48 protein-coding genes and 1 pseudogene (1 of these 49 running past the window's edge) are annotated in these 57671 nt (G+C 42.3%); 24 read left to right on the top strand and 25 right to left on the bottom strand.

Going from position 1 to position 57671, the window contains the following annotated elements:
* The 3 genes from guaB to BLQ57_RS07030 form a co-directional block, all read right to left on the bottom strand.
* Window positions 1-619, bottom strand: partial view of an IMP dehydrogenase gene (gene guaB, locus BLQ57_RS07040; RefSeq protein ID WP_087938655.1) — the 5' portion only. It extends 860 nt beyond the left edge of the window; the window shows 619 of its 1479 coding nt (coding positions 1-619); it begins with the start codon at window positions 617-619; the stop codon falls past the left edge of the window.
* A gap of 346 nt (window positions 620-965) precedes the next feature.
* On the bottom strand, window positions 966-1901 hold the full coding sequence (locus BLQ57_RS07035; RefSeq protein ID WP_087938656.1) for a lytic transglycosylase domain-containing protein: 936 nt from the start codon (window positions 1899-1901) through the stop codon (window positions 966-968).
* Window positions 1901-2623 carry an LOG family protein gene (locus BLQ57_RS07030; protein WP_087938657.1) on the bottom strand — a complete coding sequence of 241 codons (723 nt, stop codon included), beginning with the start codon at window positions 2621-2623 and terminating at the stop codon, window positions 1901-1903. Before BLQ57_RS07030 ends, BLQ57_RS07035 begins: the two co-directional genes overlap by 1 nt.
* 175 nt (window positions 2624-2798) lie before the next feature.
* Here BLQ57_RS07030 and BLQ57_RS07025 point away from each other — a divergent pair, with 175 nt between their 5' ends.
* The 4 genes from BLQ57_RS07025 (at window position 2799) to BLQ57_RS07010 (ending at window position 4949) form a co-directional block, all read left to right on the top strand.
* Complete coding sequence (locus BLQ57_RS07025; protein WP_087938658.1) at window positions 2799-3398, top strand: YkgJ family cysteine cluster protein; 600 nt, start codon at window positions 2799-2801, stop codon at window positions 3396-3398.
* Between the two features lie 64 nt (window positions 3399-3462).
* The gene (locus tag BLQ57_RS07020; RefSeq protein ID WP_087938659.1) at window positions 3463-3825 is read left to right on the top strand and encodes a phage holin family protein; all 363 of its coding nucleotides are present in this window, start codon (window positions 3463-3465) and stop codon (window positions 3823-3825) included.
* On the top strand, window positions 3806-4195 hold the full coding sequence (locus BLQ57_RS07015; RefSeq protein ID WP_139162685.1) for a hypothetical protein: 390 nt from the start codon (window positions 3806-3808) through the stop codon (window positions 4193-4195). The genes BLQ57_RS07020 and BLQ57_RS07015 overlap by 20 nt, the downstream gene beginning before the upstream one ends.
* Window positions 4167-4949, top strand: coding sequence for a geranylgeranylglyceryl/heptaprenylglyceryl phosphate synthase (locus tag BLQ57_RS07010; protein ID WP_240507763.1), 783 nt, complete (start codon window positions 4167-4169; stop codon window positions 4947-4949). Before BLQ57_RS07015 ends, BLQ57_RS07010 begins: the two co-directional genes overlap by 29 nt.
* On the opposite strand, the gene BLQ57_RS07005 is transcribed toward BLQ57_RS07010, so the two are convergent.
* The 6 genes from BLQ57_RS07005 to panC form a co-directional block, all read right to left on the bottom strand.
* Window positions 4942-5871: an AraC family transcriptional regulator gene (locus tag BLQ57_RS07005; RefSeq protein WP_087938661.1), complete on the bottom strand. Its 930-nt coding sequence runs from the start codon at window positions 5869-5871 to the stop codon at window positions 4942-4944. The two genes, BLQ57_RS07010 and BLQ57_RS07005, sit on opposite strands and share 8 nt — an antisense overlap.
* Before the next feature lie 135 nt (window positions 5872-6006).
* On the bottom strand, window positions 6007-7146 hold the full coding sequence (locus BLQ57_RS07000) for an acyl-CoA dehydrogenase (protein WP_087938662.1): 1140 nt from the start codon (window positions 7144-7146) through the stop codon (window positions 6007-6009).
* 97 nt (window positions 7147-7243) lie between these two features.
* Window positions 7244-7930 carry a zinc metallopeptidase gene (locus tag BLQ57_RS06995; RefSeq protein WP_087938663.1) on the bottom strand — a complete coding sequence of 229 codons (687 nt, stop codon included), beginning with the start codon at window positions 7928-7930 and terminating at the stop codon, window positions 7244-7246.
* 31 nt (window positions 7931-7961) lie between these two features.
* Window positions 7962-8963: a lysylphosphatidylglycerol synthase transmembrane domain-containing protein gene (locus tag BLQ57_RS06990; RefSeq protein ID WP_087938664.1), complete on the bottom strand. Its 1002-nt coding sequence runs from the start codon at window positions 8961-8963 to the stop codon at window positions 7962-7964.
* A 3-nt stretch (window positions 8964-8966) separates the two neighbouring features.
* A complete protein-coding gene (panD, locus tag BLQ57_RS06985) occupies window positions 8967-9314 on the bottom strand; it encodes an aspartate 1-decarboxylase (RefSeq protein WP_087938665.1) in 348 nt (115 codons plus the stop codon).
* 25 nt (window positions 9315-9339) lie between these two features.
* Window positions 9340-10188, bottom strand: a complete 849-nt coding sequence (gene panC, locus BLQ57_RS06980; RefSeq protein WP_087938666.1) for a pantoate--beta-alanine ligase — start codon at window positions 10186-10188, stop codon at window positions 9340-9342.
* A gap of 126 nt (window positions 10189-10314) precedes the next feature.
* Between panC and BLQ57_RS06975 the strand changes: the two genes are divergently transcribed.
* From BLQ57_RS06975 to glmS, 3 genes are all read left to right on the top strand, one after another.
* Window positions 10315-11127, top strand: coding sequence for a glycogen/starch synthase (locus tag BLQ57_RS06975; protein ID WP_087938667.1), 813 nt, complete (start codon window positions 10315-10317; stop codon window positions 11125-11127).
* Window positions 11128-11188: 61 nt separating this feature from the next.
* Window positions 11189-12457, top strand: coding sequence for a DUF4270 family protein (locus BLQ57_RS06970; RefSeq protein WP_169712724.1), 1269 nt, complete (start codon window positions 11189-11191; stop codon window positions 12455-12457).
* Between the two features lie 120 nt (window positions 12458-12577).
* Window positions 12578-14419 (top strand): glutamine--fructose-6-phosphate transaminase (isomerizing), encoded by a 1842-nt coding sequence (gene glmS / locus BLQ57_RS06965; RefSeq protein WP_087938669.1) that lies wholly within the window; start codon window positions 12578-12580, stop codon window positions 14417-14419.
* Between the two features lie 29 nt (window positions 14420-14448).
* Here the strand turns inward: glmS and BLQ57_RS06960 are convergent, their stop codons facing one another.
* Window positions 14449-14685 (bottom strand): Kazal-type serine protease inhibitor family protein, encoded by a 237-nt coding sequence (locus BLQ57_RS06960; protein ID WP_087938670.1) that lies wholly within the window; start codon window positions 14683-14685, stop codon window positions 14449-14451.
* A gap of 151 nt (window positions 14686-14836) precedes the next feature.
* Between BLQ57_RS06960 and prfA the strand changes: the two genes are divergently transcribed.
* Both prfA and BLQ57_RS06950 read left to right on the top strand, forming a co-directional pair.
* Window positions 14837-15913, top strand: a complete 1077-nt coding sequence (prfA, locus tag BLQ57_RS06955) for a peptide chain release factor 1 (protein ID WP_087938671.1) — start codon at window positions 14837-14839, stop codon at window positions 15911-15913.
* Between the two features lie 83 nt (window positions 15914-15996).
* Window positions 15997-16521 carry a GNAT family N-acetyltransferase gene (locus BLQ57_RS06950; RefSeq protein WP_087938672.1) on the top strand — a complete coding sequence of 175 codons (525 nt, stop codon included), beginning with the start codon at window positions 15997-15999 and terminating at the stop codon, window positions 16519-16521.
* A 12-nt stretch (window positions 16522-16533) separates the two neighbouring features.
* Here the strand turns inward: BLQ57_RS06950 and BLQ57_RS06945 are convergent, their stop codons facing one another.
* Together BLQ57_RS06945 and BLQ57_RS06935 are read right to left on the bottom strand one after the other, a co-directional pair.
* Window positions 16534-17766: a cystathionine gamma-synthase family protein gene (locus tag BLQ57_RS06945; RefSeq protein WP_087938673.1), complete on the bottom strand. Its 1233-nt coding sequence runs from the start codon at window positions 17764-17766 to the stop codon at window positions 16534-16536.
* 428 nt (window positions 17767-18194) lie between these two features.
* Complete coding sequence (locus tag BLQ57_RS06935; RefSeq protein WP_087938675.1) at window positions 18195-21011, bottom strand: YCF48-related protein; 2817 nt, start codon at window positions 21009-21011, stop codon at window positions 18195-18197.
* Window positions 21012-21152: 141 nt separating this feature from the next.
* On the opposite strand from BLQ57_RS06935, the gene BLQ57_RS06930 reads away from it, so the two are divergent.
* The 9 genes from BLQ57_RS06930 (at window position 21153) to BLQ57_RS06890 (ending at window position 35637) form a co-directional block, all read left to right on the top strand.
* Window positions 21153-21806, top strand: a complete 654-nt coding sequence (locus BLQ57_RS06930) for a Tll0287-like domain-containing protein (protein WP_087938676.1) — start codon at window positions 21153-21155, stop codon at window positions 21804-21806.
* A 251-nt stretch (window positions 21807-22057) separates the two neighbouring features.
* The gene (locus BLQ57_RS06925) at window positions 22058-25210 is read left to right on the top strand and encodes a SusC/RagA family TonB-linked outer membrane protein (protein ID WP_087938677.1); all 3153 of its coding nucleotides are present in this window, start codon (window positions 22058-22060) and stop codon (window positions 25208-25210) included.
* 11 nt (window positions 25211-25221) lie between these two features.
* Window positions 25222-27075: a RagB/SusD family nutrient uptake outer membrane protein gene (locus tag BLQ57_RS06920; RefSeq protein WP_087938678.1), complete on the top strand. Its 1854-nt coding sequence runs from the start codon at window positions 25222-25224 to the stop codon at window positions 27073-27075.
* Between the two features lie 70 nt (window positions 27076-27145).
* Window positions 27146-30469 carry a VCBS repeat-containing protein gene (locus BLQ57_RS06915; protein WP_240507764.1) on the top strand — a complete coding sequence of 1108 codons (3324 nt, stop codon included), beginning with the start codon at window positions 27146-27148 and terminating at the stop codon, window positions 30467-30469.
* A 15-nt stretch (window positions 30470-30484) separates the two neighbouring features.
* On the top strand, window positions 30485-31441 hold the full coding sequence (locus BLQ57_RS06910) for a formylglycine-generating enzyme family protein (protein WP_087938679.1): 957 nt from the start codon (window positions 30485-30487) through the stop codon (window positions 31439-31441).
* Between the two features lie 18 nt (window positions 31442-31459).
* On the top strand, window positions 31460-32773 hold the full coding sequence (locus BLQ57_RS06905) for a Gfo/Idh/MocA family protein (protein ID WP_087938680.1): 1314 nt from the start codon (window positions 31460-31462) through the stop codon (window positions 32771-32773).
* 3 nt (window positions 32774-32776) lie between these two features.
* Complete coding sequence (locus BLQ57_RS06900; RefSeq protein WP_087938681.1) at window positions 32777-33688, top strand: hydroxypyruvate isomerase family protein; 912 nt, start codon at window positions 32777-32779, stop codon at window positions 33686-33688.
* 12 nt (window positions 33689-33700) lie between these two features.
* Complete coding sequence (locus tag BLQ57_RS06895) at window positions 33701-34738, top strand: WD40/YVTN/BNR-like repeat-containing protein (protein WP_087938682.1); 1038 nt, start codon at window positions 33701-33703, stop codon at window positions 34736-34738.
* 164 nt (window positions 34739-34902) lie between these two features.
* Entirely contained in the window at window positions 34903-35637 is a 735-nt protein-coding gene (locus tag BLQ57_RS06890) for a 1-(5-phosphoribosyl)-5-[(5-phosphoribosylamino)methylideneamino]imidazole-4-carboxamide isomerase (RefSeq protein ID WP_087938683.1), read from the top strand.
* A gap of 48 nt (window positions 35638-35685) precedes the next feature.
* On the opposite strand, the gene BLQ57_RS06885 is transcribed toward BLQ57_RS06890, so the two are convergent.
* The gene (locus tag BLQ57_RS06885) at window positions 35686-36039 is read right to left on the bottom strand and encodes a hypothetical protein (protein WP_139162684.1); all 354 of its coding nucleotides are present in this window, start codon (window positions 36037-36039) and stop codon (window positions 35686-35688) included.
* Window positions 36040-36113: 74 nt separating this feature from the next.
* Between BLQ57_RS06885 and BLQ57_RS06880 the strand changes: the two genes are divergently transcribed.
* Window positions 36114-36452 carry a tRNA-binding protein gene (locus BLQ57_RS06880; RefSeq protein WP_087938685.1) on the top strand — a complete coding sequence of 113 codons (339 nt, stop codon included), beginning with the start codon at window positions 36114-36116 and terminating at the stop codon, window positions 36450-36452.
* Window positions 36453-36466: 14 nt separating this feature from the next.
* Window positions 36467-37972, top strand: coding sequence for a S10 family peptidase (locus tag BLQ57_RS06875; RefSeq protein ID WP_205635617.1), 1506 nt, complete (start codon window positions 36467-36469; stop codon window positions 37970-37972).
* 5 nt (window positions 37973-37977) lie between these two features.
* On the opposite strand, the gene BLQ57_RS06870 is transcribed toward BLQ57_RS06875, so the two are convergent.
* The 6 genes from BLQ57_RS06870 to tpiA form a co-directional block, all read right to left on the bottom strand.
* Window positions 37978-39510 carry a GH3 auxin-responsive promoter family protein gene (locus tag BLQ57_RS06870; RefSeq protein ID WP_087938687.1) on the bottom strand — a complete coding sequence of 511 codons (1533 nt, stop codon included), beginning with the start codon at window positions 39508-39510 and terminating at the stop codon, window positions 37978-37980.
* Window positions 39510-40247 (bottom strand): LPS export ABC transporter ATP-binding protein, encoded by a 738-nt coding sequence (gene lptB / locus BLQ57_RS06865; RefSeq protein ID WP_087938688.1) that lies wholly within the window; start codon window positions 40245-40247, stop codon window positions 39510-39512. The genes BLQ57_RS06870 and lptB overlap by 1 nt, the downstream gene beginning before the upstream one ends.
* An 89-nt stretch (window positions 40248-40336) precedes the next feature.
* Window positions 40337-42061, bottom strand: coding sequence for a single-stranded-DNA-specific exonuclease RecJ (recJ, locus tag BLQ57_RS06860; RefSeq protein ID WP_087938689.1), 1725 nt, complete (start codon window positions 42059-42061; stop codon window positions 40337-40339).
* Between the two features lie 103 nt (window positions 42062-42164).
* Window positions 42165-42353 (bottom strand): hypothetical protein, encoded by a 189-nt coding sequence (locus BLQ57_RS06855; RefSeq protein WP_087938690.1) that lies wholly within the window; start codon window positions 42351-42353, stop codon window positions 42165-42167.
* Between the two features lie 2 nt (window positions 42354-42355).
* Complete coding sequence (gene prmA, locus BLQ57_RS06850) at window positions 42356-43183, bottom strand: 50S ribosomal protein L11 methyltransferase (RefSeq protein ID WP_087938691.1); 828 nt, start codon at window positions 43181-43183, stop codon at window positions 42356-42358.
* Between the two features lie 9 nt (window positions 43184-43192).
* Entirely contained in the window at window positions 43193-43954 is a 762-nt protein-coding gene (tpiA, locus tag BLQ57_RS06845) for a triose-phosphate isomerase (RefSeq protein ID WP_087938692.1), read from the bottom strand.
* Between the two features lie 66 nt (window positions 43955-44020).
* Between tpiA and BLQ57_RS06840 the strand changes: the two genes are divergently transcribed.
* Window positions 44021-44521: a regulatory protein RecX gene (locus BLQ57_RS06840; protein ID WP_087938693.1), complete on the top strand. Its 501-nt coding sequence runs from the start codon at window positions 44021-44023 to the stop codon at window positions 44519-44521.
* Window positions 44522-44630: 109 nt separating this feature from the next.
* Here the strand turns inward: BLQ57_RS06840 and crtD are convergent, their stop codons facing one another.
* Window positions 44631-46097, bottom strand: coding sequence for a 1-hydroxycarotenoid 3,4-desaturase CrtD (gene crtD, locus BLQ57_RS06835; RefSeq protein WP_087938694.1), 1467 nt, complete (start codon window positions 46095-46097; stop codon window positions 44631-44633).
* A 226-nt stretch (window positions 46098-46323) separates the two neighbouring features.
* Between crtD and BLQ57_RS06830 the strand changes: the two genes are divergently transcribed.
* Both BLQ57_RS06830 and BLQ57_RS06825 read left to right on the top strand, forming a co-directional pair.
* A complete protein-coding gene (locus BLQ57_RS06830; protein ID WP_092824029.1) occupies window positions 46324-47298 on the top strand; it encodes a hypothetical protein in 975 nt (324 codons plus the stop codon).
* 269 nt (window positions 47299-47567) lie between these two features.
* On the top strand, window positions 47568-48587 hold the full coding sequence (locus BLQ57_RS06825; RefSeq protein WP_087938704.1) for a glycoside hydrolase family 43 protein: 1020 nt from the start codon (window positions 47568-47570) through the stop codon (window positions 48585-48587).
* 166 nt (window positions 48588-48753) lie between these two features.
* Here the strand turns inward: BLQ57_RS06825 and BLQ57_RS06820 are convergent, their stop codons facing one another.
* The 4 genes from BLQ57_RS06820 to BLQ57_RS06805 form a co-directional block, all read right to left on the bottom strand.
* On the bottom strand, window positions 48754-50220 hold the full coding sequence (locus BLQ57_RS06820) for a glycine--tRNA ligase (protein WP_087938696.1): 1467 nt from the start codon (window positions 50218-50220) through the stop codon (window positions 48754-48756).
* A gap of 142 nt (window positions 50221-50362) precedes the next feature.
* Complete coding sequence (locus tag BLQ57_RS06815) at window positions 50363-52072, bottom strand: GMC oxidoreductase (protein WP_087938697.1); 1710 nt, start codon at window positions 52070-52072, stop codon at window positions 50363-50365.
* A complete protein-coding gene (locus tag BLQ57_RS06810; RefSeq protein ID WP_087938698.1) occupies window positions 52065-52625 on the bottom strand; it encodes a gluconate 2-dehydrogenase subunit 3 family protein in 561 nt (186 codons plus the stop codon). The genes BLQ57_RS06815 and BLQ57_RS06810 overlap by 8 nt, the downstream gene beginning before the upstream one ends.
* Before the next feature lie 132 nt (window positions 52626-52757).
* Window positions 52758-54788, bottom strand: coding sequence for an alpha-L-fucosidase (locus tag BLQ57_RS06805; protein WP_087938705.1), 2031 nt, complete (start codon window positions 54786-54788; stop codon window positions 52758-52760).
* Window positions 54789-54922: 134 nt separating this feature from the next.
* Between BLQ57_RS06805 and BLQ57_RS06800 the strand changes: the two genes are divergently transcribed.
* Complete coding sequence (locus BLQ57_RS06800) at window positions 54923-57160, top strand: TonB-dependent receptor family protein (protein ID WP_087938706.1); 2238 nt, start codon at window positions 54923-54925, stop codon at window positions 57158-57160.
* 208 nt (window positions 57161-57368) lie between these two features.
* Here the strand turns inward: BLQ57_RS06800 and BLQ57_RS21120 are convergent.
* Window positions 57369-57671, bottom strand: a pseudogene (locus BLQ57_RS21120) (hypothetical protein); the annotation flags it as partial.

Genomic DNA, 57671 nt, shown 5'->3' with positions numbered 1-57671 from the left:
TCTTTAAAATATCCTTGTAGGTAATCAGCCCGGTTAGTTTGTTTTCATCGTCGACTATCGGAAGTTTTTCTATTTTATATTCCTGAAGAATCTCCTCGGCTTGCTCGAGTGAAACCCCTGCCTTAGCAGTAATCAGGTTGTCTATCGTCATGATTTCTTTGATAGGGCGACTTGGCTCTTTGATAAATCGAAGGTCTCGATTGGTGATGATTCCTTTCAATACCCGATTTTCGTCTACCACAGGAATACCGCCTATGTGGTACTCCCTCATGATATTTTCCGCATCCTTGACCTTGGCATCAATATGAAGCGTAATGGGATCCAAAATCATCCCTGCCTGCGAGCGCTTTACTTTACGAACTTGCGCAGCTTGCTTTTCTATAGACATATTCTTGTGAATAAATCCAAGCCCTCCCTCTAAAGCGATAGCAATAGCAAGCTCTGCTTCTGTGACAGTGTCCATCGCAGCAGAAACTAAAGGGATGTTTAGTCTGATTTTTTTGGTGAGTTGGGTCGAAGTATTGGTCTCTCGAGGGAGCACTTCAGAATAACCCGGAACAAGAAGCACGTCATCGTAGGTCAGTGCTTCAAAGAGGAACTTATCGGAGTTTCGATTCATAGCAAATATTGGTTATAGGTAACCCTATTTGCCCGTCAAAGTTACAAACAAAAACTAATGAAAAACTAGGAATCAGAAGAAATTCTATGGAAAAATGTCCAGTTTCTATACAAATTTAAAATATCCTTATGCCATTAACTCTGCGATCCATAAGTCCCTCTTTTAGAATCGATAAACGGACAGCAAAAAATCAGTCACTTATCGACCACCGGGCTTCCATTTTCATTTGCTTATTTTGAAAAAGCTCCTCCCTGTTTTCATCTAATAAAAGGGTTTGAAAACACTACCTATTAATTAAATCCAAGCCCTTTGATTTTTCAATAAGTGCCTTAGAAGAAAGGAATAATTACTTTTCGGGAAGTAAAATCAGATAACTTTTTCCACGAGGTATGCTTAGCTTTTTTTGGCGTAGCCAGGGGTTATAGAGCTTAAGTTCCTTGTAGGTATAGCCTCTGTCTTTTGTCCATTGGGCTAGGTCTTTTATATTTTCTTCTACTTGTATGGAACTCAATGGAGGATTTTGGTAAAGCTCAGTTTGATCAAGAGAAAAACCGTAGGCTTTTGGGTTTTCAAAAATCACCTTGAAGGCTAAAATTCTAAACAGGTAGCGGCTCGTTTCTTCATTGAGCAATAAATCATAGTAATTTTCCTGCAACTGCTCCCTTTGTCTTCTCGAAAAACCGCTTTGGCCCATGTTGTAGCTTGCCGCGACCGCTGTCCATGTTCCAAATTTCTCATAGGCCTTTTGCAAATATCGACTCGCAGAGACCGTAGACTTTTGCCAATGATAACGTTCATCCACATCATTACTCACCTCAAGCCCATATTCCTTGGCAGTTGCCGGCATAAATTGCCAAAAGCCCTTCGCTCCTGCAGGCGAGGAGGCATTGGTCAAGGCAGATTCTGCTATCGCTAAATATTTAAAATCATCGGGGATAGCATTGGCCTCTAAAATCTTGGACATCTCTTCCAGGTATTTTCCTGATCGCTTCATCAAGAGTATCATATTGGATTGCCAATAGGCATTGACGTAGATTTCTCTCTCCAAGCGCTCAAAAATTTCCCTATCCCCCAGAGGTACCGGTTCTCCGGCAAATTCTAGCTCTCGAGGAATTGGGAAAATCCGAACTGAATCCACACCATTTGTCCATTGGCCTGCTGGAACAGACGAAACATTGGCAAGCTCCGGATTACTTACCATTTGGGACTTCCATAGCAAAAGAGATAAGACCAATGCCAACAAAGATAGCCCGTACAAGACAAAGAGGTGAATACGATTCATTAGAAGTTTGGACTGAGGAGGTATTTACTGTAAAAATCGTCAATAACCTGAACCGCTTCGGTGGCGTCCTCCACTACGGAGAATAGGTCCAGATCCTCTTCGTTGATGTATTTGTGCGAAAGGAGGGTCTTTTTTATCCAATCCACCAATCCTGCCCAGTAATCTTTTCCTACCAAAACGATCGGGAAGCGCCCAATTTTATTGGTTTGGATAAGAGTCAAGGCCTCAAACAGCTCATCCATCGTACCAAATCCCCCAGGCAATACCACAAAGCCTTGGGAGTATCGCACAAACATTACCTTACGGACAAAAAAGTAATCAAAAGTGATCAATTTATCCCGATCTATGTAGATGTTATTGAATTGTTCAAAGGGCAAGACGATATTCAAGCCCACGGATTTTCCCCCTTCTGAGTGAGCACCTTTATTTCCTGCCTCCATGATACCGGGGCCACCACCTGTAATGACTCCGTAGCCATGCCGGACCAGTTTGGCAGCTATTTCTTCGGCAGTCTTATAGTGTTTATGATCTCTAGGTGTCCGAGCCGACCCAAAAACAGAAACGCAGGGACCGATTTTGGCTAGCTTCTCAAAACCCTCCACAAATTCTGACATTACCTTAAAAATCGCCCAAGAATCCGCACTCTTGATTTCGTTCCAGTCTCGCTCCTTAAATGCTTTTCTTATTTTTTCTTCCTGTTGTTTGTCTTCAGATATACTCATGGGTTCATGTTTTTATTTTAACAAAAACGAATCAAAAATTAATTCGTCCATTTTATTGAACAGCGCTTCTATTAAACCTATTTTAACGTATTGATTTTCAGCAGAAAAAAATCTACGTCTATTCGAATCTTAGATCAGTTCATCACGTACTTTTGTACACCAGTTGACATAATTAATGAATCTGATCGAAAAATCTCAGGCTGTACTCAAATTATTTGAAGAGCTCGAGCAGGAGAATAAGGAATATAAGGCGCAGGGAGGGATGACATGTGTATCAGGTTGTGGAAAATGCTGTGCAAGTCCCAAAGTATCGGCTTCTCCTTTGGAATTTTTACCACTAGCTTTCGACTTTTATTCTAAAGGGATAGCGGAAGCAAAGCTACAACTATTAGAAGAGCAATCCCAAGAGGAATCCTGTCTTTTGTTTAGGAAAACATCCGAAGATGGCTCTAAGGGATATTGTACTAATTACGCCTACAGAGGGATGATTTGTAGGCTTTTTGGGAGTGCTGCCCGAAGAAATAAAAGCGGAAGAAAAGAATTGATAACATGCAAAATTCTAAAGGAAGAAAAGAATGCAGAGTTTCTGGAACTTGATAAAAACATCAATGCGGATTTGGCCATTCCTATGGCTACAAATTACTATAGCCAACTAAATGACTTGGACCAGTATCTATCGGCTTCCTACCCCATAAATGAAGCAATCCAAAGAGCAATCGAGGTGGTTTTACGCTTTAAATATTACGAAGAAGAAGAACAGAGCACCCAAGTTTGATTTTTTTGCTCCTTGCTTTTAAAGTATATTCGAACTCTATTCATCTATCAACTGTTTTTTGAATATGTTAAATGTCAGTGAAATCGTTCAGACAGTCAAAAGCCTTATTGAGACTAGGGTTAACCTAGTCAAGACTGAGATTCAAAATGAAATCATGGGTATCATCAGTCGGGTGATCCTCTTAGTTGCTATGGCAGTTTTGGTTCTTTTAGTCTTTTTATTCTTAAGCCTTTCCTTAGCCTTCTATCTCAGTAGTTTCTTACAGTCTCCATTTATGGGCTTTTTGATTGTAAGTTTAATCTATCTGTTGATTCTGCTACTGCTTTACTATGGCCGATACAATGCAGGTGTGCAGCGAAACGTACAAAACGGAATAAAGAGTTTTATTTTTGATAAAATCAAAGGCAATGACTCAGATGAAAAATGAACTAGAAAGTCAAGCTGAGGAGCTTGAGCAAACACTTCAAAAGCAGTTAGAGCTTTTTAAGAAAGATTCCGAAGAGTGGTTGAAAGTGGGAGGAGCAGTACTTGCTGGAGGACTTTTGGCTTTTGCGATTGTCAAAGCCAGCAAACGAAAAAAAGAGAATCGTACGCAGCAGGCTTTAGAAGTTTTAGAAAGAGAGGGACTACTAGATAATGACCTTCGAAAAAAAATCACCAAACCAAAAAAGTCTTCTTTCTGGCCAAGTATGAGTCAGCGCTTATTGATTTTAGGATTAACTTTGGCGAAAGAAAAATTTTTCAAAGACCTTCTGAACCCAGACGATCATGAAAAAAATGCCAAGCAAGGTCTCTAAAGCACTCAATAAACTTGTAAAAACACAAAAAAAGGGGATTGCTTGGCTAATAGATCCTGACAAAATCAACTCCGATAATTGGAATAAAATCGCCGAATTAGGAAATCATAAAAATCTGCCGGATTTTATCTTTTTGGGTGGTAGCACCTACACCGGCATAGATCTCAATCCTCTTGTCCATAAGATCAAAACGCTTTGTCCCACTGTTCCCATTGTATTATTTCCCGGATCGAGATTTCAACTTGCAGATGAGGCAGATGCTTTGTTATTTATGTCCTTGATTTCAGGTCGAAATCCCGAATTCCTCATAGAGCAGCAGGTAGAAGTAGCAGAAAGAATCTCTCAATCTAGTCTAGAAATATTACCTACAGGCTATTTACTAGTCAATGATGGGGAAATCCTCAGCGTCCATCAGCAAAGTCAAACACTTCCGCTATTAAATACAGAAAAACAAAAAATCCTTCAAACTGCCCTAGCAGGAAAGCTTTTGGGAATGAGGTATATTTTTATCGATGCAGGAAGTGGGGCGAGTTCGCCTGTGTCATCAGAAATAATCGAATTGGTCAAAAAAAGAATGGATCAAACTCCACTTTTGATAGGAGGAGGGCTAGATAGTTTAGAAAAAATAGACAAAACCTTTTCTGCAGGTGCAGATTTGGCCATCATAGGCAATGCGGCAGAAAAAAACCCCGACTTTTTAGTCGAGGCTATTGCTTTCAAAAACTGGCTCAATCAGCGCCTGTTTATCAATTAGGATTGATTAGAGACTCTCTCCTTCTCATTTTCCCGGCAGGCACACCATACATCATCTTAAATCTTCTACAGAAATAAGCCGTGTCCTTATATCCTACTTCTTTACCTATATCCCGAATGGACTTTTTACTAGTACGTAGTAGCTCAATCGCGGCTTCCATCCGCTGATACTCGATATAGTCTTGGGGATTGATCCCTGTGAGCATTTTGAAATATTGCCCCACATAGTCCTCAGATACGTTGGCTATTTTTGCTAATACTTTATTGGATAGATCACCGCTAAGATTCGTCTTGATAAATTTAAAGAGCTCAATCAAACGAGGATCTTTGAAGTAGGTGACATTGGTAGAGATTTCTTCTACAAAGAGTCTATTCTTCAAAATATGCCTCAATAACTCGATCACAAGCAACTCAGTGAGTGCACGAAGAGAGCGCTCTTTACCGACGGAACTGACCTCTTGCTCTTTCATCAAGTCTTCAATAAGCATCGCCAATCGATCATTGAATCGGATAATAAAGGGAGGAATATCCAAAGAATTAAAGAAATTAACCACATCAAAAACCTTGGATTCAAAACTCACCACGGAGATGCAATCGTCCTCTGAATTCTTAATATCTCTAAAGCTGATGGACTGCAGGTATTTTCTTTTATTATCTCGAAAAGCCTCCATGTCCAATTCACCTAGCTTAGGACTACTGCCAAAGGTGACTGAAGTTTTTCTCTCTCCTGGTAAAAACAAGATTTCACCCTCGTTAAGGACTTCCTGCTCATCACCAAATTTAAGGCTGCCGTGATGTAAAAGGATCAACATATTGTCAAATTCCTTGTGGTCCACGACGGTCACAGGCTTTTCGATTTGATAGTTAAATCCCCGTAAGAACCGAATATTTACCGATTCAATTACCTTGTTGTAATATTCCATTAAATTTTTGGATAAATCTGAATTACCAAAAATATGACTTTTCCAATTTTATCACAGCAAAAAAGTAAAATAAATTGAATAAAAGTTAAAAAGGGCATAATTTCTTGTAATTATGCCCAATGGAATTGATTATTTCTATCTAAGAATGCTTCTAGATATCACTATTTTTTGAATTTCGGAGGTTCCCTCATAAATCTGAGTGATTTTAGCATCCCTCATCAATCGCTCCACATGGTATTCTTTGACGTAGCCATAGCCACCGTGGATTTGCACTGCTTCTATGGTGACGTTCATCGCCACTTCAGAGGCATATAGTTTGGCCATCGCCGAAGCATGAGCATAGTCTTCTCCTTGGTCCTTCAAAACTGCCGCTTTGTAGACTAAGAGCCGGGCAGCTTCGATTTGGGTAGCCATATCAGCTAATTTAAACTGAATCGCCTGATGCTGACTGATTGGCTTTCCAAAAGCCTTCCGTTCTTTAGAATAGGCAAGAGAAAATTCATAAGCCCCGGCAGCAATTCCTAGGGCTTGAGCAGCAATACCAATTCGACCACCATTTAAGGTTTCCATAGCAAAGTTAAATCCAAATCCTTCTTCTCCAATTCGGTTTTCGACTGGTACTTTTACATCAGTAAACATCAGAGAATGTGTATCTGAACCCCGGATTCCCATTTTATCTTCTTTCTTTCCGATGACAAAACCGTCCCAGCCTTTTTCCACAATGAAAGCAGAAATTCCTTTATGCCCTTTGCTATGGTCAGTCTGTGCTATCACCAAATATACTGAAGCCGAAGAGCCGTTTGTAATCCAGTTTTTTGTGCCATTCAGAATGTAATGATCTCCATCCAGTACCGCCTCTGTCCGCTGAGAGGTCGCATCTGAACCAGCCTCAGGCTCTGAAAGGCAAAAAGCCCCCAAAATCTCACCGGAGGCTAAAGGCTTTAAATATTTCTCTTTTTGTGCTTCTGTGCCATATTTCTCCAGACCCCAGCAGACCAAAGAGTTATTAACTGACATGGCGACAGAGGCAGAAGCATCTATTTTCGAGAGCTCCTCCATGGCAATGACATATGAAAGTGTGTCCATTCCCCCACCATGGTAGGAAGGATCTACCATCATACCTAAAAATCCGAGTTCTCCCATCTTTTTCACCTGCTCAGCTGGGAATCTAGCTTCAGAATCACGATCAATCACACCAGGGAGTAGCTCCATTTGCGCAAATTCTCTGGCCGCTTCCTGTACTGCCAAGTGTTCTTCAGTCAATTGAAAATTCATCATCTCTGTTCGGGTTTATCTTTCTGGAGGGAAATTTATAGTAAAAAAAGAAAAGGGGCAAAATGTTGCCCCTTTCAGAATTTTATTTTGATTTGAATCAATCTCGATTCCCAAAGAAAATAAAAATGTAATATGCCAGGGTAGCAAGTGATGCAAGCGCAGCAACTACATAAGTCATAGCAGCCCATTTTAAGGCGTCCTTGGCCATGGCATATTCTGGTTTGGTCACAATATTTCTAGTTTGTACCCAAGCCAAAGCCCGATTTGATGCATCAAATTCTACTGGTAAAGTCACCAAGGTAAATAGAGTCATTACAGAATAAGAGCCCACTACGATATATCCAATTAGAGGGACAGGAAGTCCTAAAGCAAATCCTCCAAAAAGTGATGCGATGAGCACCACATTTAAAATCTTACCAGAAATATTTTGAATAGGCACTAAGGTAGACCGCATATTAAGCCAAGCATAATTTCTTGCATGCTGGACTGCGTGTCCGCATTCGTGAGCCGCCACAGCTGCTGCAGCTGCGTTTCTTCCATAATAAACATCTGGGCTGAGGTTTACAGTCCTATTCATAGGATTGTAATGATCCGTAAGCTGACCCTCTACCGAGAGGACCTGTACATCCTGTATATTATGGTCGGCCAGCATTAATTTGGCGATTTCAGCACCTGAAAGATTCGCCTCAAGAGAAGTCTGCGAATACTTTTTAAACTTACTCTTCAATCGACTACTTACTACGAAGCCGAGAATAGCGAAGACTATTACTATTAAAATGATCATATTATTTCTGTTTGCAGGATTGAATACGAAGTTAAGGTTTGACAGGTTTTATCCAAGCTGGTTTTTTCATCATAACTATCCAACTGACAAGACCTGCCACAAGAATCATCAGGACCTGCGTACCATGTATGATGGCCGCAAAGATTTTGCCGTCGGACTCTGCTATTCCAAACTGTATCAAAATAAAGGCCACGAGTGCATGAAAGGTTCCGATTCCCCCTTGCACAGGTGCCACCATGCCAATACTTCCCATTACCATCACCAAGAGTACCTCTCCAGGAGACAAATTGGCAGTACTTTCTATCCCCAATGAAACAGTATACATGGTCAAAAAATAAATTATCCAAATCATTACCGAACTCAGCCAAAAGCCCATTGGATTCTGCAACTGAGAGATTCGCTTGATTCCTCCTAGCAGTTCACGAAAAAACTGCTGTAGCTTTTGAATAAAGCTATGCTGTCTAAACTGTCTTAAAAGAAGCCACATGAACAGGACAAAAACTAAAAAGCCCAGAAAAATTAATGGCAAGTTTTCCAATAGTTTATCCAGAAGCAGGTCTACATTTAACAACTGTCCAGCTAGATCAATAAATAATCTTTGCTCCACTAAAAAAGCCAAAAGTATCGTCCCCAGTAGGAACAACAAATCAATGGAGCGCTCTAAAAGCACTGTTCCTAGCAGATGCCCCATGGAAACACCGTTGGTACGTGAGAGAACCCCACATCGAGCCACCTCTCCCGCCCTAGGCAATAAGAGGTTAGCTAGATAGCCCACCATCACTGCATGATAAGCTTCACCGGCGCTTACCTTTTTTCCCTCATCCGATTTGATCAATAAAGCCCATCTCCAGCCTCTAAGCCAAAAACCAACCAAGGAAACTACTAAAGAAAGTCCAATCCAAAACCAATTACTTGACTGGATCTGTCTGATCAGCTCCTCTAGGGCTATATCTTTATATAGAAACCAAAAAATACCCCCTGCCAAAGCCAGAGAAATACTGATTTGTATGACTTGCTTTAGCCTAGGATTCATGATTTATAAGAGTTGGTTATGATCATCCGGGAAAATTACCACAGGCTTGAAGCGCTTGGCCTCTTCCTGTTCCATTCCCGCATAGGAGATGATAATAACAATATCTCCTACGGCCACCTTTCGAGCAGCTGGACCATTGAGACAAATCTGACCACTTCCCCGCTCCCCTTTAATTACATAGGTCTCGAGCCGCTCTCCATTATTAATGTTAACAATTTGAACTTTCTCATTTTCGATCAGATGCGCGGCATCCATCAAGTCTTCGTCTATGGTAATCGAACCCACGTAGTGAAGCTCCGCCTGAGTGACTTTCACCCGGTGGATTTTAGACTTCATGATTTGAATTTGCATTGGCTTAGTTTTTCAGGCTGCAAAATTAAGAATTAATTGGGATGTTGTCGATTAATCGGATATCCTCTAAATAAGCAGCCACGCAAATAGAAGTTTTCTTTTCGGGTAGGTAATCCTCCAAAATTTCGAAAGTATCGCTTTCGACTAGAGAAAAGTATTCCAATTCCACTTCCTCATTTTTCTGGAAAATCAGTTCAGCACCCTCTTTCACCTTTTCCCATGCATATCTTTGGAGTAGTAGCGCTTTGGCTTCTTGCAGACTTTGGTACAAAATCAATGCACTTTTACGCTGAGTGGGATTGAGGCGTCGATTTCTAGAAGACATCGCTAGGCCGTCGACTTCCCTTCGCGTCGGAACGATTTGAAGACTCAGAGGAAAGGACATATCCTCTACCAATCTTCTTATGACCGCAACCTGCTGCAAATCTTTCTGTCCAAAAAAGGCATAGTCAGGCTGGATCATGTGAAAAAGTTTAGCTACTACTATGCCCACGCCGTTAAAATGTCCCGGCCTAAATGCTCCTTCTAATACCTGCTCCAGGGAACCAAAATTGAGTTGAAGCTTGGTTGGACTCGGGTACATGGTCTCCACAGTAGGCACAAAAACAGCATCCACACCAGCAGCTTTAAGCAGATCTAGGTCTTCTGCTAGACTTTGGGGATATTTTTGAAAATCCGCAGAATTGTTAAACTGAGTGGGATTGACAAAGATGGAAACTATGGTAAAATCGCATTTTTCTATAGATTGATGTACCAAGTCCAAATGGCCCTGATGTAGGGCTCCCATCGTAGGGACTAAACCGATTGATTTTTGCGATTGGAGAAGCTGAAGGCGCATCTGCCTCCACTGAGCGGGAGTAGGGATTACTTGCACAGATATGGGGATACTTTTGGGTAAATAGAGGCAAAACTAGATTAATATCCAGAATAACAAGGCATTTCAGGGTTTTTTTATTATCTTTGTGCCGTTGTTTATCACTTTACATTAAAAATCAATAGCATGTCTAAATTACGTATCCTCTACGTTGCCAGTGAAATCAACCCTTTTCTACAAACTTCCGAAGTCGCCAATTTCTTAAGATCACTCCCTCAAGCTATGCAAGAGCGTGGTATGGAAATCCGTATTTTGGTGCCTCGGTTTGGCCTGATCAACGAGCGAAAAAACAGACTGCATGAAGTGGTTCGACTGTCTGGAATTAATATTGCCGTGGGTGAAGAAGAAAAGCCATTGGTTATCAAAGTGGCGTCAATACCTAACGCTAAGCTTCAAGTCTATTTTATCGACAATGAAGATTACTTCCAGCGCAAGAGTGTATTTCACGACAAGCAGCAGAAGTTTTATGAGGATAATGACGAGAGAGCGATTTTCTTTTGTAAAGGAGTGATAGAAACCGTCAAAAAATTGGGTTGGGCTCCAGACATTGTCCATTGTAACGATTGGATGACTTCTTTGATTCCAATGTACCTGAAGACTACCTACAAGAACGAACCTCTTTTTAAAGACACAAAATCAGTGTTTGCTATCTATAACAATGGATTTACCCATACATTTGGGGATGATTTGTTAAACAAGGTTAAGATGGTGGACATAGATGACGCAATTTTAGCACCTTTGAAAAGCAAAGACTTCGAAGGCTTTATCAGAATGGGTATGGAATATGCCGATTTGGTAGTGAAGGGCAGCGAAGTTTCTAAAGAATTAAACCAACTAATTGAGGATTTCTCTAAAGACAAGAAATTTGACATCAGCATTGAAGAAGAGGAGCAGGCACACGAAGATCTTTACGGCATTTACACAAATCTCGCCGGTTAAGCAGGCCCTTGCGGCCATACTATCCATATTTCTTATTTCATCTTGTTCAGATCCCGCTAATGTGGGGATTGAATTGGCACCGGGCAACAACCAAGTGGGGGTTAACTTCGCCGAATTCAATCTACCTGCTGAGGTGATCTTATTGGATTCCTTTAATACGACCAATCAGCGACTGCTTATCGTGGGAGAAGAGGAAGATGATTTTTTTGGAAAAACATCAGCAACAGGATACTCAAGGATGTACATTAATAGTAATGATGATCGTCCTCGATCCGAAGCAATTTTGGATTCTATGTTCTTTACCCTAGATGTGGTTAGCGTCAATGGAGTGAATTTGGATGATCCCAAATACTATTCCGTGCACAGACTGGCAGAGCCTATCTTGGATACGATCTATTACAACTTCAATACCTTAATTTACGAAGAGGAGCCAATTGCCTTTGAGGAAATTATCTTTGGAGAGACAAAAGATACCACACTCAATCTGCAAGTAGACGAGGTTTTTTCTGAAGAAATCTTCGGAAAAATGAAGCGTGGTCCCGAGTTGGAAAACATTTTTAATTTCCGTGACTATTTCCCTGGAGTGGCCATAAAAGCACGTGAAGGTGATAATACCACTGTGGGAATCAACTTAGGTATTAATACCGCCTTGGTAGCTTATTTCCACTACGATGGGGACACTGTGGCAGAAAACTATCGTATAAGCACTCTATCTTCACGAAGCTTCAATGGAGTTCAAAATGATAGAACGGGCACTCCTACCCAGATCGTATCTGAGCGTGGTCAAAACTACGATGTGGGGGATATAGTAGGTGCCAAAGCTAATCTCGGCATGGTCATTAAACTGGACACAAGTCCAATTAGTGAATTTTTAGATTCACTCTCGGGCATAGTCTTTAATCAGGTGACTTTCGAATTAGAGGAAATAGAAGAATATCCTGAAACCCAAAACCCCTTATTCTCTGGCTATCTTTTATTTACTGACGAAGAAAACAACTTTATTTACAAAGGAGAGGAAATTTCCCCTTTAACTGTACAGAGGACAGGTCAGCCTCAAGTAGAGGAAGATGAAAACGGCAATCTATCGCCCTTAAATAGAGCTCCTGCCCAACTTGTCTTTAATGAGACTACAGACAGCTATGTCACGGATCTCACCTCCCATATCAATGCCCTTTTCAGAGAGCAACTGAACCTGAGGGATTGGATATTTTATGGGGGTATTTATTCTAAGAGATCGACGCTTGAGGATGACTTTAAAAGATCTCTTAGACAAATGAAGATCAATAAAAACAATATAAAAGTGAAAGCCATCTATTCTACGATGCGCTAAAATTCACTTTATTAAAAGATATCCGAATCCACTTTCAAATTTTAAGAAAGTGGATTCTTTTTTTTGGCATGAAAGCTGTTTATTTGTGGAAGTTCTATTTATCTAAAAGAATTTTTCAATATGTGTGGAATCGTAGCTTACGTAGGGCAGCAAGAAGCGCTGCCAATTATTATCAAAGGTCTCCGAAGATTAGAATACAGAGGATATGACTCTGCCGGGGTAGCACTTCTGGATGGAAAAGGCCTGAGCATTTACAAAAAGAAAGGAAAGGTTTCAGAATTAGAAACGCATTTAGCTTCCTGCGGAGATATACAATCCAAAATAGGAATTGGGCATACCCGATGGGCTACTCATGGTGAACCAAATGACACCAATGCCCATCCTCATTATTCTTCTTCAGAAAAGTTGGCCATGATTCATAACGGAATCATCGAAAACTATGAGGTACTGAAAAAAGACCTTATCCAGAAAGGTTATACCTTCCAGTCCGATACGGATACTGAAGTTTTTATCAAATTCATTGAGGATATTCAACTGCATAATAAATGCTCTCTTGAAGAAGCCTTACGATTGGCTCTTCATAAAGTAGTGGGTGCCTATGCGATTGTTTTGATTAATAAAGAAGAACCTGACACCCTAATTGCAGCAAGAAAGGGTTCTCCCTTGGTAATTGGCGTAGGTGAAGACGAATACTTTTTGGCTTCAGACGCTACTCCGATTATTGAATACACCAATAAGGTGGTCTACTTGGATGATTACGAAATTGCTGTGATAAGAGACAATAGACTCCAGGTGAAAACCATTGAAAATGTAGAAACTAACCCCTACATCAATAAGCTTGATATGGAGCTTGAGGCTATTGAAAAGGGAGGTTTTGAACATTTTATGCTCAAAGAAATTTATGAGCAACCCAAGTCAATCGCAGACTGTCTACGTGGTAGATTAGATGCCAAGTCAGGAAGGCTGGTTTTGGGAGGGCTTCGTGATTACATGAACAAGTTTCAGAATGCAGAGCGGATCATTATCACTGCTTGTGGTACTTCTTGGCATGCGGGACTGGTGGCCGAATATCTCTTTGAAGAATTTGCCAGAGTTCCGGTAGAAGTAGAGTATGCCTCCGAATTTAGATATAGAAATCCCGTGATCAGTGACAAAGATTTTGTCATTGCTATTTCACAGTCAGGAGAAACTGCTGATACACTAGCAGCAATCGAACTTGCCAAATCAAAAGGAGCTACCATCTTCGGTGTTTGTAATGTAGTAGGTTCTTCAATCCCCAGAGCGACGCATGCAGGGTCTTACACGCATGCAGGCCCGGAAATTGGAGTAGCTTCTACCAAGGCATTTACCGCTCAAATTTCCGTTTTAGCTATGATGGCTTTAAAACTAGGCTATCAGAGAGGTACTTTACCCGAAAGCAAGTATATACAGCTCCTACATGAGTTAGAGTCTATCCCCGCAAAAGTTGAAAAGGCGCTTGAAAGCAATGAACTGATCAAGTACATCGCTGAAGAATATAAAGATGTCAGAAATGCGCTTTACCTAGGCCGCGGTTACAATTTCCCAGTAGCCTTGGAAGGTGCGTTGAAGCTAAAAGAAATATCCTATATTCACGCCGAAGGCTATCCCGCAGCTGAAATGAAACATGGGCCTATCGCATTAATAGATGAAGAAATGCCAGTTATTTTCATTGCGACTCAAGATAGTTCTTATGAAAAGGTAGTCAGCAACATTCAGGAAGTAAAAGCTAGAAAAGGAAAAATAATTGCAGTAGTAACTGAAGGCGATACCCAGGTTCGTAATATGGCGGATCACGTGATCGAGATTCCGGAAACACACGAAGCTTTCGCGCCATTAGTTGCTGTAGTTCCTTTGCAACTACTTTCTTATCACATCGCTGTACTCAGAGGGTGTAATGTAGACCAACCCAGAAATTTGGCGAAATCGGTAACAGTGGAATAATTAAATTAAAAAGGCCTCTAAGCGAGGCCTTAATTTTTTTCACTACATGCTCCTTGGGTAAAGGAAAGCACCCCTGCATTTTGTGCATAGCAGTCATTGGAATAGGTATTTCCATCACAGCCACATACGGGTGCAAAGATATCATAACATGCCCCATAATCATTGATTTTAGATTGATCGATACAATCATGTGGCTTTTGCTCCTCCTGACATTGGAAAAATAATAGAGAAACAAACACTAGTGAAATCATTTTTTTCCCTTTCATACTCTTCTAATTCTGTAATGTAAACGAAAAAACCACCTTTATCGCTACAAATCAATAACTTCTAAACTTTTCACATTAAAAAAAGCATGAATAAGCCAGAGCCCTATTCACTGCAAATTAATCCTTACTTTTGCAAAGCGAAAGAAGAACTATGCTGGACAAATTACAAGCACTAAAAGACAGATTTGAAGAAGTAGGTCAACTCATCATTCAACCCGACTCGATGACTGACATGAGTAAGTATGCCAAGCTCACCAAAGAGTACAAAGACTTGGAAAAAGTAGTGGACGCCTACGACGAGTATAAACTGATCTTAGAGAATCTAGATAGCGCTAAAGAAATCCTGGAAAAAGAAAAAGATCAAGACTTCCGAGAAATGGCAAAGCTCGAACTGGAAGACCTTCGCAAGCGGAAAAGTGAGTTAGAGGAAGGGCTGAAGCAACTTTTAATTCCTAAGGATCCCAATGACTCCAAAGATTGTATCCTAGAAATCAGAGGTGGGGCTGGAGGAGATGAAGCCGCAATCTTTGCTGGAGACCTTTTCCGAATGTATGAGCGATTCTGCGAATTGAAAGGCTGGAAACTCACCGTATTAGACTTGACCTTTGGGTCGGCAGGAGGGTACAAAGAAATCATAGCTACCGTCTCGGGCGCGGATGTCTATGGCATGCTCAAGTATGAATCAGGTGTACACAGGGTACAGCGTGTTCCGGCCACAGAATCTCAAGGACGAGTACATACCTCCGCGGCTTCGGTGGCAGTACTCCCAGAAATGGATGAAGTGGAAGTTCATCTAGACATGAACGATATCCGAAAAGACACCTATTGCTCCTCAGGTCCAGGAGGTCAATCGGTAAATACTACCTACTCTGCGGTACGATTGACTCACAATCCTACAGGACTTGTCGTGACCTGCCAGGATGAAAAATCACAGATCAAAAACTTCGAAAAAGCACTGAAAGTACTTCGATCAAGGCTCTATGAAATTGAGCTGGCCAAACACAATGAATCAGTAGGTGCACAAAGGAAATCCATGGTAGGAAGTGGCGATAGGTCTGATAAAATCAGGACATACAACTATCCCCAATCCCGTGTAACAGATCATCGAATCAATAAGACCGTCTACAACCTTCCCGATGTGATGGACGGAAATATCGAGGAATTCATTTCAAGCCTTCGCTTGGCAGAAAATCTCGAAAAAATGAAAACTTCAGGCTTAGAGGATTAAAATCCCTTTCACATAAATTTTTCGGCATCATTGGTGTTTATAGATGAAGCCTGTTATCTTGAATCATTAATCTTTAACCCTTTATGATCATTGCCGGAGAAAGATCTATTAATCTCGTCACTTGGAATGAAGCTCACTTCCATCAGCTCTATCCTTTAGCAAATAATCCCAAAATAGCTATGAACCTAAGGGATAGCTATCCTCAGCCTTATACCATCCATGATGCTAGGCATTGGATTGAGCACAATCAGAAATTTAACCCACCACAAAATTTTGCTATCGAACTAGATGGTAAACTTGCAGGTGCAATAGGCTCTGAACGAGGGAAAGATGAACTTAGGACTAATATGGAAATTGGATTTTGGGTAGGAGAGCCCTATTGGGGGAAGGGAATCGCAACTGAAGCAGTGCAGCTTTTTACCAATTACCTATTTGAGAAATTTGATGTCCAGCGGATTTTTGCTCAAATCTATGACTTCAATGTAGAATCCATGAATGTTTTAGAAAAGGCTGGGTACGTCCCAGAAGCCATCTTAAAAAAGGCATTTGTTAAGCGAGGAGTAGTAGGTGATTTATTTCAATATGTGAAAATTAGAGGCGAGGAGTAACCCTCGCCCGTATTATACCTGATCTAAAGCCTGCTTAATATCCCAAATTAGATCTTCATAGTGCTCTACACCTATTGACAGGCGAATCAGTTTTTCGGAAATCCTCAATAGGTCCCTATCCTCTTCACTCACGTCACTATGGGTCATCGTTGCAGGATGCTCAGCCAGAGATTCTGTGCCTCCTAAAGATACGGCCAACTTAAAAAGCTTTAAACTGTCTAAGAAAGCAAAGGCTTCTTGCTCTCCGCCTTTGATATCGAAGGAAACCATGGCCCCGGGACTGCTCAGCTGTCTACGATATATCGTGTATTGGGAATCACTTTCTTTCAAATGTCCCAAGTAATACACTTTTTCCACTTTTGGGTGGGCTAGTAGAAAATCTGCTACTTCTTTAGCATTTGACGCCTGCTGAGTCATTCGGACTTTTAGAGTCTCCAGACTTCTCATCAATAACCATCCTGTCCATGGTCCGGCCATATTTCCCAAGAATGTCCTAAGCGTTCTGACTCTTTTCATCAATTCAGTACTTCCCAACACTGCTCCTGCAATCAAATCAGAATGCCCTCCAATGTATTTGGTAGCGGAATATATCACTAAATCTGAACCCTGTTTGAGCGGATGCTGCCATAAAGGCCCCATATAAGTATTGTCCACCGCTACATAAACTTTTGCATCCTCTTTACTTAGCCGGTCAGCCACTCTTCTACACAGGAAAAGATCAAAAAGAGCATTCGTAGGGTTGGCAGGAGTCTCTACATAAATTAATTTGATAGATAAACCCGCTACCTTTCTTAGTATTTCTTCTTCTGAATCATCACTGGTAAAACCGACTCCTTTAATCCCATACTGTGGCAATACCTTATTGATAAAGTGGTCTGTACCACCGTAAACTGGCATACTATAAAGTAAAGCATCACCAGGCCTCAAAAACTCTAAGAGTACAGTAGATATGGCAGACATCCCACTTTCAAATACTGCGCATTCATCGGCACCGTCCCAAAGGGACAGCCGCTCTTCGAGAATTTGCAGATCCGGATTGTTCAATCGGGAGTAAATCAAGCCGGGTTGCTCTCCTGGCGTTTTCTCTCGCTTTCCATAGGCCAATTCAAAAAAATCTTTTCCCTCTTTGGCGCTCTTGAACACAAAGGTTGAGGTTTGGAAAATGGGACATTTGATCGCGCCTTCAGATAGCTCTGGCTTGTAGCCGTAGGACATCATAAGGCTCTCAGGGTACATGGACTTCATAGTTTATTGGGTTTATACTTCATTCAAAAGAGCAGAAAATCTGCGATTTTTCAATAAATAAGAGCCTATAAAAAATTTTGTAGTAGAGCCTAATTCAGAGTACTATTTTCAAATAGTTAATTAAAGCACTCTGATTATCCTCAATCCTACTACTTGCCGGATTTTATATGGTTTCACCTCGACTTCGCTCGGTGACCGTTGGTTTTTTATGTTGGAGAGGGGAGAAAAATGAGGTGAAGCCCCATTTTTCTCCCCTCCCATCAATGACTCCAAACCCGGAGGCCGAGCGAAGTCGAGGCCATTTTGATCTACTGGTATCATAGCGGATACATATAAATTTTTATATACCCCAAATATTATTTTGTTTTGAATTCAATTTATTGCTCTTGAAATTCTAATAATTTTAAAAACTGATTTAAGCGAAAAGACTACTCAACAATCACTTTTCTGGTCACTACGCTATTTCGTCCCTTTAGTCTTAAGAATAAAACCCCACGAGGTAGGTCTTGAAAAATCAATAAATTTTGAGATGAACCGATAGAGCCTTTTGTTATTGACTGCCCTGTTTGATTGATGATTTCAACAGAGTTCCACGCCGAGAGACTTTCGGACTCAAGATACAATACCCCACTACTTGGATTAGGATATATCATCAATTCAAACCTCTCATTTGGTTCAATTCCTGTGATCAAACTTACTTGAACAGAAAGGGAACTTACTGGACTAAAACCGCAAGCATTTTGAGAGCGAACTTCAATTTGATAATCCCCTTCTTGTTCCCAAGCTACTCTGATAGAAGCTGTTCCTTGACCTTCAATAATTTTGGCTCCATCTCCAACTACTGCCCATACATAGCTGGATTCATTCACTTCTGACACAGTATAGACCTCCTCTCCAGGAGCTACCAATATTCCTCCATTGATTTCTCCTGGGAATAGTGCTTGAGACTTAACCAAAATCGGTTTACTCACTTCTTCACCCTCACCACAAGTATTCGAGGGCTTCATTTTTAGTTCTTGGCTTCCTTCTTCGCTCCAGCGAACCAAAATCGAAGAAGTGCCCTGGCCATTGATGATTTCGCCACCTGTGGCAGTCCACTCGTAATTCACCCCGTTGAGTCCCGGAAGTGAATAAGAAAAGTCTTCTTCAAGACAGACGGAGCCTTCTCCGACAATTTGGTTGGTGATAATTGGTATTTGATCCACCAACACTTCCATAAATGAGGTTTCACCGCTTCCACAGAAATTTCTACGGCTAACAAATACTCCATTTCTACCTGGGTTAGTCCATTCTATCTCCACCTGATTAGTTCCCTGGCCTGATACGATTTTACCTCCATCTACCCTCCATACCAGTTGTGCCCCTTCGATGACAGGATCCAAAATAGAATAGGTTTCAACATTTAAACAAGAGAATCCCGCCCCGGTTATGGCACTTAAACTTCCCTCAGGAGGGATACAGGAATAGCTTAAGAAAGTACCGTCATCTCCTACAGTATAGGCTACCAATGGATTTGCAGCACTGATGGAGTTCAAATCTCTGCTTGTCCCTGAAGGAATAATCAACCAAGTTTCCCCGCCATCGCCGGTCTGCATGGTCAATCCATTTTTCCCAGCTATAAAGCCCACATTGCTGTCAAAAAAATCAACATCAAGCAGGTCCTCGTTCGTTTCTACTTCAATCTCTTTCCAAGTGAGTGCTTTGTCCGAAGTCTTGAAGATTTTGCCTCCATCACCTACAACAATGGCATTTTCCTCATCCAATTTGGCCAGCGCATTGAAGTTTTCTTCCGCCAAAGACGGCAATGTAGTCCAGGTCGCCCCTCCGTTTGAATAAGATATTTGTCCATTTTCCCCCACGGCTATGCCAAACTGGAAATCAAAAAACATAATCTCTTTGAGGTCATTTTCCGTATCAGATTGGATTTGTGTATTCCAGTTTCCTCCTGAATTGAATGAGCTGATTACCCTACCCTCATTTCCTGAAGCATAAAGCACGGAGGTTGCAAATAAATAAAAACCATTGGTCGCTTCAGGTATATTAGGGCTCAAATCTAACCAAGAAGAACCTGCATTGGTAGTTCGGAAAATTTTGCCTGCCGTAGTGGACACGTAGCCAAAACTTCCATTCCAAAAACTCATTCCTGATATCTCCTCCGCTTGGGGCAAAGGCCTGCTGATAATGCTAAGTCCTGCATTGGAAGTGACAAAAAATGAACCGCCTTTCCCCCCTAGTAATCCGTAGCGATCTGTCTTAAAATCGGTTTCTGTAAAATCAGTTCTCACACCCGCCATCCGCTGAGAATAGGAAGCTCCTGCATTGGTCGAGGATATCATATACCCGTCTTGACCTACGGCATAAACCATATTACTAGCAGGGACATAAAAGAGTTCTTTGAGATTTCTGGTATTGGTCGCTCCTAGATTTGCCTTCCCAAAACTTACGCCTGAGTTGATCGATCGCAAGGCCGTGGCCCCATCGCCAATCACGGTCACTATTCTACTATCCAACGGGCTTATGGCCACCTTTTGTAAGTCTGTCGCCACTCCAGAAGTCAATGTGGACCAACTTTCCCCACCATCTATTGTTTTGATGATTAATCCTTCATCTCCTACCAAATAACCAATTAAGGGAGATGAAAAGGCCACCCCATTCAAATCAATGGCTGTTGGTAAGGTAATCTCCTGATAGGTCAATCCCTGATCTGCTGATCTTAATAGTGTCCCTCCATCTCCTGCCAGAAATAACGTATCCGAATTATATCTAAAAACATCATTGATGGTGTGGTTTTTACCCGAATTTCGGGCCTGCCAAGTCTCTCCATTATCTTGGCTTCGGAAAATTGCCCCATTAGCTCCCGCCGCCATCCAAGTGGATTCAGAAACAGGGCTCACCTTAAAAAGGTCCAAACCAGAGGAAATAAGGATTGATCTCCATGTTTGGCCCGAGTTTTCTGTCTTTAAGGCAAGACCGTTTTCACCCACAGCTATCCCCGTATTTTCATCTACAAAGGCGATTGAAGTCACTTTTCCTTCAAATTGAAAAGGTAACTCCTGCCAGGTTTGAGCCCGGTTTTGAGTTTTTATCAAAAGATTCTCTCCTCCGGCAAAAGCCACTGAATCATTTATCCAGTATACCGTCTCCAAATCGAGACCCCAACCCTGAAGGCGAGTCCATGTCTGACTTATGGTATATCCTGAGGACGCCAGATAAAATGCGAAAAATAAAAAGAAGATTCTTTTCATCGAAAACCCTATGATTAAAACAAAAATAAGTTATTTAATCTCTTCTCAAAGCTCAGACCGAAATTGAAGACATATATATGAGCAAATCTTTTAAATTCCGTGTAAATTGAAGCTTCCTTTTATGCGATTATCGTCAAAATCATGAAAAATATTGCAAGCGTAATTATTCTGATTTCTTTTCTGTCCTCCTGCGGCTCAGGAGAGAGAGTGTCCAAAGAAGTCTTCGAAGAAGTCAATCAAGCAATGGAAGTCAAAAAGCTAAATGAAGCTGAAATCTATGAGTCAGCTATGATTTGGGGAGACTCTATTAGCACTACTGCACAGAAAGAACTCATAGGGCAACTTCAAAATGCCATTGCCGAGCGAGGGGTTACAGGAGCCATAGCGTTTTGTAATGTACAAGCGCTCCCGATTTTAGAAAAAGTCAGTGATGAATATAATGTGGAAATCCGAAGAGCATCCAATCGCTACCGAAATCCAAATGATCAACCCACTGAAATGGAACTGCAAATCTTAGAGACCTACGAATACAATGTAGAAAACAACTTGGAATCAACCCCTAATCTTCAAAAAATCGAAAATGGTGATGCTTATTTGTATTCAAAAGCCATAATAATTCCGGGAGGACTCTGCCTCAGCTGCCACGGAGACCCCGCAAAGGATATCGACGCTCAGACACTGCAAAAACTAGAGGAGCTCTATCCTGAGGATAAAGCAACAGGACATAAAGTGGGAGATCTAAGAGGGATGTGGTCCATTAAAATCCCTAAGATCGAAGTGGTAAAGCGGATGTAATAAATATTCTCTCCACAGTCTTAGAGCCGGTATCCAAAAAGTGCCGGCTTTTTTTATTACCAATTGAGCCAAACAAAAGTTTATATGATGAAACAAATAAGAAACAGTTTTGCTTATATCAGATGGAAATCAAGACAATTTTTTTTAAAACAGCATAAAACAGTCAGAATTTAGAAGAATTCAGTTAGAAATTTTTTTTTATTTCCTCGAGATTTAGGTGTATAATTTTCAATAACCCAAAATCCTAATCTATGAGGAAGTTAAACATTCTTAAGCTTTTTTACTTAAGCTTATTTATTTGCCTTGGTATTTCTACCTCGGCAATAGCCCAGACCCGGGAGGTGTCTGGCACTGTGATCTCCGGGGAAGATAATTTCCCCCTGCCTGGGGTTTCTGTCCTAGTCAAAGGTACTACTACGGGAACTGTAACCGATATAGACGGTAAGTTTACTATTTCTGTGAGTAGTGCAGACGCCGTATTGGTACTCTCTTTCATTGGGTTTGCAACTACAGAAGTTCCGGTAGGTAATCAAAATAATTTTGAAATTACGCTCAACCCTGATACCCAATCCCTAGAAGAAGTCGTCATCGTAGGATACGGGGAGCAAAAGAAAGAGACCGTCACTGGCTCAGTAGCTAGCGTAAAAGGTAAAGAGCTAGCAAAGTCTCCCACCTTAAATTTAACCAACTCTCTAGCCGGACGGATGGCTGGAGTAGTGGCAGTTAATCGAAGTGGAGAGCCCGGTTACGATGGTTCTGGAATCCGAATAAGGGGTTCCAATACCTTAGGGAATAACGATGCATTGATAGTAATCGACGGTATTCCTGCCCGTTCGGGAGGGCTAGACCGAATCAATCCCAACGATATTGAGAGTATTTCAGTACTCAAAGATGCTTCAGCAGCGATATACGGTGCACGAGCTGCAAATGGGGTAATCCTAGTGACGACCAAAAGAGGATTGGAAGGAAAGCCAGAATTGACATTTCAAGTCAATCAAGGCTTTGCACAGCCCACTGTCATTCCCGAATTAGCTAATGCTGCCCAATATGCAGAAATGCTCAATGACCTAGATATCTATGGACTACCAGTGGGTGAATGGGCGGCAGCAAATCAGGCATATCAATCCACAGGAGAATATACTCGGCCAAATGGTCAAGTAAGAAACGCTCCTTATACACCTGAAGATTTGGAACTGTACCGAAATGGTTCTGACCCTTGGGGACATCCCAACACGGATTGGTATAGAGAAACCCTCAAGACTTGGTCTCCTCAGTCTAGGTACAACCTTCAACTCGTAGGAGGGAGCGAAAATGTCAAATACTTGACCTCTTTAGGCTACCAAAATCAAGATGCATATTATAAAAATTCAGCTACCGGCTTCAAGCAGTATGATTTCCGCATTAACCTAGATGCCAAAATCAACGATTATATCAACGTCACTTTAGGTGTGTTGGGTAGAGAGGAATTTAGATTTTTCCCAACTCGAGGAGCAGGGTCTATTTTTAGAATGCAAATGCGAGGAAAGCCCAATCAGCCAGCATATTGGCCTAACGGTCTTCCAGGACCTGATATCGAAAATGGCGAAAATCCAGTAGTCATTACAACCAATCAAACTGGCTATGATCATGATACAAGAGACTACTTCCAGTCCAATGGTTCCATCGTCTTCAAAGTTCCCGGAGTAGAAGGCCTAAAAATCACAGGTACAGCATCTGTAGACAAAACGATGAGAAATCTCAAAAGATGGGAGATTCCGTGGACCTTATATGAAATGGGTAACGGGTTTGAAGATGATGGCGTAACTCCAAAACTTGTAGCCAGCCAAAGAGGACCCGCTGAACCTAGACTGAGACAAGAAAATATCAATCAGCTCAATATTCTAGTGGGAACAGTCGCCACTTATGATAAGGTCATTGCAGACAAGCATACTATTAATGTATTGGCAGGGTTTAATAAGGAAACTGTTGAAGGAAATAACTTTAATGCTTTTAGAAGATACTTTATCTCGACTGCTATAGATCAGATGTTTGCTGGTGGAGATTTGGAAAAAAATAATGGCGGCGGTGCTTTTGAGCAAGCTCGAATGAACTACTTCGGACGAATGGCCTATAATTACAATGAAAAGTATTTGGCAGAGTTTCTCTGGAGATATGATGGTTCGTACATTTTCCCCAGAGAGACGCGTTTCGGCTTCTTCCCTGGCATTATGCTCGGATGGGTGGTATCAGAAGAAAATTTCTGGAAAAATGGAATTGGAGAAAAATTTGATTTCTTCAAATTAAGAGGCTCTTGGGGACAGATGGGTAATGATCAAGTACCAGGATACCAATTTCTTTCTACATATGGATTTAGCTCATATATCACAGGTGGTGTAGAAACCAAAACGCTATTTGAAACGCGTGTGCCTAACAGAGGAATCACTTGGGAAGTTGCAAATAATTCCAACTTAGGATTTGAAGGACAACTCCTCCAAGGAAAAATATTCTTCGAATTTGACCTGTTCTATAATAAGCGAACAAACATCCTTTGGCAGAAAAATGCTTCTATTCCTCAAAGTACAGGGATATCTCTACCTCAGGAAAATATCGGTGAAGTAGAAAACAAAGGTTTTGACCTGAACTTAGGTACACGGGGCAATGTTGGTCAACTCCAATACTCATTCAGTGTTAACGGAGGGTATGCCAAAAACCAGATTCTTTTCTGGGATGAAGCACCCGGAGCTCCGGATTGGCAAAGATCAACAGGCAAGCCTATGAACACCTTTTTGGTATACCAATATGATGGGGTGTTTAGAGATCAAGAAGAAATCAACAGCAATCCGCTGGACTACTCTGCACTTACCAATAATCTCCGCCCCGGTGATATGAAGTATGTCGACTATGATGGAGACGGAAAAATTACACCTGACGATAGAGTTCGAATGGATAACAATAACATTCCATTATTTCAGGGAGGAGTAAATATCAATGCCTCTTGGAAAAACCTCGATATCGCTATTCTTTTCCAAGGCGCCTTGGGAGCGAGACAATATGTAAGTGCCGGAGAATCCGGGAATATCGGAAACTTCCTTCTTGACATTTACGAAAATCGCTGGACGATAGATAATCCGAGTAGCGTACATCCAAGAATTGCCAACAGAAGTGATCAATATTACTCCAACGGTAATACCTACTGGTTTAGAAAAACGGACTATATCCGACTTAAAAATGTAGAAATAGGCTACAATATGCCTCAACATATCTCTAAGCGGGTAGGAGTAAACAATCTGCGCTTCTATGTCAATGGCCTCAATCTACTTACCTGGGACAAACTTGGCGTCTATGACCCAGAGTCAGATAACTCTACTGGTCAATATTATCCGCAAGCGCGTATTATCAGCACTGGTCTTTCTGTCACCTTCTAAACTAGCGCATCATGAAACTATTCAATAAGAATTTCACATACATTTTCATCGCTGGCCTGATCGCCATCTCATGTAACGATGACTTTCTCGACACTAGACCACTTGGGGAGGTTTCAGAGTCCTCAGTCTGGAGCGATCCAGCTCTTGCAGAAGCCTTCGTAATCGGAATCTACCAGGGATTTGGTAATGGTGGCTTTGATGAGCAAATGCTGGCCTCTCTCACCGATGAGGCGATATTTACACACCCAGGAAGAGGTATAAATACCATCACTGAAGCTCGATCCAATCCAGCTGACATCGGCTGGGTAAACAACACGATCTGGTGGGGAAATATGTATAGCAGAATCAGAGCTGCAAATATTGCAATCTCAAAGCTAGAAAACCCTGAGTTTTCTGATCAAAATGCAGCAGATAAGCTACTAGGAGAAGCTAAATTTATGCGAGCCTATTACTACCATCAATTGATGAGGTATTACGGGGGCGTACCAATCGTAGATCGCCCCTATGAATTAGGAGAGGAAACCTATTCTGCACCGAGAAACACGTTCCAAGAACTAGTGGATTTCATCGTTTCCGATTTGGACCATTCAGCGGCTCTTTTGACCGGAAAAGCCATGGCAAATGGAAGAGCTTCCCAACTTGCTGCCCTGGCGCTTAAGTCGAGAGTTCTTCTCTATGCCGCGAGTGACCTCCATGATGCTCCTACTGCTCAATCTAAATCAGCAGATTTGGCAGCTTATGATAATATTGATTTGCTAGCCTATACATCAGGTAGCCGGGCAGAACGCTGGCAGAAGGCTCAAGACGCAGCAAAGGCTGTGCTGGATTTAGGCAATGGAAATATGATGGGACTTTCAGAACCAGTCTCGCATGAAGAGGGAATACAGAATTATATCAACAACTCCCTCTCCAGAAACGGAGGAGAAAACGAAATGATTCTTGGACGCTATTTCATCAATGCAAAACAGGAAAACGGAGGCCGGCAAGGTCTATTTAATGGTCCTAATGGATACAATAATTGGGCTGGAAATACACCTATGCAGCTACTAGTCGATGACTATGAAATGATGGATGGTTCTGAATTTTCTTGGGAAGATGAGGAGAAGGCAAGCAATCCTTACGAAAACCGTGACCCTAGATTCTATGCTTCTATTCTTTATGATGGAGCTCAGTGGAAGCCAAGATCTTCTGCCAATCAACCGAGAGATCCTCTAGGTCAAATTCAAACTGGAACCTACGAAATAGTCAACAGCTCTGGTGAAAAGATTACTCATTTTGGGTTAGATACCAGGAATTCACCTATTGAAGACTGGAATGGTAGCTATACGGGCTATTATATCAGAAAATTTATAGATCCAGACCCTGCCATAGTAGATCAAAATACCTGGCAAGAAATCCCTTGGCCATTCTTACGCTACACAGAGGCTGTGCTAAACTATGTGGAAGCTTCCATCGAGCTAGGTCAAGAAGATGAAGCAAGAAACTGGTTAAACCAAATACGGTATAGAGTAGGAATGCCAGGTGTTACCGATACAGGCGAAGCTTTGAGAGATCGCTATCGAAATGAACGAAGGGTAGAAATGGCCTATGAGGAGCAACGATTTCACGATGTCAGGAGATGGATGATTGCAGAAGAGACCCTCGGCCGTCAAGCCGACGGTATCAGCATTGTAGGCACACTCAAACCAGGAAGTAATGTCTCTGTCTATAGATATGACCCAGAGGTATATAACTACAGTTATGAAGTAATCGAAATGGATCCCGGAAAAGAAAACCGAACATGGATGGATAAGATGTACTACTTCCCCATCCATAGGGATGAAATTAATCGAAATGAAAACCTGATTCAAAACCCAGGCTATTAATTGAATTAATTCTAATTAAATTAGACTCAGTCATTGCATTAGCAAATGGCTGAGTCTATTTCTTTACATAATGAACAGATTTTCCTTTCTTTCTTTAGTATTACCCTTTGCCGCTTTATTCTCTTGTCAGAATAGCGAGCCCAAAAAGCCTTTGAGCAGCGAAAATACAGCAGACCCTCTTTTCAAAAAAGTAAGCCCTGAATCTACCGGAATTGATTTTATCAATAAAATTGACGAAACACTCAATCTAAACGTACTCATGTACGAATACCTGTATAATGGTGGAGGAGTGGCAGTCGGAGACCTCAATCAAGATGGATTGGATGACCTCTATTTTTCCGCAAATGTGAGCGGCGCCAAGCTTTATCTCAATCAAGGAAATCTCAAATTCAAAGAAATCACAGAGCAAGCTAATATTTTGGGGACATCAGGTCCTTGGAATACTGGAGTGGTATTCGTAGATATCAATGGCGACGGTCTTTTGGATATTTACCAATGCAAATCCGGTGCTTTACCCCATGAAAAAAGAAAAAACCTGCTATTCATTAACAAAGGAACAGATGAAAATGGAGTCCCTCGCTTTGAGGAAATGGCAGCAGACTATGGAATCGATTCAAGTGCGCCCAGTACATCTGCTAGTTTTTTTGATTTCGATAGAGATGGGGATTTGGACCTTTTCCTTTTAAATCATAATACCCGCTCTATCCAAAATCAAGATGTAGCTTTGACCAAAAAGCTCTTGAAAGAAAAACATGAAGCAGGAGCTCAACTTTTTGAAAATAAAAATGGAAAGTTCATCGAAATCACTTCAAAGGCAGGAATTTCCAGCTCCAGCTTTTCCTATGGCCTGGGTGTCTCTACTTCGGATATCAATATGGATGGCTGGCCGGATATTTATATAGGAAATGATTATGCCATGCCTGATTATCTCTATATCAATCAGAAAAATGGCACTTTTCTAGACGAAATCAATATCCGTCTCGGACAGACTTCTCATTTTTCGATGGGAAATGACATCGCTGATATCAATAATGATGGATTACCGGACATTTTCACGCTGGACATGCTCCCTGAAGATAATTACCGACAAAAGCTTCTTTTGTCTCCAGATAATTATGAGATTTTTCAGCTGAACCTCGAAAAAGGATGGCATCATCAATACATGAGAAATATGCTACATGTCAATGATGGATCAGGTAATTTTATGGAAGTGGCTCAACTCGCAGGAGTTTCCAGTACCGACTGGAGCTGGTCTTCCTTATTTGCCGATTTTGATAACGATGGCTGGAAAGATCTTTTTGTTTCCAATGGATATTTGAGAGATTATAACAATCAGGACTTTTTGATGTATATGGAAAACTACGTGCAGACTTCTGGTGGAAAACTCAAAAGAGAAGATCTACTGAGTCTAGTGAAGTCAATGCCCGCCTCAGACTTATCCAATTACATTTTTAAAAATAATAGCTCCCTTCAATTTGAAAATAAAACCCAAGAATGGGGTCTCAGTCAACCCTTCAATAGCAATGGTGCTGTCTATGCTGACTTGGATAATGATGGAGATTTGGACTTGATCATAAATAATATCAATGCGCCTGCTACAATTTTTCAAAATCAAAGCGTAGTTCAAAACACAAATAATTACATAAAAATTAAATTAATCGGTGAAAAAGGAAATTCCTCAGGGATCGGCACCAAGCTACAGGTTTATACGGGAGATTTGGTCCAGTACCTCGAGCAAAACCCTTACCGTGGCTTCCAATCCTCAGTGAGCCCTATTCTACATCTTGGTTTGGGAAGTCACGATTTCATCGATTCTTTACTGATCACTTGGCCCGATGGAAATAAAAAAATTCTGAGAGCTACTCCAGCTAATCAAACCTTGACAATAGCACTTTCAGATGGAGAAATCTATGAAGAAAATCAGATAGAGGAAGCTTCACTTCTCAATTCATTTCTTTCCATTAATCTTCCTGATTGCACCCCTACCAACGATTTTAAACGACAGCCGCTTCTCCTTCACCCCATTTCAAATCAGCAGCAGGCATGGACAATAGGTGATTTTGATGGAAACGGTAAGCAAGATTTATTCATCGGAGGCGGTGCTCAATCATCAGGTTTTATACTACCAAACTTTTCTGAACCAAAGCCATCTGAACTGATCAAGCTACCATTTGAAAATGAGAAAAGCGCTGAAGACAGTTATTCAGTCTCATTTGATGCAAATGGGGACGGAAAATTGGACCTTTTGATAGCTGGTGGAGGCCTTCATCAGTTTCAGAAGGGAGCACAAGAATGGAAGCCAAGACTTTATATCAACCGTGGCAATTCAAGATTTAAATTGGAACAAACTGCATTTTCTGACTTTTCTTTTCCTGTCAGTAAGGTTTTAGTTTATGATTTCAATGCAGACGGAGCCAAAGATATTCTGCTTGGTATCCGGGTACTTCCAGACCAATACCCCCTATCTCCAGGAGCTCAAATCTGGATCAATGACGGAACTGGGAAATTTTCTGAACAAACCAGCAAGTTTGCTCCTGAGCTTATAAATTTGGGTATGATCACTGATGGCCTCTTTCAAGATCTTGACCAAAGCGGACAAGCTGAATTGATATTGGTAGGAGAAGCAATGCCCATTTCGATTTTCAAACAAAACAACGGCGTTTATGAAAATGTGACCAAAAGCTACTTTGAAACTCCCATTGTAGGGCTTTGGAATCATATTGAAGCAGCAGATTGGGACCAAGATGGGAAACCGGAATTGATAGTAGGTAACCTTGGAAAAAACACTAGGCTAAAGGCCTCGCAAGAGGAGCCTCTCGAATTACTCTACAAAGACTTCGATGAAAATGGATTTATGGATGCTGTATTTGGATATTATATCCAAGGAAAAAAATATCCACTACTGAGTCGCGGTGAGCTTTTAAATCAAATACCTTTCTTAAAAAAGCGCTATTTAGACTTTAAAAGTTATGCTTTAGCAGAATTTGATGAATTGTTCTTGCTCTCAGAAAAAGAAGGAGCAACATCTATCCAAATCAATGAATTAGAAACCTCTTACCTTAAAATCAATAGCTTAGGCAAATTTGAAAAAAAACCATTGCCACAAGAAGTACAATTTACGCCCTCCTTTACCTCTCATGCTATCGATATCAACAATGATGGAAATCTAGACTTAATTCTGGGAGGAAATATGAATTTTGGAAGAATCAGTTCTGGAAAATACGATGCCGGACGGGGCCTTGTATTGCTGGGAGATGGATCGGGAAAATTCAAGGCCTTGTCAACGACCGAATCTGGAATTGCTATTCAAGGTGACATCCGTGGTATTTTCTCCACTGATAAACTACTTCTAGTCTTAGAAAAATTCAAAGCACTTCATTTTTACAAACGATAACCTCTTTGAAATAAAATGATCAAAAAATCCCTCCTAGCTATAGTTCTCATATTAATTGGAAAAATTTCCGATTCGCCAAATTTTGAGCCTTATACCCAAAAAATCCCTGGTACAGAAGTTCATTTTGACTTAGTTCCCATTCCTGCGGGGACTTTTCAGATGGGTTCCTCTACCAGCCCATTCCCCGATGAAAAGCCCGCCCACAATGTGAAAATCGATGCCTTTTGGATGGGAACGCATGAGGTCACCTGGGACATTTTCGAAATGTTTTTGGATAAAAACTACGAGATAGCACTTTCGGAACAAGACATCAGTCAGCTAGTGGATGGCTTAAGCAGACCGAGTATTCCCTATCTGGACATGACCTTTGGCATGGGAAAGGAAGGAAAACCTGCCGTAGGAATGACTCAGTATGGGGCGATTCAGTTTTGCCATTGGCTCTATCTTAAAACAGGAATCTTTTACAGACTTCCCACCGAGGCAGAATGGGAATATGCTGCAAGGGCGGGGACTGAGTCCACTTACTTCTTCGGAGAGGATTCGTCCCTTTTGGAAGAATATGCCTGGACCAAAGAAAACACTGCTGAATCCACCCAAAAGGTCGGAACAAAGAAGCCCAACCCTTGGGGATTATACGATATTTATGGCAATGTGATGGAATGGACCTCGGATCAATATGACACAGACTTTTACCAAAACTCTCCTGGAAAAAATCCTACAAATCCCTCCACCAAACTCTACCCAAGAGTAATTCGAGGAGGGAGTTTTAAGCACACAGCAGAAGAAATTAGTTCAAGCAGACGCTTTGCAAGCGATCCAAAGTGGAAGCAAATCGATCCCCAAATTCCTAAAAGTCAATGGTGGTTTCCCGAAGCTCCATTTTTGGGAATACGCTTAGTCCGTCCTCTTTTGCCTCCTAGCCCCGAGGAAATCAAAGCCTACTATTCAAAAGAACCTATCTCTGATTATTAACCCTAAAGTAACCTAACTATGAAAAACCAAAACTCAAGAAGAGATTTTATCAAGACATCTGCCCTAGTTACGGGTGGAGTTTTGACTTCCCCTTTTGTGCTGCCGGGCGCCTATGCTGCGACAGAAAATCACCTAAAACTCGCAGTAATAGGCTGTGGAGGCAGAGGAACCGGTGCGGTATTTCAAGCCTTGGAAACCGGTCACCCCATCAAGCTTGTAGCTATGGCAGATGCATTTAGAGATCGTCTAGACAATAGCCTAAAACCCATGCTTGATAAATATGGAAAAGAAAAAATTGATGTGCCGGAAGAGCGGAAATTCGTTGGGTTTGATGGCTATAAGAAAGCCATCGCAGAAGCTGATGTGGTCATTCTAGCCTCTCCTCCGGGCTTCAGACCTTCCCATTTTGAAGAAGCAGTCAAGCAGGGGAAACAGATTTTTATGGAAAAGCCGGTTGCCACAGATGCACCGGGAATCAGAAGGGTACTCGCCGCAGCAGAGGAAGCAAAAGCCAAAAAACTCAATGTGGTAGTTGGGCTACAGCGACATTATCAAAACAACTATCGCGAAACAATCAAGCGAATTCATGACGGAGCCGTAGGAGATATAGTCGGAGGACAGGTCTACTGGAATGATGGAGGGGTATGGGTACGAGAGCGTCAACCCGGACAAACTGAGATGGAGTATCAGATGCGAAATTGGTACTACTTCAACTGGCTCTGCGGTGATCATATTACCGAGCAGCACGTGCATAACATAGACATCGCTAACTGGGTAAAACAGTCCTATCCTGTCAAGGCAGAAGGAACAGGAGGCCGTGCCGTGCGTACAGGTAAGGAACACGGAGAGATATTTGACCATCACGTCATTACATTTACCTATGCCGATGGCTCGGTGATTCATAGCGAATGCAGACACTTTCCCGGCGCTGCCAATCGTGTCGATGAAACATTCCAAGGTACTAAAGGCAAAGTCTATCTCAGTGCTGGGAATCATGGAAACCTGACAGATTGGAAAGGTAACGCCATCTACACCCATAATCGAGAAAATAACCCCAATCCCTATCAGCAGGAACATGATGAGCTTTGGGCAGCTATAGTCAAAGGGGAGTACAAGTTTGAAGATGCTGAAAATGCCGCCAAGAGTACCATGACTTCCATTATGGGCAGGTATGCAACCTACTCTGGGAAAGTTTTGACTTGGGAAGAAGCACTTAACGGTACGGTGGATTTATTTCCGGAAAAATTGGACTGGGATGCTTTACCAAAAGTACTTCCCAATGAAGACGGGTATTATCCACATGCTGTACCCGGTAAAACTAAAGTAATCTAAATCATGAAGAGAAGAGGATTTATAAAGAAAATAGGCCTTGGAAGTACAGTTATGGGGCTTTCTGGTGGCATAAGCATGAGTGCATTGGCTGCAGAAAAAAAGGCACCGACTTTCAATATGGACTTTGCACCGCACTTTGGGATGTTTAGAAATTCTGCTCCTGGGGGAATGGTCGAAGAGTTAAAATTCATGGCAGATCAAGGATTTCGCTCTCTGGAAGATAATGGCTTACTCGGAAGGTCAGTTGCAGATCAAGAACTGATCGGAAAGACACTTTCAGATTTGGGAATGCGGATGGGTGTCTTCGTGATAGATGGAGGAGACAACTGGAAAGTATCTCTGGCTACGGGAAAAAAAGAATTTCTGGACACTTTTCTGGATACTTGCCGAAAATCAGTAGAGGCCGCTAAGCGTGTCGATGCCAAATGGATGACTGTAGTCCCTGGCTATTTCGAACGAAACCTACCCATGGGCATTCAGACAGCCAATGTCATCGAAGCCTTAAAAAGAGGGGCTGAAATCTTGGAACCACATGGTCTGACGATGGTCTTAGAGCCGCTGAGCGATAATCCTGATCTTTTCCTCCGACATGCTGATCAGACGTACATGATATGCAAGGCCGTAGACAGTTCCTCTTGCAAAATACTTTATGATGCTTATCACATGCAGCGCAATGAAGGGAATCTCATCGCTACCATGGAAAAAACCTGGGAAGAGATCGCCTATATTCAAATCGGAGATAATCCCGGCAGAAAGGAACCAGGAACTGGAGAAATTCATTATGGGAATGTGTTCAAATACATTCATGAAAAAGGATTCAAAGGAATCCTCGGAATGGAACACGGCAATGCACTACCTGGAAAAGAGGGGGAGCTTGCTCTAATTGAAGCTTATAGAAAAGTTGACATTCCATAAAAATTATAACAAATGCTTAGAAAAAGTATCGGAGCGCTATTGATTTCAGTAGCGCTTTTTTCCTGCCAAAAGAAATCGGAGTATCCGGCAGTAGAACAACCCACAGGATGGGAGATTTTTGAAACTCCAATTAAATCATCTTTACGAGGACTTTCATCAGTGACAGCTGATATAGTTTGGGCAAGCGGGAGCAATGGACGCTGGCTCAAAACCCTCGATGCTGGACAGAACTGGAGTCATGGCATCATCGATGGACTGGATAGTGTAGACTTCAGGTCCATCTATGGATTTGATGCAGAAAATGCGATTGCTGTTTCTGCAGGACAGCCTGCCGTCATCTACAAAACTAGCGACGGCGGAAAAACCTGGTCCAAAAAGCATGAAGAAAATGCCAAGGCATTCTTGGATGGGATCAGTTTTACTGACAAAAATCGCGGATATGTATTTGGAGACCCTATAGACGGCAAATGGATGATATTGGAAACAACCGATCAAGGTGAAACTTGGACTTTGATAGAAACGGCCCCCTCAGCAGATGAAGGTGAGGCAGGATTTGCCGCAAGTGCCTCCTCTCTTTTTGCAAGAGAAAATGAACTATGGCTGGGAAGTGGTGGAAGTTCGGCCAAATTATACCATTCCGCCAATCGTGGAAGATCTTGGGAATCATGGAAAAGTCCAGTCATACAAGGAGAAGCTTCTCAGGGTGTTTTTTCGGTTTCTGAAGCTGGTCAAGGCGAAATCGTTACAGTAGGTGGAGACTATCTAAAGGAAAAGGAAGCGAAGGCAAATGCCGCTATATTCTTAACTGAAACTCAGAATTGGGTGATTCCAAGTAATCCACCATCAGGCTATAGATCAGGTGTGACCTATTTTCCGCTATATCACTGGGTGATCGCAGTAGGCCCTTCCGGAGGGGATTTCTCAAAAGATGGCGGCAAGAACTGGGTTTCTTTTAGTGAAGAGTCATGGCATGCTGTAAGCCGTGCACACTCAGGAGGAGCTATCTGGGCATCAGGGGCTCAGGGGAAAATAGGTAGATTAACTTATTGAAAATAAAACAAGTTAATTTTTGAATAGAGGCTTTCAAAAGCAACCAAAATTTAACTATTTGTAAAGAAATCGGCCAAATCTCGGTGCCGAACTAGTGATCTATAGTATATTTAGGGTAAAGTTTCTAAACCTGCCCATTAGAATTCGTCGAATTTATTAGCATTATGTTTGAAATAATCCCATCCATTTATCTCATCAATGGCAAATGCGTACGCCTCAAAAGAGGTGATTTTACCACTGAGGAGGTCATCTCTAATAACCCCCTGGAGATCGCTCAGCAATTTGAGTCCATCGGTATGAAAAGACTCCATCTAGTAGACCTAGACGGTGCTAGAAGAGGCGAACCAAAAAACTACCATATCCTTGAGGCAATGGCCGGCTACACCGACCTCATGATTGATTTTACAGGAGGTATTACTACAGACGGAGATGTGATCAAATGCTTTGAATTTGGGGCCAAAACAGTTACTATTTCCTCAGCAGCGGCAAATCACCCTGAGAGATTTGCACAATTTCTGCTGTCATATGGCCGCGAAAAAATCAACTTAGCAGCCGATAGCAATCCGATTGATAACAAAATTAAAATCAGGGGATGGTTGAAAAAAACAAGCATAGATCTTTATGATCATATTGAGTTTTTTTACGACAGAGGATTGAAATACCTAAAATGCTCCGATGTGAGTAGAGACGGTGTAATGGAAGGTCCCAATTTCGAGTTGTTTAAAAATATCATAAGCAGATTTCCTACGATTCATTTAGCTGCAAGCGGAGGCGTCCGAGGTATTGATGATTTTAAAGCACTCAAAGACTTGGGAGTAAGTGCCTCAGTTTTTGGAAGGGCTTATTACGAGGGCAAAATCAGTTTATCAGATCTTGAAAAATTTATCTCCGAGAACTAAAAAAAAGAGACCGAACGGGTCTCTTTTTTATTATTAAGAAAACACAAATTAGTCCGCTTTAAATTTATCTACCACGTACAAAAATATATTGAAAGATAAAGTAGAAGAAACTGGCTCTGTCGATTTTTTACCTTCCTGACCCAAAATCACTTCTCTTCGAATTGGAGTGCTTTGAGTTGGAAGCGTCTTAGATTTTGGGGTGACCATCACTTTTGGAATAATAACTTCTTGAGATGCAGCATGATCTTCCCTAATGGGTCTGTCAACCGATTTTAAAGGTTCGATTTCAACTTTGTCCTGCTCTTCCTGTGCCAAAGATTCTCCCGTCCACAGACACATTCCCATAACAGTAATAGCGAGAAAACTCACTTTTTTAAATGGAAATATTGTAGAATTGAACATTTTTAGAATTAGATTACCTGTGTGTAACTGATGGGTCTTGCAAAAGGTTTCTAAAAATAGTAAAAATTTCTTCTATGCAAACGATTGACTACGAAGAATTCGCCAAAATTGATCTAAGAGTAGGTACAATTCTACAGGTTGAAAATTTCGAAAAAGCCAGAAAGCCCGCTTATAAAATTTGGGTAGACTTTGGGGCAGAGCTTGGCATCAAAAAATCCTCTGCCCAAGTGACCGCGCTATATCAGAAAGAAGATTTGATTGGTCGCCAAGTCATCGCCGTAGTCAACTTCAAACCACGACAGATTGCTGACTTCATGTCGGAAGTTTTGATCACCGGGTTTTCGGATAAAAATGGTGATATTGTACTAAGTTCTTTAGAACGATCTGTCCCCAACGGCTCACGGCTTCATTAAAACCATTCATTTCCATGAACCAATTCTCCATGGTCCTCAGCATTTGGACTATTACTCTACTTTCATTTTCAGCATTTGCGCAAAAAGACAGCCTTCCTCCGGCAAGGTCTTTTTCCTCCACTCATGAGATCACTATCCAGGGCCAGCAAATCAACTATGAGGTAATCGCCAAGGAAACATTCCTCAGCAATTCAAAACAAGAGAAAACAGCCGCCATCTGGAGCTGGTCCTACCTCAGAAAAGGGGTAGAGTCCAGCGAACGCCCCGTGATGTTTATCTTCAATGGAGGTCCAGGCTCAGCATCAATTTGGCTTCACATGGGTTTTTTTGGTATCAAAGTCGTCAAAGTAGACAGTGATGCTACCAAAGACGATGGCGCAGCTCCCTATCCCTTTGTAGAAAATAGTCAAGCTTTGTTAGACGTGGTAGATCTCGTGTTTATCGATCCTGTAGGTACGGGCTTTAGCCGAGTTATTGGCGAGGGGAAAAATGCAGACTATTGGGGACTACAGGAAGATGCTGAGTCCGTAGCACAATTTATCCGTATTTGGATCAAAGAAAATAAACGATGGCAAGCCCCTAAATTTTTGGCAGGAGAAAGCTTTGGCACCACACGTGCAGCCAAAGTAGCCGAAGTTTTGGAAGGGGGAGGACAGCATGTCTCTCTCAATGGTATCATCTTAATTTCTCAAGCCCTTGACTATCAAGGATCCTCCTCTTGGTCCGATAATCTAACCTCTTTTTTTACCTATTTTCCCTCTATGGCCCTCACCGCTCGCTATCATGGCAAATCCGGTGTAGGTAAAAGCATTGAAGAATTTGCCCAAGAAGCAAGAGACTTTGCTTATGAAGAATATTTACCGTCTTTATTTCTAGGTGAAAAACAAAGCTCCGATCAAAAAAGAACCATTGCTGAACGAATAGGCTATTTTACTGGGCTCGATATCGAATATATTCTACGGTCCGACAATCAGATTTTGATGCATCGATTCAAAAAAGAACTACTACGCCAGCAAGGAAAGGCCATTGGCACCCTGGATGGCAGATTTGCGGCTGTGGAGACGGATCAGGTAGCAGAAGGTCCGGTGCTTGGTGATCCCAGCGATTACATGACAGAAGCTGCGTATGGTGCTGTTTTCAATCAGTACATTCTAGACGAGCTGAAGGTAAATGTAGAAGAACCCTATCTCAGTTCAAATAATCAAATCGGAAGTGCTTGGCGATGGCGAACTGTACCGGATGGTAGTTATTGGGAGCCTTCCTACGTCAGTACCGCTAGAGCATTGAGTGAAGTCATGCATCGAAATACAGCACTTCAAGTCATGGTGGCCAATGGCTATTACGATTTGATTACGCCATTCTTTGATGCTGAATTTACTTTTGCCAGACATGATTTTCCGCAGAACCGCATTCACATGTATTACTATGAGGCGGGACACATGATGTACAATAGGCAGGAGGATTTCGACGCTCTTGCTCAGGATATTAGAGGATTTATCAATAAAATAATTAAGCCATAAAGGATTTACCCTACTTCCTCTTTCAGTAAGTCGAGAAGTTCTTCAAGATAGCCTCGGTCATTAGAAAGCCGAGGTACTTTATGCTGACCTCCTAGCTTGCCTTTTTTTCCTAGCCATTTTTCAAATAATCCTGCCGGCGCAAAATGAATGATTGGCTCCTTCAGGGCCAGGTTTTTGTACCGCTTGGCATCGTAGTCGGAATTGATCCGCCGAAGCTCATCGTCTAAGTGGGCATTGAAGACCGCAGCATCCTCAGGAGGATTTTTGAATTCGATGATCCATTCGTGGGCTCCTTGATTTTCCTCAGTGCTAAAATAAACCGGGGCAGCGGTGAAATTAAGGATACTGGAATTCGTCTTATCTGCAGCAAAAGCAATAGCCTGTTCTGCGTTTTCGACAATCACCTCTTCTCCAAAAGCATTGATAAAGTGTTTGGTCCTTCCGGATATTTTAAAGCGGTAGGGGCTTATGGAAGTAAACCGTATTGTATCACCTATTTTATACCTCCAAAGCCCTCCATTGGTGGAGATCACAATGGCATAATTTTTATCTACTTCCACCTCTTGAAGAGGAATCACCTTGGGGTTTTCTGTTTCCCAATCTTCCATTGGAATGAATTCGTAAAAAATTCCATAATCCAGCAATAGAAGCATTTCATCAGAATTTGGCTGATCCTGAATCCCAAAAAATCCCTCAGAGGCATTATACGTTTCCATGTATCTCATCTTGTCGGAGGGAATTAATTCCCGAAAGAGACTACGATAAGGCCCAAAGGCTACAGCCCCATGAAAAAACACCTCCAAGTTTGGCCAGACTTCTAAAATATGTTTTGCTTTTTTTAATTCTAAAATGCGTCGAAGCAATACCACCGTCCAAGTAGGCACTCCTGCCAAACTGACCACATTTTCGTTCATGGTCTCATGGGCCATCTTTTCTATCTTGGATTCCCATTCGCTCATCAGGGCTGTTTCAAGACTTGGGGTCCTTACAAATTGTGCCCAAATTGGCAAGTTTTTCATAATCACCGCAGAGATATCCCCTGCTTTAGCCGTTCCCTGCGGATTCAAAGGGTTTTTCTCTAGGGTCCCTCCGATGGTGAGATTTTTTCCTGAAAATAGCTTTGAATTGGGGTAGTTGTTCACATAAAGCGAGAGCATGTCTTTTCCGCCCTTATAGTGACACTCTTCCAGACTTTCCTCTGTAACTGGTATGTATTTGCTTCTACTGGAGGTGGTACCGGATGATTTGGAAAACCACTCTATTTCGGTATTCCAGATTACACCCTGCTTTCCCTGCATCGTACGATCTATGTAGGGCTTAAAACTATCGTAATCGAATAGGGGGACATTATTCGCAAAATCTTGATAGGACTTGATCTCCGAAAAATTATATTTCTTTCCAAACTCAGTTTTTCTCCCCGCATCTACCAAATCAAATAAAACAGTCTTTTGAGTTTGAATAGGGTTTTTTTTGAAATTTTCTATCTGACCCAGTCTAGTTTTAAAAACCCAAGACATGAAGCTATTTAATACTTCCATTATTTAAAAATTTTGCGTTTCAGCTCAAATTGACTACCAAGATATACCTTTCTCACTTGTTCATCGGCAGCTAGCTCTTCCGCTGTTCCTGCCTTTAGCAATTTCCCTTCAAACATCAAGTAGGCTCGATCAGTAATCGAGAGTGTCTCATTGACATTATGATCGGTGATCAATATACCGATATTTTTGGTTTTCAGCTTGGCTACGATAGTTTGGATTTCTTCTACAGCTATGGGGTCCACTCCTGCAAAAGGCTCATCCAGGAGCACAAATTTGGGGTCTACGGCCAATGCTCGGGCGATTTCAGTTCTCCTTCTTTCACCTCCGGACAATACCATCCCAAGATTTTTTCGAACGTGAGTCAAGCTAAACTCTTCTAGCAAACTTTCTACTTTTTCCTTCTGCTGCTGCTTGGGGAGTTTGGTCATTTCCAAAACTGCCATGATATTTTCCTCTACGCTGAGTTTACGGAAAACTGAGGCTTCCTGAGCCAAATAACCAATTCCTAGCTTCGCTCTTCTGTACATGGGAAGGCTGGTAATATCATCATTTTCTAAAAAAATCTTCCCTTCATTGGGCTGAATCAGTCCGACGATCATATAAAATGAGGTGGTTTTTCCTGCTCCGTTGGGCCCCAAAAGTCCCACGATCTCTCCTTGCTCTACCTCCACAGAAATGTCATTAACCACCCGTCTTCCCTTGTAGATTTTGACCAAGTGCTCAGCTCGAAGTTTCATGCGATTATAATTTGTTTTTAAAAGTCATAAGAAATGCTCTTAATTATATTTCACTCAGTGGAAAGACTATTCTTCTCAAGCCATTCATTTTAATCAAATTTGATGTCTTTAACATACAATTGCAAACTACTCTTATCTCTGAAAAAATTTTCTCTCATTTCAGCTACGATATCAAATCGCATTCTTCCTCTTAGCATATTTACTGTAGTCAAATCAGGATCTTTGGCCCGGTCAGCCATGCCAAAGGCTAGACAAACCGGCGTAGTCACTTGCCCATCCTGTACGATTTTAAATCGGAGATGTTTTTCTTTGAGCACGACCACATCTTCTGCGTAAACATTAGAAATCCTAAATACAGCTTCGGGATTTCCGGGACCAAAAGGCGCCATTTGCTTTAAAATATTGTAAAACTTATAGTTGATCTGATCTAGAAGTAATTCATCATCAATCTCAATCACCGGTTTTCTATGAATCTCCTCGATTCGGCTTTTGACTACGGATTCAAATTTAGCCTGAAATGCGGGTACCTTATCTACAGACAAGGTCAATCCCGCCGCGTATTTATGCCCACCAAACTGATCCAATAAGTCACTACATTCTGCTATGGCTTCATAAATATTAAAATCTACCACCGATCTGGCACTTCCGGTAGCTTTTGCATTGGATTCTGTCAGGATAATCGTAGGTCGATAATACTTTTCGATACAGCGGCTTGCGACGATTCCAATGACTCCTTTGTGCCAATCTTCCTTGAAAAGTACGGTACTGCTCCACTCTCGCTCCGTCTCCCGTGCAGCGATCATCTCAAAAGCCTCTTTAGTGATATTTTCATCAAAATTTCTCCGTGTCGCATTCACTTCATCCACTACTTTGGCTCGCTCCATAGCAGATTCCAAGTCTGCCGATATCAAAAGCTCCACAGAGGCTTTAGCATGCTCCAACCTACCTGAGGCATTGATTCGGGGGCCTATTTTGAAGACGATGTCTGAGATGCCGATATCTTTTTCAATTTTGCTTCGCAAAATCAAAGCCTTAAACCCAGGCCTAGGGGTATTATTTATTCGATCCAGACCGTAATAGGCCAGAATTCTATTTTCACCCGTAATCGGAACGATATCTGCCGCAATACTTACCACCAGCAAATCCAAATAGCTGTACAGGACAGATTCATCCATTCCCCGATGCTTGGCAAAGGCCTGAATCAATTTAAAACCAACTCCGCAACCGCTGAGCTCCTTGTAGGGATAAGCGCAATCGCTGCGTTTGGCATCCAAAACTGCTACCGCCTCCGGTAGTTGTTCTCCTGGAGTATGGTGATCACAAATGATAAAATCTACCCCCAACTTTTTGGCTAGATCCACTTTATCGATGGCCTTGATACCACAGTCCAAGGCAATCACCAAGGAAAAATCCTGCTCTGCAGCATAGCGAACTCCACGCTCAGAAATACCATAGCCTTCCTTGTAGCGATCAGGAATGTAAAACTCCAAATGGGGGTAAAAGCCCATCAAAAAACTATAGACCAAAGCCACTGCCGTAGTCCCATCGACGTCATAATCCCCATAAATCAAGATTTTTTGATCTTTAGCTATTGCCTCCTCAATACGATCTATTGCAGCTCGCATGTCCTGCATCAAAAAGGGATCATGAAGCTGACTCAAACTGGGTCGGAAGTAATCTTTTGCCTGTTCAAAATTCTCAACCCCACGGTTAATCAGCATATTTGCTAAGGTGGGATTGACATTTATTTCTTTTCCTAGTTTCTCGACGATAGGTTGAGGTGCTTTGGGTTTTTGTTTCCAGACGTACTCCATTTGGCTAAATTACGAAAGTATTTGGGATGAAGTCTCATGGAATTATCTCTCAAAAGCAAGAATTAATAGTCTTTACACGTCCACAATGCTGAGTACTTTGAACTTACCGACTTAGCTTCTTGTATTTGAACCAAAAATAGCCTGGAAAAATCAGGGCTTTGAGTTTCCAGTCGTTTTTTTCTCTAAGCGAAAGACTGGTGTCATCATGTACTTTTCGATACATTTTCCCTGCGAGTAGGGTATGCCCTATGAGCAAAATAAAAAGTACTGCATAAATACCTAATTCCTGCATGATTAGCTTTTTTTCATAACCAAGGCTGCCCAATTATCCTTACTTTCCTGAGAAAGAAGATCCAAATCCAAGGACTTGCAATGGTCAGTCAAATCTTGAATATCCTCGGTATAAAAGCCGCTAAGGAGTAAATAGCCCCCCTCTTTCAGCAAACTTGCATAAATCTCCAATTCATCGAGTAAAACGTTTTTATTGATATTCGCCAAAATAATATCAAAAGGCCCTTTTGGTTGCACTGAACGAATAGTCCCCAGACCCATTTGGATTGGCAGGCTATTCAAAGCAAAGTTTTCATTACCATTGTCCACGCACCAATCGTCGATATCAAAAGCCTGAACTTCATCAGCGCCAAGCAAATGGGCCATAATTGCTAAAATTCCCGTCCCCGAGCCAACATCCAGCACGCGTTTTCCTTTATGGTCAATTCGACCCTGAAGTCTCAGCATCTGAAAAGTAGTCGCATGATGACCCGTGCCAAAAGACATTTTGGGATTGATAACAATTTCATGTTGAAATCCCTCCTGAGATGGATGAAAAGAAGCTCGCACATAGACCAAATCATCGACAGCGATAGGATCGTAATTTTTTTCCCACTCTTCGTTCCAGTTGGTTTTTTGCACCCTATTTTCTTTCAAGCTGATGGCAGCAGCCTCTTGATAGCGATGGATGATTTCATCAAAAGCTTCCCGATCAAAAGAGTCGATCTCGGAGTAAGTATCAAAACCTTCTTCGGTTTCTAAAAAAGAATCATAGCCGATCTCAGAAAGCTCGGCTATGAGGATCTCCCGGAATTCTTCCCGGCAGGTAATCTTTAATTCTAGGTAATCCATTGAGATCAATTAATATGATTTGGCGATGGTGATGAAGTCTCTTGACTTCAATGACGCCCCGCCGATTAGGCCTCCGTCTACATCAGGTTTGGAGAGCAGGTCGGCAGCATTTCCTGCATTCATACTTCCCCCATAAAGAATAGAAATCGAATCGGCCACTTCTTGTCCATATTTAGAAGCAATATGCTTTCTCAAGGTTTGATGCATTTGCTGCGCTTCATCAGAGCTTGCTGTTTTCCCCGTTCCTATCGCCCAAATCGGTTCGTAAGCAATGACGACTTTGGCTATTTCCTCAGCAGTAAGTCCAAAAAGACTGTCAGTCAACTGAAATTTCACATTGGGCTCATGGGTTCCTGCCTCGCGGATCTCCAAGGATTCCCCGCAGCAGAAAATCGGGGTCAGTCCATTTGCCAATACCTGCTTTACCTTTTCTGTTAGCAGGGAATTATCTTCTTTGAAATATTCCCGGCGCTCCGAATGACCTAAAATCACATGAGTCACCCCAAAAGATGCCAAAATCTTAGCTGAAACCTCACCGGTATAAGCACCTGACTCTTTGTCCGAACAATTTTGAGCTCCCAAAAACACGTTTTTTGTATCTCCTATCAACTTTTTAACAGGGTGTAAGTGTGGAAAAGGAGGGTTGAGTACAAGCTGTACATCAGTTATATTTTCATCTTTGAACATGTTGACGATCTCGGAAGTCAATTTCTGACCTTCATCGAAAGTCATGTTCATTTTCCAGTTGCCGGCTATGATTTTCTTACGCATTTGCTTTTAAAATTTTGTTAGGTTTGAGAAAACTAAAAGGTAAAATTTCTTCTAAAATTAAGCAAAATGTCTGGTTGGGGAAAAAAATACCCACATGAGCACCAAAAAAAGCCCTGGTCCTTTGAGGAGGCGAAGGAAAAGCTGCAGGCTTTCTGCGCCTATCAGGAGCGCTGCATTTGGGAAGTGAGTCGGAAAATGTACGAGAAAGGAGTCAAGGAGGATGACAAGGAGGAATTGATTGATTTTTTAATTGCAGAAAAATTCTTGGATGAAGAGCGCTTTGCTCCAGCCTTTGCTCGAGGCAAGTTTAGGATGAAAAAATGGGGGAGAAACCGGATCCGACAGGAATTGAAAATGCGTCAGATTCCTGAATCATTGATTCGTAAAGCGCTAACTGAAATCGACCCGGAAGAATACTATGATACCTTGCTGACTGAGACCGAAAAGAAGTGGGAAAAAACCAAAGAGTCCGACCTGTACAAGAAACGATTTAAAGTCATCGGCTATCTGATGCAGCGTGGATTTGAGCAGGATTTGGTGCAGGAGGCAATAGATTCACTTTTGTGATTTAAGAATTTCGAAGTACGATTTACGAGCGGCTAACTGGATTCAATCTTTGTTTTCAAAAATAGAACTTTGTAACCTTTCCATCTTATAACCCTTCTCAGCCCAATTTTTAATCCCCCACAAAACCCATCATAATCTTTGCTGAAAGCAAGGAAAGCGGAATTCCCCCTCCCGGATGAACGGAGCCGCCGCAGAAATAGAGGTTTTTGATATCGGAGGAGTAATTGGCATGCCGGAGAAAAGCCGCAAAACGATTATTGGAACTATTGCCGTATAGCGCCCCATTCGCACTGGAGGTTTTGGACTCGATCGTTCTTGGCTCCAAAATTTCCTCCACTTCGATCAAAGGCTCCAAATCGGTTTTCAGCACCCGGTTGACTTTATCGATGATGGTTTTTCTCGCCTCGGCAATCATCTGATCCCAATCCTGTCCCTGATTATTAGGCACATTTATCATGGTAAACCAATTCATACAGCCTTTAGGCGCATCATCGGGCTTATGTGTGGAAGTGATGTTAATATAAACCGTGGGGTCATCATAGATGCTGCCTTTCTTAAAAATATGCTCAAATTCTGTTTTGTAATCTTCCGAAAAGAAAATGTTATGAAGGCCTAGCTCCTTGAATTCCTTTTTTACCCCCCAATAGAAAATCAGCGCTGAGCTTGATTTCGGTTGATCCAACAGCTTTTTAGGTTGCTTTTGCTTACGCAAAATGCTCTTGTAGGCATTGACCATGTCCATGTTATTGACGACAAGGTCTGCGAGAAAGATATCCTCTTGTACTTTAATCCCTATGGCCTTGCCTTTTTCTACCAGGATTTCCTCCACTTTGGAATTGAAATGGAATTTGACCCCGAGTTCTTCTGCCAGTTTGTAGAGGCTCTGCGTGATCTCGTGCATGCCTTTTTTGGGAAAGTAGGCCCCGATATTAAATTCCAAGTGAGGAATGATATTCAGCGTAGCAGGAGTCTGATATGGGTCCGAACCATTATAGGTAGCGTATCGGTTGAAAAGCTGAACCATCTTAGGATTGGAAAAACGCTGCTTATTGGCTTCATGCATGGTGGAGAAAATCCCCAACTTCCCCATTTTCAGATAAGACTTCATCGCTTGGGCATTGGTCCAAGTACTGACTTGATGGAGGGATCTGTGCATAAACAGCGGTGCCAAATGCTCATAAATGAAGGCAGAGCTCCGCAAAGCCTCACGCACATTTTGCGCAGGTTCGCCCAATTTGGTTTCCACCTCTTCAGCAAAACGATTGATATCCGCCCAGGCTTTCAACTGCTTACCATCTTCCCAGAAATAGTGGCAGGCAACCTCCAATTTTTCATACTCAAAATGCTCCTCGGCCTTCCTACCGGCAAGGCGAAAAAGTTCTTCCACCTGCTCAGGTAGTGTAAAAAGTGACGGTCCGGCATCAAAACGATAGCCGTTCAATGTGATTTCAGAAAGCTTTCCTCCCGGATAGGAGTTGGCTTCAAAGACATCGACTTGATATCCTTTTACCTTTAATCGAATAGCGGAGGCAAGACCCGCTATACCAGAACCAATGACTATAGCATCTTGTGACATGAGGCATAACTTTGCTACTAAACTAGGAATTTGCAGGAGAAGTTGGGTTTATTTGGATAATTCGAGCGTATTAAAAATCTAGGAATGATAAGTTCTTGATTTTAAGGAAATACCGTCTAAAGAACGCTGTGGGACAATTGAGTAATTTTACTCAAAATATTTTTCAAAAACATTTTTTTGTATGTTAAAAACATTTATTATTACATATAAAAAACTTATACAACTCATGAAAAAAACTTTTACATCAAGCTTTTTGGGGTTAGTGATCTCAGGGCTTTTACTCGGCGCATGTAGCCAAATGGCTAGCTACGAAAATGAAGATTTGCAACTGGAACAAGCCAAAGTCGATAAAGACGGCGGGTTTGTATTGACGCCTTTGGGTGGTGGAGAGAATTTTAGAGAATACGATGAAGCGGATTGTAGTATTGACTGCATTGTGCCTGGCAGTGAGGATTATTTTGTGAAAAGTGGTACTGCAACGGAATCCTCTGGAGGTGGAAATAATATTAATACCAAAGAGGTTACCTACAGGGCTTACAACACGGAAACAGATTTTGTGGTTGAAGTAGATTATAACAAGCTTAGCGGCAATTTTAATGCTAAGGCAGATATCACTATTGCCATTGATGGTGACTTATTATTGATAGAAGAAGTACCTTTTGGAAGTACAGTTTCTCATAGCATCCCATTACCTGATGGCTGGATGGCTTGTGATGTGGTAGATTTCTATGTTATTCAAGAAGGTGGAGGAAATGGTATTGCTTGGATTGAGACTTATTCACTTTTTGAGGTTTGTTCTGTAGAGTGCGTTATAGTTAAAGAAACTGGATATGTAGGAAATCTCGAGGGTGAAAATAGTGGCAAACCAGGAGAAGGATTCAACAACGCTTGGTGGTATGCTTTTGATATCGAAGGAGATGCTACTCAAAATGTATATGAAAATGAAAATATAATCGGATCTGCAACCTATGATGAAATCGAAGGTACGATTACCATTTCTTTGGATTCAGACTATTCACTTTCAGAGGGAGAAGATGAGTCGGTTAAGTGGTACAGTTATGCTGATGATGAATTACCAACTGCAGGTAGACCAAAACCAGGCGACGCTCCAAATAAGGGAACAAGTCTAGTTATCGATACCAATAGCGATCGATATTATCTGATTCATTTGGATGTTCAGACTTGCGAGACAGAAGAGTAATATAAAAGTAAATTCAAAAACCTCCCTCTTCCTCACCGAAGGGGGATTTTTTTATGCCTATGCTTATCGGAATTTACAATTCCGAGGTCTTATCGTAGGATTTTTAATCCGATATAAACTCGATTAATAATAAAAGTGAGATTTTAAACAGTCCTCAAAGTTCAAAATTGCAAATCTTTAACAGTAAGGAATACTGAACAGCAATGTCCGCCAGAGTTTCCTTTTCCCAATTCATTTCTATTATTTTTAAGCATCCAACCTATTCAGCTATGAAATCAAGTCTCTTCTCCTTTTTCCTAATTTTCACACTGGCCTGCTCTCCTAAAACAGAAACTCAGGATTCCCCTCCAAAACGCTCCGGAAATCCCATTTTCGAAGGATGGTATGCCGATCCAGAGGGCGTGGTTTTTGGGGATGAGTATTGGATTTATCCTACCTATTCGGCACGATATGAGGATCAGCTCCATTTTGATGCTTTTTCGTCCAAAGACCTGGTGACTTGGGAAAAGCATGAACGGATTCTCGATACCGCCGCGATCAAATGGGCCCGACAAGCGATGTGGGCACCCGCTGCCATCGAGAAGGATGGAAAATACTTTCTCTTTTTCTCGGCAAATGATATCCAAACCCCCGAACGGCCGGGCTACGATCCCAATAATGACATCAATCACTTTGGAGGAATAGGAATTGCCGTAGCGTACAATCCCGACGGGCCATTTCAGGATTACTTGGGCGAGCCGCTGCTATCGGATTTTTATCATGGCGCGCAGCCGATTGATCAATTTGTGTTTAAAGATGTGGACGGAACCCACTACTTTTTTTACGGTGGTTGGGGACATTGTAATCTGGGAAAACTCAATGCGGATTTTACGGGATTTGAGCCTTGGGAAGATGGGGAGCTTTTTCACGAAATCACCCCCGAGGGCTATGTGGAAGGGCCTTTCATGTTTTTGAGAAATAACATCTACTACCTAATGTGGTCCGAAGGAGGCTGGACCAATGAGAGCTACAAAGTGGCCTATGCGATGGCTGATAAACCGAAAGGACCCTTTGAGCGGATCGGAACGATCTTGGAAAAGGACAGCATCGCTACTGGAGCGGGACACAATTCCGCCATTCAGAAGCCCGGTTCGGATGATTGGTACATGGTCTATCATCGACGCCCTATTCCCAATGAAGACCGGGATCATCGGGTGACATGCATTGATGTGATGGAATTCAACGAAGATGGGACGATCAAGCCCATCCAAATGACTTTTGAGGGTGTGGCAGCTAATCCGATCGATTGAAAACCCGACGGATAAAGCCTTGATGCCATGCGGAAATTTTGCGCGAGTAAAGACCACTCATTTAGGCAGAAAAAAAGCCTTGAGAAATTAAATCTCAAGGCTTTTTCCAACGGTCATCGTACATATCTGCCGCTGTTAGTGTCTACACTAACAGCTAAAGACACTATCAAATCTTCTCAAAAATTCGTCTAAAGCTCGTTGCCTCAGCGATTCTTCCATGCAACTCAGAGATGGAAACTCTCTCCTGCTCGGTGGTATCCCGATGACGGATGGTTACCGTATTGTCCTCCAAAGTCTGATGATCCACTGCGATACAGAATGGCGTTCCGATCAAATCTTGTCTCGCATAGCGCTTTCCGATAGAGGCTGCATCTTCATAGATAATGTTGAAATCGTACTTGAGCAGGTCCACGATTTCCTTGGCCTTTTCCGGTAGCCCGTCCTTTTTGGTCAAAGGCAAAATCGCTGCCTTCACCGGAGCGATTGCCGGGTGGAATTTCAAATAGGTTCTGCTTTTCTCCTCTGATTTTTCCTCGGTAAAGGCATTGCATAGTGTCAGCAAGAATAATCGATCTGCTCCGATGGAGGTTTCGATCACGTAAGGGATGTAATTTTGATTGACTTCCGGGTCGAAGTACTGCTGCTTCTTCTTCGAGAATTCCTGATGTGACTTCAGATCAAAGTCTGTTCGGGAGTGAATTCCTTCCACTTCTTTGAAACCAAATGGGAATTCATATTCAATATCCATAGCCGCATTGGCATAGTGCGCCAATTTCTCATGGTCATGCTTTCTCAGTTTTTCCGCAGGCGTACCCAAGGCCAAGTGCCAGTTCATCCGAGTTTCTGACCATTGCTTGTACCAATCGAGTTCGGTACCAGGACGTACAAAAAACTGCATCTCCATCTGCTCAAATTCCCGCATTCGGAAGATAAACTGACGGGCTACGATTTCATTTCGGAAGGCTTTTCCGATTTGGGCGATGCCAAAAGGAACTTTCATCCGGGCTGTCTTCTGCACATTCAAAAAATTCACAAAAATCCCCTGCGCAGTTTCTGGGCGTAGGTAAATGGTAGAGGCATCTTCGGCCACTGAACCCACTTGAGTAGAAAACATCAAGTTAAACTGACGAACATCGGTCCAGTTGGTCGTGCCACTAATCGGACAGGCAATTCCCGTATTCACGATCAAGTCCCGAACTCCAGCCAAGTCTTCCGCTTCAAGTAGTCGGGCTAAAGCTGCAGTGAGTTGCTTTGCTTCTTCTTCTTTTCCCTCTTTTTCCAACTTGGCAGCATGCTCCTCCACCAAGACATCGGCACGGTAGCGCTTTTTGCTGTCCTTATTATCGATCATGGGATCATTGAAAGAATCCACGTGACCGGAAGCTTTCCAAGTCGTAGGATGCATAAAAATCGCCGCATCGATTCCCACGATATTTTCGTGTACACGGGTCATGGTTTCCCACCAGAGTCGCTTTAGATTGTTCTTCAACTCAACCCCATAAGCCCCATAGTCATAGACCGCCTGCAGGCCGTCGTAGATTTCCGAACTCGGGTACACAAAGCCATACTCCTTGGCATGGGCAATTATATCTTTCAGTTGGGCGTTTTCCGCCGGTGTTACTGTCTTTGCCATAGGGCGCAAAATTAAGGAAACTTATTGATTTGGGGGAGGAAGGGAGGGAAATTGATGGATCAAGTTTGAGTTGGAACAAAGAGAAAAACCCAAATCTCTCGACTTGGGCTTTTTTCAGACTTTTGATTTTAGACTTCTTCCTTTATTTCTTACTCTCCGCCACTGCATGATGCGCCGCTCTTGCTGCAAAGGCCATATAGGTCAGCGAGGGATTTTGAGTCGAAGTGGAAGTCATCGATGCGCCGTCGGTCACATAGACATTGGGCACGGCATGCAGCTGATGATGGGCATTGAGTAAGGAGGTTTTGGGGTCATTGCCCATTCGTACTCCACCCATCTCATGGATATCTAAGCCAGGTGCCTGCTTGCTGTCACTGGATCGGATATTAGTAAAGCCGGCCTTGGTAAACATCTCCGTCATCTGCTCGATGTAGTCTTTGACCATTTTTTCATCATTGTCATCGTAATCCACGGATATTTTAAGCTGCGGCATGCCCCACTCATCTTTGAGATTGGGATCAAGGGCGACGTAGTTGCTTTCTTTTGGAATAGTCTCTCCCATCATATGCGAACCCACATACCATGGGCCGTATTGGTCTGGGTTAAGCAAATTGTTTTTCAGTTCCATGCCAACTCCTTCTGTGTTAGCTCGAGCACCTCTTCCGGCTGAGAAACCAGCGGCATAGCCTCGTAGAAAGTCTGTTTCTTGCTTGTACACGTTTCGGAATCTCGGGAAATAGCCACTCGTCGGACGCCCTCCAGCGGTAGTGTATTCATCAAAACCCTCATATTCCCCAGAAACACGAGCGCGGTAATTGTGAAAGGCTACATATTTTCCAAGCAGTCCATTGTCATTGCCAAGCCCATTCGGGAATCGGCTGGAGGTAGAGTTCAGTAAAATGGCATTGGTATTCAAAGCAGCTGCGTTCACAAAGATCACATCGGCATAAAATTCCTCCATCTCCTTGGTGAAGCGATCGATGATTCTCACGCCGGTAGCTTTGCCCTTTTCCTCATCATAAATGATGGAATGCACGACAGCATCTGGTCTTAGGGTGAGGTTTCCTGTCTTTAAAGCCCAAGGAATGGTCGATGAATTGGAACTGAAATATCCCCCGAAAGGACAGCCCCGCTGACAGAGATTTCGATTCTGGCATTGCGCTCGACCTTGTTGCGCAAAAAAGTCCAAATTTCCATTGATATGAGCACAACGGGCAGAAATCATGTGCCGCTCTCCGCCGTAATTCTTTTTCAGCTGTTCGGCAAAGTACTTTTCGACTACATTCAATTCATATCCAGGCAAAAACTCTCCATCCGGAAGTGTGGCCAAACCATCTCTATTTCCAGAGACCCCAGAAAATTTCTCCACATGGCTGTACCATTTTTCCAGATCCTTGTATCGAATCGGCCAATCTACCGCAAAACCATCACGAGCGGGCCCTTCAAAGTCAAAGTCTGACCAGCGCTGTACCTGTCTCGCCCAAAGCAGGGATTTTCCTCCTACCTGATAGCCTCGAATCCAGTCAAATGGCTTTTCCTGCACATAAGGATGCTCCGTGTCTTTTACAAAAAAATGCATGGCATCCTCCCGAAAAGCATAACAACGGCTGATGACCGGATTTTCTTTTTTGATATCCTCAGGAATCTGTCCTCGGTGTTCAAATTCATAAGGAAGCATATTGGTCGTCGGGTAGTCCTTTATGTGCTCGACATTTCTACCCCGCTCGAGCATTAAGGTTTTGACACCCAAGTCACAAAATTCTTTGGCGGCCCATGCCCCACTGATACCGGAACCGATGACTATAGCTTGATAAGTTCGTTCTTCTTTGCTTCTGAGATTCAGATTAGCCATTGATTCGTGGTTTTTGGATGTCTGCGATTAATACTTTCCCTTGATAGGCACCGGGAATGAGTGAGTAAGGAATCACCTCGGTTTGGATGTATTCGGAAGCCATATAACCTTGGATGGTGAGTCGCTTGGTAGTCGCGAGGAAAAAATTCACGTCTTTCAATTGTTGATCTTCCGGTGCATTTTCACCTTCTAAGCGTAATCCTTCTAGTACTTTTTCTTCTCTTTCCTTAGAGGAAAGCTTGGAGAAACTCTTTCCTGCAAAACCTGGAAATCCCCGTAATCCATTCATAAATCGGGCTTGAGTGGATTCTTCCATGCAGTCATTGACCATTACGAGAATGAAATCAGGGACAGCGATTTCTAAGGCTCCTCTGATTTCTCCAGAGGGAATGATGGTGTCAGAGACTACCCCCAGAAGGTCTTTTTCAGAGGTAGTGACCTTTAATTTTTCGTAAGCGGCGAGGATATCATCCGAACTGAAATCACAGGAGGGAATCAGGGCGAGCCCTCCCGATATCAGGGCGATATGCCGCAGTGCGTGTCGTCTATTCATTTGGTTGTTGGGTTTTAAAGCAATTGACTCAAAAAGTAGGGATTTTTCATTCAAAATCCCAGCTCAACAAGCCGATCGGAAAGAATCCATTTTAATCGGTTTAAGATTAAATTTTTGGGTAGAAACAAAGGGTTAATTAGTCAGAACCCCAATTTCCCCCACCGTCGCCGCATTTCCATCTGAGGTTTGCAAGGCTTTTAACTTGATCAACTTGGCTTCCTTGGCTTCAAAGCGAATAAACTGCTCAATAGGGCTATTGGCCACATTGGAAAATTCACCTTCGGAAACGGGCTCCCAATTCTTTCCGTCTAGGCTGATCTCGAATGAATAGCGGGTAATATGTCCACTGGGATACCGGGCCTGCATAGGAAAATAGGTGAATCCAGTGAGCTGAATTTTTTCGCCCAAATCCACCACAAGTTCATTGTTTTGGACCGTAAAATAAGTGCCCGGGTTTTCATCGATGGCCCGTTCTGCTTCACTTCTCCACTTCTCTTTTGCCAACTCTAACTCCTTCTGCATAACCTCACTTTGGTTTCCGGTTTTTGCATCTATGGAAACGACCCTAAGCGTACTTGATTTATCGACCATAAAGGGCTCAGAATAATGTTGCGATGGTTCGGAGTCATCCAATCCGTACCAGATTTCAAGTCCCTCATCGGGAGCAGTTAGCGTAACCATTCCCGATTTGTCGCGAGAAATTTCCGGAGCCAAAAGCAATTTTGGAGCATTGAAAACCCCAATCTCAGCAATCACCGGAATCGCTTTACCTTCCTCAAACACAATTCTAATTTTACTGGCTTGCTGATCCGCAAATAGTAGAATTCGCTTATAGCCCACCGTAGTTCCCTCAGCAATTTTTTCCCAGCTTCCATTGACCTCTTTTTTCAAAGAAAATGCCTTCACCCGCTGACCCAAGGGAGTGTATTCCTGCAAAAGCAGTCGGTTGAAACTAACTTCTTTCCCAAAATCGACTTCCAAAAATGCCCCTTCTTCTCCATCCGGAACAGTCCAATAAGTTTCAGAATCTCCATCTGCTGCCAGCTCCGCTTCATATCCGGTTCCGCGTTCGGTATTTGCAGAAATCTTAGCGCTTTTGACTAAATTATCGGCAAAATCTTCCCGGATTTTTTCGGCCATTTTCAGGATGGCTTTTTCGTCATTTTCATGGATGAGTCCTCGGGTATCCACCGGAAAATTGATCAGAAGAGAAGAATTTCTCCCGATGCTTTTGTAGTAAATTTCCATCAGCTCGGGAAGGCTTTTCACCTTGTGATCTTCATAGCGATGGTAATACCAGCCCGGACGAATACTTACATCAGATTCTACCGGCACCCAGTGCGTACCATTTTCTTGACCGGTTGCCCATTTTTCAGAAAACTCCGGCATACCGGCATAAACCGAATCCCGCATCAGATTAGACCAGGTGGTTTCGTAAGCAAAACCATGCTCATTGCCCACCCAGCGTACATCCGGTCCTGCATCCGAAAATAGCATGGCATGGGGTTGAAGCTCTCTGACCAAAGCATGGGTATTTTCCCAATCGTAGTAGGTCAGTTTGTCCACTTTTCGTTCTTCGTTGGCACCCCCGTACCAGCCGTCTCCTCCATTGGCACCATCAAACCAAACCTCGAATATTTCCCCATAATTGCTTAGCAGTTCCCGCAATTGGTTCCGCATGTAGGTGATGTATTCAGGCTTTCCATAGTCCGGATGATTCCTGTCCCAGGGAGAGTAATATATCCCAACTTTCAATCCATATTCTCGGCAGGCATCCACAAATTCCTGAATCAAATCCCCTTTTCCATCCCGCCAAGGACTGTTTTTAACCGAGTGCTCGGTGTACTCCGAGGGCCAAAGCACAAAGCCATCATGATGCTTGGCAGTGATGATCAAGCCTTTCATACCAGCTTCTTTTGCAATTCTTGCCCACTGTCGGGCATCGAGCGCACTGGGATTAAACTGCTGGGGCTTTTCATCCCCAAAGCCCCACTCCCGATCCGAAAAAGTGTTCATATTGAAATGGACAAAGCCATAAAATTCGAGTTGCTGCCAGGCAATCTGTCGCTCGTGTGGAATGGGAAAAACCGGTTCGGGCGGAGCAGGCTTTTCTTGACAGAAGGTAAATAAATACAAAAAGGAAAGGGGAATGAGCTTTTTCATGGTGCGGATTTGAAGCTGCATTCTATGAAAAATGACTGGTTTTGAAAAGGAAAAAATGACCATGCATCGGCATAAAATTGCCCATCAATCAAAGAGTTCAAAACAAAACAGCAGAAAGCATGTATTTTCGGGGTATGAAAAAGTTACTACTGTTTTTGGTCTTATTGCCCAGTCTAGAAGTCTTCTCTCAAAGTAAAATTCTCATTCAGGATGGAATCAGCTTTAAACCCCTTTCGGAAGTAGTAGTTCGAGTCGGTGATCAGGAGTATTTTTCTGATCAAAATGGTTTGGCTTCGATACCCGATGAGGGTAATTTTAAAGCGCTGTTTTTCAAGGAAGGATATGCTTCTGTAGAACAAGAAATCCGGTCAAGCAACACTGAGATTTATCTTTTCCCGCTTAGCGTCTCGCTCTCCGGCGTTACTGTCAATGCCTTTGAAACGGATCGCCCGCTTCTTCAGCAATCTGCCTCCATCAGTTTGATCGGCGAGCAGGATTTTAATCGTTTTAATGAAACTTCCATCGTCAGCTCTTTCAATACCAAACCGGGAATCCGCATCGAAGAACGAGCACCGGCAAGCTATCGAGTTTCTATCCGTGGGAGTTCGCTTCGGGCTCCATTTGGGGTCAGAAATGTCAAAGTGTATTGGAATGAGGTGCCCATCACTGCCCCGGATGGGACGACGGCACTGAACCTGCTGGACTTAAGCAATATCCGGACAGCTGAAGTGATCAAAGGACCATCGGGAAGTATCTATGGTGCAGGAAACGGAGGTGTGATCAATTTAAAAAATGCAGCCAATCCCAGCGTTAGAAATGCTACCTCTGAATTTGCTTCGGGTTCATTTGGGCTCAGTCGAGGTAGATTAGCAATCTCTCAGCCCATCGGAAAGGGAGGAATTGAAGCGGCTTTGGTAACCCAAGAAAGTGATGGCTATCGGGAGCATTCGGCAATGAAGCGAAGAGTGTTTCAGTTGGGCGGATTTTTCCCGATAAATGAAAAGCAGGAACTCCGCACGCAAATTTTGGTTTCAGATTTAGATTATCAGATTCCAGGGGCACTTAATGCCGATCAGTTGGCGGAAGACCCAACCCAAGCTCGCCCAGGTTCGGTCAATCAGAACAGTTCCATTTCTCAGCAGTCTATTTTGGTCACCTTTGGGCATTTATATCAGATTTCAGAGAAAATTGAAAACAATACGACACTGTATCTGAATACCAATGACTTTGAAAATCCCTTTATTCTGGATTATAAAAAGGAATTGGGCTTCGGCTATGGGGGAAGATCCCGCTTCACCTTTGATTGGGATTTGGCAGGAAGACCTTTTCGTCTGATTGCAGGAGGAGAATTTCAGCAAAGCCTGACCGATGCGCAGAATTTTGGCAATCGAGATGGAGTGGCGGATACGGTTCGATTTACCGATAAATTAAAAGCCACTCAAGGCTTTTTGTTTCAGCAGGCAGAATGGGAACTCACCGACCAGTTTTTGATTACACTGGGATTAAGTCAAAACTTTTCTTCCTTTGAAATCGACAGACAAATCGATGCGAGTGGTGGGGCCACGGGAGTTCAAACACGAAGATTTGATCCGTTGTTGATCCCAAGACTTGCAGTGAATTACAGTTTGAATGAGTTTTCAGCATTGCGCGCTTCGGTGAGTAGTGGCTTTTCTCCGCCGACTATTGATGAAGTCCGAACCAACGAGGGAAGCTTGAATCTGGATTTGGAGGCTGAGCGAGGAACTAATTACGAACTAGGATACCGACTGGGAAAAAATCAACTTAATGTGGATTTGACTGCATTTTATTTCCGGCTAAACGAAACCATCACCACCTTCACCAATGAGCAGGGGGTAGTGCTTTTCCGCAATGCGGGCTCCACGGATCAAATGGGAATCGAGGCAGCTGTTGATTATACTTTCATCCAAAACGCAGCGGGCTTTGTGCGAAATCTGAAAATGGGCTCAGCCTTTACGGGACATTATTTCACATTTAAAGACTATCGACAGCGTGAAAATGATTTCTCAGGAAATGACCTGACCGGAGTAGCACCAAATACACTGGTAAACACGCTGGATGCAAGGTTTTCTGGTTCAACATACCTCAATATCACCCATCAATTTACCGACGAAATCCCGCTCAATGATGCCAATACCGTCTATCAGGATTCGTATAATTTGATCGGGATTCGGTTCGGGTTTATTCAGCAAGCCGGAAAGAGAACAGATTTGGAAATCTATTCTGGGGTGGACAATTTGCTGAATGAAAGCTACTCATTGGGGAATGATCTGAATCCTTTTGGAGGGCGATTTTATCAGCCGGCACCGACCCGAAATTTCTATTTTGGGATGAAGGTAAATCTCCGTTATTGAGTGAAAACTTACGTAAACTGTAAAGAAAAAGAAATAGCCTAATTTTTGGAACTTCCACAGGATGAAATCACCTAACAACTTCGAATATTTTCCAAAAATTTAAATTTTTAAAATTTTGGAAGTATAATTTATTTTACTTATTATTAATTTCAATTACTGTCATCCGAGTAACTTTTTGAAGTTGGAAAATAGTGGGTTTCCAGGCTATTTAGGGTGATTTTTCTTTTTTTCTCAAAACACCCCCCTGCTCACTTTCAAAGATGTCCAATTGTATTATTTCCAGATTTCGTTCTTCTGCTACCAGGCAGTTGGTTTTTAGGATGGTCTGGAAGCAGACATAGGAGATCAAGTTGGCTCTGGCCATGGACACCAAGGTGGTGAACTGCTCGGCTTCTTTGATCCGCTTGTGAATCACGGTGAATATTAGATTGGCAATTAATACCATCCAAACCTGTGTTTTGATCCCTTCCTGGCTGTCCGAGAAAAAATAACCCAGTTCGAAATTTTGCTT

Source organism: Algoriphagus faecimaris, assembly GCF_900101705.1.
Lineage (GTDB): Bacteria > Bacteroidota > Bacteroidia > Cytophagales > Cyclobacteriaceae > Algoriphagus > Algoriphagus faecimaris.
The sequence above is the reverse complement of the archived record's forward strand: the minus strand, read 5'-3'. Positions and strand labels throughout refer to the sequence as shown.

Coding starts and splice junctions, on each gene's coding strand:
- BLQ57_RS06930 (WP_087938676.1), top strand. CDS start 21,153: ATGAAAAATATTGCAAGCGTAATTATTCTGATTTCTTTTCTGTCCTCC.
- recJ (WP_087938689.1), bottom strand. CDS start 42,061: ATGGAGTACGTCTGGAAACAAAAACCCAAAGCACCTCAACCTATCGTC.
- BLQ57_RS06875 (WP_205635617.1), top strand. CDS start 36,467: ATGAACCAATTCTCCATGGTCCTCAGCATTTGGACTATTACTCTACTT.
- BLQ57_RS06825 (WP_087938704.1), top strand. CDS start 47,568: ATGAAATCAAGTCTCTTCTCCTTTTTCCTAATTTTCACACTGGCCTGC.
- BLQ57_RS06810 (WP_087938698.1), bottom strand. CDS start 52,625: ATGAATAGACGACACGCACTGCGGCATATCGCCCTGATATCGGGAGGG.
- BLQ57_RS07020 (WP_087938659.1), top strand. CDS start 3,463: ATGTTAAATGTCAGTGAAATCGTTCAGACAGTCAAAAGCCTTATTGAG.
- BLQ57_RS06935 (WP_087938675.1), bottom strand. CDS start 21,011: ATGAAAAGAATCTTCTTTTTATTTTTCGCATTTTATCTGGCGTCCTCA.
- BLQ57_RS06905 (WP_087938680.1), top strand. CDS start 31,460: ATGAAAAACCAAAACTCAAGAAGAGATTTTATCAAGACATCTGCCCTA.
- prmA (WP_087938691.1), bottom strand. CDS start 43,183: ATGGATTACCTAGAATTAAAGATTACCTGCCGGGAAGAATTCCGGGAG.
- BLQ57_RS06885 (WP_139162684.1), bottom strand. CDS start 36,039: ATGTTCAATTCTACAATATTTCCATTTAAAAAAGTGAGTTTTCTCGCT.
- BLQ57_RS06960 (WP_087938670.1), bottom strand. CDS start 14,685: ATGAAAGGGAAAAAAATGATTTCACTAGTGTTTGTTTCTCTATTATTT.
- BLQ57_RS06805 (WP_087938705.1), bottom strand. CDS start 54,788: ATGAAAAAGCTCATTCCCCTTTCCTTTTTGTATTTATTTACCTTCTGT.
- BLQ57_RS06820 (WP_087938696.1), bottom strand. CDS start 50,220: ATGGCAAAGACAGTAACACCGGCGGAAAACGCCCAACTGAAAGATATA.
- BLQ57_RS06925 (WP_087938677.1), top strand. CDS start 22,058: ATGAGGAAGTTAAACATTCTTAAGCTTTTTTACTTAAGCTTATTTATT.
- glmS (WP_087938669.1), top strand. CDS start 12,578: ATGTGTGGAATCGTAGCTTACGTAGGGCAGCAAGAAGCGCTGCCAATT.
- BLQ57_RS07030 (WP_087938657.1), bottom strand. CDS start 2,623: ATGAGTATATCTGAAGACAAACAACAGGAAGAAAAAATAAGAAAAGCA.
- prfA (WP_087938671.1), top strand. CDS start 14,837: ATGCTGGACAAATTACAAGCACTAAAAGACAGATTTGAAGAAGTAGGT.
- BLQ57_RS07035 (WP_087938656.1), bottom strand. CDS start 1,901: ATGAATCGTATTCACCTCTTTGTCTTGTACGGGCTATCTTTGTTGGCA.
- BLQ57_RS06815 (WP_087938697.1), bottom strand. CDS start 52,072: ATGGCTAATCTGAATCTCAGAAGCAAAGAAGAACGAACTTATCAAGCT.
- BLQ57_RS06950 (WP_087938672.1), top strand. CDS start 15,997: ATGATCATTGCCGGAGAAAGATCTATTAATCTCGTCACTTGGAATGAA.
- BLQ57_RS07005 (WP_087938661.1), bottom strand. CDS start 5,871: ATGGAATATTACAACAAGGTAATTGAATCGGTAAATATTCGGTTCTTA.
- BLQ57_RS06945 (WP_087938673.1), bottom strand. CDS start 17,766: ATGAAGTCCATGTACCCTGAGAGCCTTATGATGTCCTACGGCTACAAG.
- BLQ57_RS06830 (WP_092824029.1), top strand. CDS start 46,324: ATGAAAAAAACTTTTACATCAAGCTTTTTGGGGTTAGTGATCTCAGGG.
- BLQ57_RS06920 (WP_087938678.1), top strand. CDS start 25,222: ATGAAACTATTCAATAAGAATTTCACATACATTTTCATCGCTGGCCTG.
- BLQ57_RS06995 (WP_087938663.1), bottom strand. CDS start 7,930: ATGATCATTTTAATAGTAATAGTCTTCGCTATTCTCGGCTTCGTAGTA.
- BLQ57_RS06890 (WP_087938683.1), top strand. CDS start 34,903: ATGTTTGAAATAATCCCATCCATTTATCTCATCAATGGCAAATGCGTA.
- BLQ57_RS06840 (WP_087938693.1), top strand. CDS start 44,021: ATGTCTGGTTGGGGAAAAAAATACCCACATGAGCACCAAAAAAAGCCC.
- BLQ57_RS06855 (WP_087938690.1), bottom strand. CDS start 42,353: ATGCAGGAATTAGGTATTTATGCAGTACTTTTTATTTTGCTCATAGGG.
- BLQ57_RS06990 (WP_087938664.1), bottom strand. CDS start 8,963: ATGAATCCTAGGCTAAAGCAAGTCATACAAATCAGTATTTCTCTGGCT.
- BLQ57_RS06900 (WP_087938681.1), top strand. CDS start 32,777: ATGAAGAGAAGAGGATTTATAAAGAAAATAGGCCTTGGAAGTACAGTT.
- BLQ57_RS07015 (WP_139162685.1), top strand. CDS start 3,806: ATGACTCAGATGAAAAATGAACTAGAAAGTCAAGCTGAGGAGCTTGAG.
- tpiA (WP_087938692.1), bottom strand. CDS start 43,954: ATGCGTAAGAAAATCATAGCCGGCAACTGGAAAATGAACATGACTTTC.
- panD (WP_087938665.1), bottom strand. CDS start 9,314: ATGCAAATTCAAATCATGAAGTCTAAAATCCACCGGGTGAAAGTCACT.
- BLQ57_RS07025 (WP_087938658.1), top strand. CDS start 2,799: ATGAATCTGATCGAAAAATCTCAGGCTGTACTCAAATTATTTGAAGAG.
- BLQ57_RS06880 (WP_087938685.1), top strand. CDS start 36,114: ATGCAAACGATTGACTACGAAGAATTCGCCAAAATTGATCTAAGAGTA.
- BLQ57_RS06915 (WP_240507764.1), top strand. CDS start 27,146: ATGAACAGATTTTCCTTTCTTTCTTTAGTATTACCCTTTGCCGCTTTA.
- BLQ57_RS07000 (WP_087938662.1), bottom strand. CDS start 7,146: ATGAATTTTCAATTGACTGAAGAACACTTGGCAGTACAGGAAGCGGCC.
- crtD (WP_087938694.1), bottom strand. CDS start 46,097: ATGTCACAAGATGCTATAGTCATTGGTTCTGGTATAGCGGGTCTTGCC.
- BLQ57_RS06895 (WP_087938682.1), top strand. CDS start 33,701: ATGCTTAGAAAAAGTATCGGAGCGCTATTGATTTCAGTAGCGCTTTTT.
- BLQ57_RS07010 (WP_240507763.1), top strand. CDS start 4,167: ATGAAAAAAATGCCAAGCAAGGTCTCTAAAGCACTCAATAAACTTGTA.
- BLQ57_RS06975 (WP_087938667.1), top strand. CDS start 10,315: ATGTCTAAATTACGTATCCTCTACGTTGCCAGTGAAATCAACCCTTTT.
- lptB (WP_087938688.1), bottom strand. CDS start 40,247: ATGAAACTTCGAGCTGAGCACTTGGTCAAAATCTACAAGGGAAGACGG.
- BLQ57_RS06910 (WP_087938679.1), top strand. CDS start 30,485: ATGATCAAAAAATCCCTCCTAGCTATAGTTCTCATATTAATTGGAAAA.
- BLQ57_RS06800 (WP_087938706.1), top strand. CDS start 54,923: ATGAAAAAGTTACTACTGTTTTTGGTCTTATTGCCCAGTCTAGAAGTC.
- BLQ57_RS06870 (WP_087938687.1), bottom strand. CDS start 39,510: ATGGAAGTATTAAATAGCTTCATGTCTTGGGTTTTTAAAACTAGACTG.